Origin of the sequence: Tsukamurella strandjordii (assembly GCF_039525985.1) — a bacterium.
Taxonomy (GTDB): Bacteria; Actinomycetota; Actinomycetes; order Mycobacteriales; family Mycobacteriaceae; genus Tsukamurella; species Tsukamurella strandjordii.
In genome coordinates, this window is the sequence record NZ_BAAAII010000006.1 from 342424 (window position 1) to 400094 (window position 57671).

Genomic DNA, 57671 nt, shown 5'->3' on the forward strand with positions numbered 1-57671 from the left:
TGACCCGATGGAGCTCGTGATCGGGCGGGTCGCCAAGTCGCACGGCATCCGCGGCGAGATCGTCGTGGACGTGCGCACCGATTCGCCCGAGCTCCGCTTCGCGGACGGCGCCGTCCTCACCGGACGGCGCCCCCGCGAGAAGAACACCCAGACGTACACCGTGGCAGCCTCCCGGGAGCATTCCGGGAGGCTGCTGGTGCGTCTGGAGGGCGTGAACGACCGCACCGCCGCCGACGAACTTCGCGGCACGCTCTTCCTTATCGACTCCGCCGACGTGATCCCCAGCGACGACCCGGACGAGTTCTACGACCACGAGCTCGAGGGCCTGGCCGTGCGCACCGTCGACGGCGAGGAGGTGGGCGTCATCGCCGAGGTGCTGCACCCGCCCGGCGGCGAGCTGTTGTCGGTGAAGGCGCCCGACGGCCGCGAGATCCTGATCCCGTTCGTCACCGCCATCGTCCCGACGATCGACGTGGCCGGCGGCTTCGTCGAGGTGGACGCACCCGAGGGCCTGCTGGACCCCGAGTAATGCGCATCGACGTCGTCACCATCTTCCCCGAATACCTTGCGCCACTGCAGCAGGCGCTGCTCGGCAAGGCAGTCGACAAGGGGCTGCTCGAGTTCGGCGTGCACGACCTGCGCGACTGGACCCACGACGTGCACAAGGCCGTCGACGATTCGCCCTACGGCGGCGGACCGGGCATGGTCATGAAGCCCACCGTCTGGGGCCCCGCGCTCGACGACGTCTGCCCCGACGACGCCCTGCTCGTGGTGCCTACCCCCGCGGGCGTCCCGTTCACGCAGGCGATGGCGCGCGACTGGGCCACCGAGCAGCACATCGTCTTCGCCTGTGGCCGCTACGAGGGCATCGATCAGCGCGTCTTCGACGACGCCGCCCGCCGCGTTCGCGTGGTCGAGGTGTCCATCGGCGACTACGTGCTGATCGGCGGAGAGGTGGCCACCCTGGTCATGGTCGAGGCCTTCGCCCGGCTGATCCCCGGGGTGCTCGGCAACAAGCTCTCGCACCACGACGACTCCTTCTCCGAGGGCGCCGAGGGACTGCTCGAGGGCCCCTCCTACACCCGCCCCGAGACCTGGCGCGATCTGACGGTGCCGCCGGTCCTGCTGTCCGGGGATCACGCCAAGGTCGCCGCGTGGCGACGCGAACAGTCCCGGGAGCGGACCGCCGAGCGTCGCCCCGATCTTCTCGCCGACTGAGATCCATCGCGCCCCGCGCACGCCGCGGGGTGGAGGAAATCGCCGAAATCCGCCGCGTCGGGCACGCGGCAGGGGAAGATGGTGCCGCAGCGGGCGTGGGGGCGCCCGCGGACTTGGGGGAGTCATGTCCGACATCAGGGGTGCCGAGGCGCTGCTGGCCGAGGTGGAACGCCGGGAGGCGGCACTCGCCGCGCTCGACGAGGAGTTCCGGAGCGCCCGGGTCACCGCACGCTCGAACGACCGGCTGGTCGCGGTCACCGTCGACGTCCGGGGGCACGTGGTCGGCGTCGACCTGGCACCGGGTACGCCGCGCGCCCACCCGCCCGAGCGGCTGGGTGCGCTGATCGCCGAACTCGCCGGGCGCGCAGCGGATTCGTTGGAGGAGCACTACCGGTCCCGGGCCGAGCTGGCGGCGGTGCCGCGATGAGCTTCGAGCTCGATCCCGGCGCCTGGGAGCGCGCGGCCCGCGCGGTCGACGAGCTCGCCGCGGGTCTCCCGGAGCCGCCGGACCTGCCGCTTCCCGACGACCGCTACGCCCGTGCCCTCGGCGACCTCCCGCAGCGATCCGATGCCGCCGCCCGAGCCGCACACCGGGCCGCGGTCGCCGAGCTGCACGATCTCGCCGCCCGGATCCGCGCCGGAGCGCGGGACGTGATCGCCACCGACACCTCCGGCGCCGAGCAGATCGCGACGGCGCGATGACCGTCGCCGAGTTCTGGCCGCGTGAACCCGGCATCGCTACCGACGATCCCGAGGGATACCTCCGGGCCGACGATGCGGCCCGCAGGATCGCCGCCGAACTGGGGGTGCGCGCGCCCTCGCACGGCCTGCGCGGTGCGGCCGAACTCGCCGCCGCCCGCATCGATTTCGTGTCCGATTACGCGGCCCTGGTGGAGCAGACGCAGACGGTTCTCACCGGCGTGGCGGCGCGCACCGCGCTCGCCCGGCTGGAGGCGAAGGGGCAAGCGCCACCTGGCGACCCCGCCGCCGACCAGGCCGCCGGGCTGGCCGATCTCCGTGGCCGCGCGGAGGCCGAGGACGCCGCCCAGGCCGCCGAGCGGAGCTCGGCCGACCTTGCGGCCGGGCACGGCGCTGCGGCCGGCGGGTTCGCACCCATGGGCGCGATGATGCGGGCCGGAGCATCCGCGGGCGGAGTGCATCGCGCCACCCGCTACGACCTACCGGGTGCGGCCCCGCAGGATCTCGACCTGCGCCTGCGCGAGTTGTGCAGCGGTATCGAGGGGCCGGCCCGGGGCTGGACCCGGCTCGCCGTGGCCGCCGTCACCGACGAGGCGGGACGGCCCTGGCGCCTGATCGGCACCACCGAGCTCGACGGCTACCTCCGCCCCGGCATCGCGCTCCTCGACGGCGAGATGGCCGCGGGCAACGAGATCTGGCCGGAACTGTCGATCGCCACCTTCTGCGCCGCGCACGGGTTCGAACCCGGGGCGGTGGTGGGTGCGGTCGAACCACCTCCCGATGTGTGCGATCACCTGCGGGCGTTGGGATTCCACCCCTCCTGGGCGACCGATGCCTGGGATTCCTCGACCTGGGAGAACGACGATGCATCGCTCAGCTAGCCTCCCGGATCTCGCGGAGGCGATCGCGGCGGTACCTGCGGACCGTCGCCACACCGTGGCCCTGTCGGTGGCGGCGGACGCGCTCGACCGCACCGCCGACGCTCGCCTCGACGGCACCGGCACGGTGCTGCTGGACGAGATGCGGGCGCCCGGCTGTCGGCGGGGGGAGGCGCAGCGGCTCGCGGTTGCGGTCGACGCACTGGACCGCGACGCGCACGCCTGCCGCGCCGACGGCGACCACACCGGGTACGTCCTGGGATTCCAGGCGGCCCGGGCCCTGTCCGCGCTGCATTTCCTGGTGCGCGACGGCGGCGCCGGGCTCGCCGACGTCGCCTACGAGGCGGTGATGGTGTGCGGCGCGACGGAGCCGGTGCTCGCGGTTCTCGTCGGTGGGCGTCGGTAGGGTGGCCGGGTGAATTCGAAGCTGCCGAACACGCCCGAGATCTCCGTTTCCGCTCGCATCGCCGCCGAACTGTCGGTCGAGGAGGGGCAGGTGGCCGCCACGGTGCGGCTGTTGGACGAGGGCTCGACGGTGCCGTTCATCGCCCGGTACCGCAAGGAGGTCACCGGCAGCCTCGACGATGCGCAGCTGCGCCTGCTGGAGGAGCGCCTCGGCTACCTGCGCGAGCTCGACGATCGCCGCGCCGCAGTGCTCGCGTCGATCGAGGAGCAGGGCAAGCTGACCCCCGAGATCCGCGCCGCACTGCTCGCGGCCGAGACCAAGGCGCGCGTCGAGGACATCTACCTGCCGTACAAGACCAAGCGCCGCACCAAGGCGCAGATCGCGCGGGAGAACGGCCTGCAGCCGCTGGCCGAGCAGCTGCTCGCCGATCCGACCCTGGTGCCGGAGGAGCTGGCCGCGGGCTTCGTCACGGGTGAGGTCGCCGACGCCGCCGCGGCGCTGGAGGGCGCCCGCCACATCCTGGTGGAACGGGCCGCCGAGGACGCCGAGTTGGTGGGCACGGTGCGCGAGAAGTTCTGGGCCGATTCCACCCTGCGCACCGCGGTCCGCGAGGGCGCCGATCCGCAGAAGGCGCAGAAGTTCCGCGACTACTTCGAGTTCTCGGAGCCGCTCGACCAGATGCCCAGCCACCGTGTGCTCGCCGTGCTGCGCGGCGAGAAGGAGGAGGTGCTCTCGCTGACCTTCGACGGCGGTGAGGACGCGGGCTACGAGGCGATGGTCGCGCGCACGCTCGGCGTCGCGAACCAGGGACGCGCCGCCGACAAGTGGCTCGGCACCGTGGTCCGCTGGGCCTGGCGCACGAAGCTGATGGTCTCGGCCACCGTCGACGCCCGCACCCGGCTGCGCCAGCGCGCCGAGGACGACGCCGTCACCGTCTTCGCCACCAACCTCAAGGATCTGCTGCTGGCCGCACCCGCCGGCACCCGTCCCACCCTCGGTCTCGACCCCGGCTTCCGCAACGGCGTCAAGACCGCCGTGGTGGACGGCACCGGCAAGGTGCTCGACACCCTGATCATCTACCCGCATCAGCCGCAGAACCAGTGGGACAAGTCCAAGGCGCTGCTCGGTGCGTTGATCGCCCGCCACGATGTGGATCTGGTCGCCATCGGCAACGGCACGGCCTCCCGCGAGACCGACGCCCTCACCACCGAGCTGCTCGGCGAGATCAAGAAGACCGGTGCCCGCGTCCCGGCGAAGGCCGTGGTCAGCGAGGCCGGCGCGTCGATCTACTCGGCGTCCGAGTACGCGAGCGCCGAACTGCCCGATATGGACGTCTCCCTCCGCGGGGCGGTCTCCATCGCCCGGCGCCTGCAGGATCCACTGGCCGAGCTGGTGAAGATCGACCCCAAGTCGATCGGCGTGGGTCAGTACCAGCACGACGTCTCGCAGGCGAGCCTCGCGAAGAGCCTCGACGCCGTGGTGGAGGACGCGGTGAACGCCGTCGGCGTCGACCTCAACACCGCCTCTGTGCCGCTGCTGGCCCGCGTCTCGGGCGTGTCCGAGGGGCTCGCCGCCGCGATCGTGGCGTACCGCGACAAGTCGGGCGCGTTCCGGAGCCGCAAGGGCCTGCTGGAGGTGCCGCGCCTGGGGCCCAAGGCCTTCGAGCAGTGCGCCGGGTTCCTCCGGATCCGGGGCGGCGACGATCCGCTCGACGCCTCCGGGGTACACCCCGAGGCGTACCCGGTGGTGCGGAAGATCCTCGACCGCTCCGGGCTGCAGCTTGCCGAACTGATCGGCAACAGCGCCGCGCTGGCGAAGCTGCGGCCCGCCGACATCGCGGCCGAGTTGGCCGACGAGCGGTTCGGCGTCCCGACGGTGACCGACATCCTCGCCGAGCTGGACAAGCCCGGCCGCGACCCGCGTCCCGCGTTCGCCACCGCGACCTTCGCCGCCGGTGTGGAGAAGGTCTCCGACCTCAAGCCAGGCATGGTGCTCGAGGGCGTGGTCACCAATGTCGCCGCGTTCGGCGCCTTCGTCGATGTGGGCGTGCACCAGGACGGCCTCGTGCACGTCTCCGCGATGTCGGATCGGTACGTCTCCGATCCGCACGAGGTGGTCAAGTCCGGTCAGGTGGTCAAGGTCAAGGTGGTCGACGTGGACGTCGAGCGCCAGCGCATCGGCCTGTCTCTCCGTCTGAACGACGACGCCGCCCCCAAGGAGCGCGGTCAGCGGGGCGGCGGGTCCCGCGACGGGCAGCGCGGACCGTCCCGGGGCGGTCAGCCCGGTGGGGGACGGCAGGGCGGTCAGCCCGGTGGCGGACGGCAGGGCGGCCAGTCCCGCGGGGGACAGGGCGGCCAGAACCGGGGCCAGCAGAACCGCGGCCAGCGGAGCGGGCAGTCCGCACCGTCGGGCTCCATGGCCGATGCGCTGCGGAAGGCCGGCTTCGGCAAGTAGGCCCACGATCGACGGCGCCGGGGCACCTCGCGACCGCGTCGTGCGCGAGGCCCCGGGTGCCGTGTCGACCTTCGATCGCCGCTGTGACCTGGTATGCCCGAATCCGGCGCTAGGTTGGAGACATGTCCACTTGGTTCACCCGCGACATCGTGGAGGCGGGACGGCTGCCGCTGTTCGCCTTCTTCGTCGGGCTGATCGTGGGCTTCCTGTGCATCCGTGCCAGCGTCCGACTGATCCGGGCGCAGGTGCGCTGGTGGTTCGGCAACGTCCGGCCCGGCGGGTTGCACGTGCACCACGTGGTCTTCGGCGTGATCCTGTGCCTGGGATCTGCGGTGGGGTTGATCGCGAACTTCGGCACCGCCACGCAGACGACAGCGGCGGTGCTCGCCGGGATCTTCGGCCTCGGTGCCGCCCTGATCCTCGATGAGTTCGCGCTGATCCTCTATCTGCGCGACGTCTACTGGCAGGACGAGGGGCGCACGTCCGTGGACGCGGTCTTCGTGGCGATCGCGATGACGGGCCTGCTGCTGCTCGGGCTGCGTCCGCTCGATCTGGTGGACGTCGCCGGTTTCCGGGATTCCTCCGGGCGGACGGCGCAGATCGGCTTCGCGCTGGTCAGCCTCGGTACTGCGGCGATCGTACTGCTCAAGGGGAAGATCTGGACCGGGCTGCTCGGGTTGTTCTTCTTCCCGCTGCTGTTGATCGGCGCCGTGCGGCTGTCCCGCCCGGGCGCGCCGTGGGCGCGCTGGCGCTACGACCGGGATTCGCGCCGGATGTTGCGGGCGCTGCGCCGCGAGCGGCGGCTGCGGCGACCGCTGATCCGCGCGAAGATCGCCGTTCAGGACCTGATGGCCGGCCGTCCCGACCTCCTGCCGCACCTGCGCGAGGACACCGAGAAGGAGCTCGACCGCACCGTCGTGCCCGCGCCCTTGCCGCCCCGGCGGCCCCGCTCCATGGCCAGTCGCCTCACGATTTCCGGAAAGCGGCGCCGATCTGGCACAATCAACAGGTTGCCTGGGCTGCGTGCTGCCCGGGCCTATCCGACTGCCCGGCAGTCGACAAGCCAGGAGTACGAACCGGTCGAGCCCCCACGACAGCCGTCGTGACGGGACGCCAGGGTCCTCTGCTCGCGAAGAAGATGTAAGAAACGGTGATCAAGCGATGAACACGCTCGACTTCATTGACCAGCAGTCCCTGCGCAGCGATGTGCCCGACTTCCGCCCCGGCGACACCCTCGACGTTCACGTCAAGGTGATCGAGGGCTCGAAGGAGCGCGTCCAGGTGTTCAAGGGCGTCGTGATCCGCCGCCAGGGTGGCGGCATCCGCGAGACCTTCACGGTGCGCAAGGTGTCCTTCGGCGTCGGTGTGGAGCGCACCTTCCCCGTGCACTCCCCGAACATCGCCAAGATCGACGTCCTCACCCGCGGTGACGTGCGTCGCGCGAAGCTGTACTACCTGCGCGACCTGCGCGGCAAGGCCGCCAAGATCAAGGAGAAGCGCTGACCTCAGCGCGGGTCGCGGTCCGGGTGGATCGCGCCGCCTCGCCCGCTCGGTAGGGTGTATCCCGTGCCCGAGCAGACGAACTCCCAGGAGACCCCCGAGCCCGACGATTCGACGTCGGCCGGGGGTTCCTCCGTATCCGGGGCCGAGGAGCCGGCCCGCCACGCGGCGCCCGCGGCCGTGGCCGGTGATGCGGACGAGAAGAAGCAGAAGAAGACGAACTGGCCGCTGGAAGTGGCCGTCGTGCTCGTCGTCGCGCTGGTCCTGAGTTTCTGCCTGCAGACCTTCGTCGGCCGCCAGTGGTACGTGCCCTCGGAGTCGATGGAGCCCACGCTCATCGGCTGTGAGGGCTGCACGGGCGACCGGATCGTGACGCAGAAAATCAGCTACTTCACCGGTGATCCGCAGCCCGGCGACGTGATCGTCTTCAAGGGGCCCACCACGTCCTGGGGTATGGAGCCGGTGCAGAAGGTCCGGTCCGACAACACCCTCATCCGCGGTGTGCAGGAGGCGCTCTCGTACGTGGGGCTGCAGCCGCCGAACGAGAACGATCTCGTCAAGCGCGTGATCGCGGTGGGCGGCCAGACCATCGAGTGCAAGCCGGGGACGGGTCTCACCGTGAACGGCAAGAAGCTCAACGAGCCCTACCTGGAGGAGAACGCCAAGCGCTACGCCGCGGCGAACCAGTGCTGGCCGATGCAGCGTTATGACGGTGATACCGGCGCCTTCGGCCCGATCACCGTCCCGCAGGGCAATGTGTTCATGATGGGCGACAACCGCCTGTTCTCGCGGGACTCGCGCTATCACATCGAGGACGAGCTGCAGGGCACCGTGCCCAAGGCGGACATCCGCGGCAAGGTCGCCGCGATCATCTACCCGTTCAGCCGCTGGCAGACCGTCAAGGCGATCAACCCGCAGCAGGGCTGATCCGCGTGCGCGACCGTTGGCCGCCGCGCCCGGTGGTGCGGTCATCGTCCGGACTGTCGACGATGGAGACGGTGCTCGGCCGCGCCGGGCTCGGCCCCGTGGCCGGGATCGACGAGGCCGGACGCGGCGCCTGCGCCGGGCCGATGACGGTGGCCGCGTGCATCCTTCCCGCGAAGATCCCGCCTTCGCTGGCGCGGCTCGACGACTCGAAGAAACTCAGTGAGATCGCCCGCGAGAAGCTGTATCCCGAGATCCTCAAGCACGCGGTCGGCTGGTCGGTGGTCACCATCCCCGCGCCCGAGGTCGACCGGCTCGGTGTGCACGTGGCCAACATCTCCGGCATGCGCCGCGCCATCGCGACCCTGCCCGTGACCCCGGGGTACGTGCTCATCGACGGGTTCACCGTTCCGGGACTGGGCATTCCGTCGTTGCCGGTGATCGGGGGCGACGCCTCGGCATCGTGCATCGCCGCGGCCAGCGTGCTGGCCAAGGTGACGCGGGACCGGGTGATGGCCGAGCTCGACGCCGACTACGACGGATACGGCTTCGCGGTGCACAAGGGCTACTCGACGGCGGCGCACATGGCGGCGCTGGGCGAACTGGGCCCGAGCGATCAACACCGGATGCGCTATCAGAACGTGCGCGCCGCCCTCAAGGCCACGTCGAATGAGCGATCGGCCGCGGCGCGATAGTCTGAGCGGGTTCGTCCGTTCGGTGACAGGTGAGGAGGCCCCGGTGAGCGCAGAGGATCTCGAGAAGTACGAGACCGCGATGGAGCTGTCCATGTACCGCGAGTACAAGGACGTGCTGAGCCAGTTCACCTACGTGGTGGAGACCGAGCGCAGGTTCTACCTGGCCAACGGGGTGGATCTGATTCCGCGGAACGCGGACGGCGAGGTGTACTTCGAGGTGCACATGACGGACGCCTGGGTGTGGGACATGTACCGTCCCGCCCGTTTCCTCAAGCAGGCTCGCGTGGTCACGTTCAAGGACGTCAACATCGAGGAGCTCGACAAGCCGGATCTGCGCCTGCCGGACTGATTCCGTTCGTTCCTCGCGACCCAGGCACCGCCCGAACCGGGCGGTGCCTGGGTCTTTCTCGTCGTCCCGGGTCCATCGAAAGATAACGGTGCATAGTGTCCCGAATCTGCTACGATCCTGAATCGAGTCACATTGTCTCGATATTGAAGGATAAGCATGATTGAACTGACAACGCGGCACGTCCGGACGGCGCCGGCCGTGGCCACCACCGCATTCGCCTTCCTCGTCGTCATGATGGGGACCACTCTGCCGACGCCGCTCTACTCGATCTACGCCGCGCAGCTGGGATTCAGCTCGCTCATCGTCACCGTGCTCTTCGCGGTGTACGCGCTCGGCGTGGTCGGTGCGCTCACCGTCTTCGGGCGGCTCTCGGACGAGATCGGCCGCCGGCCAGTGCTGCTGCTCGCCGTCACCATGGCCGTCGTGAGCGCGGCGCTGTTCCTGCTGCCGCCCTCGCTGCCGCTGCTCATCGTGGCCCGCGTCATCTCCGGTCTGGGGGCCGGACTGATGAGCGGGGCCGGCACGGCCGCCGTGATCGACCTGTTCGCGCCCGAGCGGAAGGCCTCAGCGGGCGCCCTCGCGGTCGGCGTGAACACCGGCGGACTCGCCCTCGGTACCCTCCTGGCGGGTGTCCTCGCCGACCTCACCACGGCCCCACTGACGGTGCCCTTCGTGGTGCACCTCGCGCTGTCGCTGCTGGCCTTAGCCGGCCTGTGGCTGTACGCGCCCAAGGCCGCCGCGGCCGGAACGTGGCGCGTGCGTCCCCGTCGCCTGCGCGTGCCCGCCGAGATCCACGGTGCCTTCGTGCGTGCCGTGCTCGCCGCGGGATCCGCCTTCGCCGTGACCGGCGTCCTCACCGCGGTCTCGGCGTTGTTCCTCGCGAAGTACCTGCACCTGCCGAGCCATTCGCTCGCCGGGTTCGAGGTCTTCCTGGCCTTCGCGGGCATGGCGATCGGTCAGCTCGCCGCCCGCCGGATGAAGCCCCGCACCGCACTTCCCGCCGGTTGTGCAGGCCTCGTGGAGGCCGCCGTCCTGCTCGCTGTCGCCCTCCTGGTGAACTCTCTTGCGGCGCTCATCGCCGCCGCCGTGGTGCTCGGCCTCTCGGGTGGCCTCTGCCTGAACGCCGGCATCGCGACCACCGTCGAGCAGGTGCCGCCCGCCCATCGCGCCGAGGTCTCCTCGTCGTTCTTCGCCGGGTTGTACCTGATGCTCGCGGTGCCCGCGATCGGCGTCGGCGCGCTGTCGGCGGTGAGCGGCCTGCGCGATGCCGGATTGGTGTTCGCGGTCGCCGTCGCCGTGCTGGCCGGCCTCACGGGCGTGATGGAACTGCGGTCGTCGCGCACGGCCGTCGCCGCCGGGAACTGACGGAGGATCGATGGACATCGCTGTCGATTCGATCGACGCCGCCGTCGCGCAGCTCCGCCGCGGTGCGGTGATCCTCGTGGCCGACGACACCCGCCGGGAGAACGAGGTCGACGCGATCATCGCCGCGACGACCGCCACCCCGGCCACCGTCGGCTGGATGATCCGGCACACCTCGGGCTTCCTCTGCGCCCCGATGACCGCCGAGCGAGCGGACAGGCTCGGGCTGGCACCGATGACCGACCGCAACGAGGATCCGCATCGGACGGCGTACACGGTCACCGTGGACGCCCGCGATGTGGTGAGCACGGGGATCTCCGCCACCGATCGAGCGCTCACGCTCGCGGCGCTGGCCCACCCGGCCACCACACCGTCGGACCTGTTGCGGCCGGGGCACATCGTGCCCCTGCGCGCCCGGCCCGGAGGCACCGCCGAGCGCGGCGGCCACACCGAGGCCACCGTCGATCTGCTCGCGCTCGCCGGCCTACCGCCGGTCGGTGCTCTGGGCGAACTGGTGCACGACGACGGCGAGATGGTGCGGTTGCACGAGATCCGGGGCGCCGAGCGGTTCGCGGGGCTCCCGCTGATCTCGGTCGACCAGGTGCGCGACGCCCGCTGGGGCACACGTCCGGAACGGTCGGACGTGGCGCTGTTACGGTGACGCCATGACGCGGACGGAGAGGCCGGTCGGCCGCCCGCGCAGCGAGGAGGCCCGGGTGGCCGTGCTGCGCGCGGTAGACGACATGCTCGTCGAGCAGGGTTACGCCGCGATGACGATGAAGGGCATCGCCGAGCGTGCCGGGGTGGGCCGGCAGACCGTGTACCGGTGGTGGTCGACGAAGGCGGAGATCCTGCTGGAGGCCAGCGCCGCCGACGCGGTCCGTGAACTGGCGGTGGATCCGCAGCCCACGCCCCTCGCGGACATCGAGTGCTTCCTCGCTGCGGTGGTGCGTTTCCTTACCGAGTCCGATGCGGGGCTGGCGTATCGCGCGCTGATCGGCGAGGCGCAGCACGACGCCGCGGTGGCCGCCTTGATCGCCGGGGCCGATCCCTTGGGAGACGCCGCCGAGGCGGTGATCGCCCGGGTGCAGGATGCCGGTGCACTGCCCGCGGCGATGGATCGCCGACGCGCGGCGGCCGAGCTGGTGGGCCCGGTGGTGTACCGCGTCCTGGCACAGGGGTGGCGCGGTGACGCGGCCGAGATCCGTTTGCTCGCGGGGCGATTCCTCCGAGGCTGAAGCGCTCTCGGCCCGTGGCGGCGTGCCGGAATCCGTTGCGACGGGTGCTAGTCGGACCGGACCGCCGGTGCACTGGCTCGTAGGTCGAGTTCCGGCGTCAGTTCGCGCCGCACCGTCGGCGCCTCGGCGCCCTTGATGAGGGAGACCACGAGACGATACGCCTCTTCGCCGATCGCTTCGAAGGGCTGACGGACCGATGTCAGTGGCGGGTCGGTGTGCCGCGCCGGCGCGTGGCCGTTGAAGCTCACGATCGCCACGTCGTCGGGAATCGCGTAGCCACGGCGGCGCAGCGATCGAACGAGGCCGGGGCCATGTTCGTCTGCTTCGCAGAAGATGCCGTCGATGAGAGGCGAGGTGTCGAGGAGGGCCTCAACCTGAGGCTGTGTATCCAGGGCCGCACCGTGATTCAGCGACCGTAGGGAACGGTAGGCGACGTCATGCGGGCTGGCGGCGATTGCTCTCTGGAATCCGTCGAACCGTTCCTCACTGAACCGGAAGGTCGGCTCGTACCCGATGTAGAGGAGGTTTCTTCGGCCACTGTCGATGAGGTGTCCGGTGCCCATTTCCGCGCCACCGACGTTGTCGACGGAGATCGTCGGGATATGTGTGATGAAAGAAGTGTCGTCGATCGCGACGATGGGGCGAGACAGTTCTCGCGCGGCCGCCGCTACATCCTCATCGTCTGCACCGCCGAAGATCACGATGCCTTCTGAGGGGACGTGTCGCAGGCGGCGGATCGCGTCGCCAGGGGTGATGTTCGTCGGCAATGCGTGTGCGAGGACGGAGTATCCGTCTTTCTCGGCCTCCTCGGTGGCCGCTTGCACCGCGTTCTCCCACCACGCCCAGAGAACCGGGGGGAGAAGGACGCTGACCGCACGGAAGGAATCGGTTTTCAGCGCGCGTGCCATCGCGGAGGGGCGGTACCCGATATCCGCTGCGGCCTTCAGGATCCGGGCTCGCGTGGCCGGACGGACTTCGTGCTCGTTCCAATTCGGTGACAGCGCCCGGGATGCGGTGGCGAGGCCGACGCCCGCGGCGGCGGCGACGTCTCGAAGAGTTGGACGCGCCCGCATGTGTTCAAGCATAGACCGCCCCCAGCCGCGTTCGGCTTCGCGGGCGCAGGCCGTCGCCAGACAGTTCGCGGCGGTGGATCCCGCCGCCGGGCGAGGGACGTGACCGGACCGATCTCGTGGCGGTCACGTCCCTGCCGGCGATTGCCGGATCTCGTCCGTCAGCGATCGTTCGGGCCGACTGCGAGCTCCGTGCGCGCTGACGGATCCCATGCCGCGGGGAGTGGGGGCATGCGCTGAGCGCGCGAGGAGATCGTGACGGGTGCTCCCGTTGTCGCTGCCTCGTCGATACCGACGAGTATGTCGAGGACGTGGGCGGCGATCGCACCGGAGGCGCGTTCCGGTTCACCGGCCGAGATCGCGCGTGCGAGTTCTACGACGCCGGTGCCTCGTCCCCAGGTGGAACCTTCGCACGGGATGACGGAAGCGCCTTCCTGCCCGAAGCGCCACAGTGTGGAGTCGCCGTCGAAGACGTTGGGGTCGGGGAGGATGAGGGTGCCTTCGGTGCCGTTGATCTCGACGACCCCCTCTCTCGCGAATGCGTGCTCGAAGGACAGCGTCGACTGAGCTGATCCGCCGCCCTCGAACTCGATCAACGCGGCGTGATGGGTGGGCACCTCCACGTCGAACCGCGTTCCCGCTCGGGGGCCGGAGCCGATCGTGCGAACCTTGGTCGCCTGCGATGCGACGGCATGGACCTTGGACGCGGAGCCGAAAACGTTGACGAGGGTGGTGATGTAGTACGGGCCGATGTCGAACAGTGGGCCGGCGCCCTGTGCGTACAGGAATTCAGGGTCTGGATGCCATTTGTCGGGGCCGGGGACGTGGAACATCGTGCTCGCGGTGAGAGGTTCGCCGATATCGCCTCTCGCGATGGCCCGCAGTGCGGTCTGAATCCCTCCGCCCAGTACGGTGTCGGGCGCGCACGCGACGCGGAGCCCTGCCGCGTCCGCCGCGCGCAGCAGATCCGCGGCGCTTTCCTGATCGGTCGCGATCGGCTTTTCGCTCCAGATGTGCTTGCCCGCGGCGATGATCTGCTGACTGACCTCGGCGTGGACGGCGGGAATCGTGAGGTTGACGACGATCTGGATGTCGTCGCGCGCGAGCAATTGGTCGACGGTTCCGTAATGCGGAACGTTGTACTGCGATGCCCGCGCGGCCGCCCTGTCCAACTGGAGGTCGGCGATGAAGAGCACGTCGACGTCTTCGAACTGTGTCAGGTTGTCGAGGTACTGCGTGGCGATGTTCCCCGCGCCGATGATTCCGACGCCGTACCGGGTCATCGTGCAGCCTCGTCGACGTCGTGTGCGTTCAGCCATGCCAACGACTGCGCGATGCCGTCGAAGACGTCGCCGGCGTAGTCGTCGAATTCCACGACGCGTAGCGCTTGCGGCGCCGCCTGCAGGATGCTCTGAACGTCGACATCGCCCTGGCCTGCGGGAGTCTGCTCGGCGAACGCGCGCCGGAGCTGATCGGGCACGACCAGCGCGCTTTCCGACGACGGTAGCGCAGTGCGGATGTCGCCCTCGACCTTCCCGTCTTTGACGTGAATCGCAACGATGCGTTGGTCGAGCCCGCGAAGGAGGGAGGGGACGTCCATACCTGCGACAGTGGCCCAGAAGGTGTCGATCTCCAGGATCGTCTTGGCTTGCAGCTGGTCGACGAACAACTGGAATGCCGGGACCCCGTCGATGCGAGTGGTGAATTCCCACTGGTGGTTGTGGTAGCCGAATCGGAGACCGAGCTCGTGTGCGACATCCGTGAGCTCGTTGACACGCTCGGCCAGTCGCGCCACATCGTCGGTCGTCTGCCATCGCTCGGTCGGAATGAACGGATCGATGACCGTGCTGATTCCGATGTCGAGTGCCGCCTCGAAGGCACGGACCGGGTCGGAGGCGTCGATGACTGAGACGTGGCCGGTCGGCGCGACGAGATCCGCATTGCGGAGCGCGGTGGACAGGCGCGCCGGATCGTCGTTGAAGGCGTAGGGCTCGACCTGGGTGAACCCGATCTGGCGGACCCGATCCAACGTTCCTTCGAGATCCGAGGAGATGGCGTCCCGCAGCGAGTAGAGCTGGACGGAGGGGATGGTCATGCTTTTCCTTAGGTCGAGGCTCATGGGGGTGCGTACACGTCCGCCTGGGGGCGGTGACCAGTCCGCCGGGCCTCGGCGCGCGACGATCAGTGGACCCGTGAGGTGGGGCGGTGAACTGGCACTGGAAACGTTTCCAGTTCCGTTAAGTTAAACGGCTCTCGGGCCCCTGTCAAGAGTGCGGTGCGGTGCGAATTCCTCCCCAGTTTGGATATGAAACTTCCTCTCATCCACAGGCGGTCATCGATCCGGCGGATGCCGTGCGTGATGGGCGCACGATCAGAGCATGGGCAACAACGAGGTGGGCCGCGCCGGCGAGGACCTGGTGTGCGAGTACCTGTCCGGGCACGGGTGGCGGGTGCTGGACCGGAACTGGCGGTACTCCGGCGGGGGACTGCGGGGCGAGCTGGACGTGATCGCGCAGTCCGCGGACGGGGTGCTCGTGGTGGTCGAGGTGAAGACGAGGTCGGGCACGGCATACGGCAGCGGATTCGACGCGGTGACCCCACGGAAGGTCGCGCAGTTGCGGGCGCTCACGGCCCGATGGCTGGCCGACCGGGAGGGTGCGTTCCAGCGCATCCGGATCGACGTGGCCTCGGTGTTCACCCCGCCCGGCGGACCGGTGACCCTCGAATACCGGGCAGGGGTGGCCTGATGGTGGCGCTGAGCAAGGTGCACTCGGTGGCGATCACCGGGATCGACGGTGCCGTGGTCGAGATCGAGGGCTGCATCGGCGGCGGACTCCCGGCCGTGCACCTGGTGGGCCTGCCCGACACGGTGCTGCAGGAGTCGCGCGACCGGGTGCGGGCGGCCATCGTCAACATCGGCCTGAAGTTCCCCGATACCCGGATCACGCTCGCCCTATCGCCGGCCACGCTGCCCAAAGTGGGATCGGTGTACGACCTGCCGCTCGCCGTGGCCATCCTGCGCGCGGCCGAACGCGTTCCCGAATCCCGGCTCGCCGGGTGCGTTCTGCTCGGCGAACTCGCGCTCGACGGCCGGGTTCGGCCCGTGCGGGGCGTTCTTCCCGCCGTGTTGGCCGCGAAGGAATCCGGATTCACTCGCGCCCTCGTGCCGCTCGGGAATCTCGATGAGGCGGGCCTCGTCGACGGCATCGAGGTGCTCGGCGTCCCGCATCTGGCCGATGTGGTGGCCTGGCTCGCGGGGGAGGGGGCGCTCGTCGAGCCGACGGGTTCGGTGACGGGCCCCGACGAACCGTGCGCCGCAGACCTGGCGGACGTGGTAGGGCAGCCCGAGGCGAAGTTCGCGCTCGAAGTGGCGGCCGCGGGAGCGCACCACGTGATGCTCACCGGACCGCCGGGGATCGGGAAGACGATGCTCGCGTCGCGGCTGCCGGGGATTCTGCCACCGCTGGGGAGGCGGGAGGCGTTGGAAGTGAGTGCTATTCACTCGATCGTCGGGAACCTGCGGGCGGATCGGCCGTTGATCACGGTGCCGCCGTTCGTGGCTCCGCACCAGACCTCATCGGTGAGCGCGCTGGTGGGTGGCGGCAGCGGACTCGCCAAGCCCGGCGCGGTCTCGCTCGCACACCGCGGCGTGCTCTTCCTCGACGAATGCGCCGAGATGGGCCCGAAATCCCTGGAGGCCCTGCGGACCCCGCTGGAGGAGGGGCAGATCCGGCTGGCGCGGCGCGACGGCGTGGTGAAGTACCCGTCGCGGTTCCAACTGGTTCTGGCGGCGAACCCCTGCCCGTGCGCCCCGGCGCGGGACAGCGACTGCACCTGCACCGCCACGGTGCGCCGCCGCTATCTCGGCAGACTGTCGGGACCGCTGCTCGACCGGGTCGACCTGTGGGTGCGCATGGAACCGCCGGGCACCGGCGCATTGCACGAGGACGACGAGGTGGGTGAGTCGAGCGCCGCGATCAGGGCACGGGTGCGGGCGGCGCGCGAGGCGGCGGCGGAGCGATGGGCGGCGGAGGGGTGGCTCACCAATTCCGAGGTACCGGGGGTGGTGCTGCGGCGCAGGTTCCGGTTGGCGCGGACCGCCTTACAGCCCTTGGAGGCGTACTTACGCGAGGGCAGGATCACCGCGCGAGGGGCCGACCGGTGCCTGCGGGTGGCGTGGTCGCTCGCCGACCTGTCCGGTCTGGACCGGCCGGGCGAACCGGAAGTGGTGCAGGCTCTGGGATTCCGGGACGGACGATGACGGGCGACGGGGCGCGGCGCGCGTGGGCGTATCTGAGTCGGGTCGCGGAACCGCCGTGTGCGCCACTGATCGCGCTGGTCGACACGGTGGGGCCGGAGGCCGCGGCACAGGCTGTGCGGCGCAGGGAATTCCCGTCGGGCTTCGAGGACGTCGCCGAGGCGACGTCCGCCCGTGCCGACCGGGACCGCGCCGAGGCGGATCTCGCCCACGTCGGGCACCTCGGTGGGCGCCTGGTGACGCCGGACGACGAGGAATGGCCGGAGTACCGCCTTTCCGTGCTGCACGCGCGAGAGCGAACTCCTGCCATGGATCACGAGGACCAGTGGCGTGAGCTGCGACCGCTGGCGCTGTGGGTATTAGGGCAGGGCCGTTTGGACGAGCTCCTGGACCGGTCGGTGGCGATGGTGGGGACGCGCGCACCGTCGGGTTACGGGGAGCGGGTGGCCGACCAGTTCGCGGGCGATCTGTCGGCGGAGGGCTTCACGATCGTCTCGGGTGGGGCCTACGGCATCGACGGAGTGGCGCACCGCGCCGCCCTCGCCGCCGGCGGTCCGACCGTGGCCTTCGTGGCGGGCGGGGTGGACCGCCCGTATCCCGCGGGACACGCTGGGCTGTTCCGGCGGATCGGGGAGGACGGTGCGGTGGTCTCGGAGTATCCGCCCGGTACGGTGCCGGCCAAGCATCGATTCCTGCAACGGAATCGGATGGTGGGCACCGTTCCCGGGGGAGTGGTGGTGGTCGAGGCCGGATTGCGGTCGGGCACCCGGAACACGGCTACCTGGGCGAAGCGTCGTGACGTCCCGGTGTGCGCGGTGCCCGGTCCGATCACCGTGGCGACCTCCGTCACCTGCCATCGGCTGATCCGCGACGGTGCCCGACTGGTGACCCGATCGGCGGAGGTGGTCGAGGAGGTGGGTCGGATCGGCGAACTGGCAGCCGAACGCGCGGTTCCCGCGCGCCCGACGGACGGTCTGGGCCCGGCCGAGCTCCGCGTCTACGACGCGCTGCCGGCGCGCTCGGGCCTGCCGGCCTCGGAGGTGGCGGCCGTCGCGGGCCTCCCCGCCCGCGCCGTGCTCGGGCACCTCGCGATGCTCGACGCCAAGGGGTTGATCACCAAAGACGGTGCGTTGTGGCGCCTCCGGTCATCCGCCGATGCGGGGGACCGGTGAACGATCAGTCCGTCAGCGCGAACGCGCGCAGGTTCCGCAGGAGCTCGGTGGCGAGTTCCGCCGATTCGGCGCCGCCGGACAGGTCCACGTTGAGCCGGCCGTCGAATGAGGAGACGATGGCGAAGGTCATCTTCGCCGCCAGAGCGCTCCAGTCCGCACCGCCGGGCGCCGCGGGCACGTCGAGGTGGAACGCGGGGAGGAACTCGGTGAGGGAGAGACCGTCCGGCGTGGGCAGGTGCGGCACGGGTCCCCAGTTGGTGATCACGGCGACCGCGCAGTCCTCGGGGATCTCGGCACCGAAGGCCATCGACATCGGCCGCTGGACCGTGCCCGCGTCCAGATCTCGCGCGAGTCCGGCGCCCACCCGCGCCGCGAGCTCGTCGAGGCTCGCCTCGTCGGAATCCGCCTGGAAGAAGGCCATACCGAGCGCATTGGTGATGTCGGTGAAGCCGGCGGCGGGCTCGCCGAGGCGGCGGCGCAGGTCGACCGGGTAGCCGTAGAGGATGCGGGACGCGCCGAGCCCGCGGACCGTGGCGGAGGCGGCGATGAACGCCGCCGAGACGAGCTGGTTCACGGTGCGGCCGGCGCGGTGGCCGTACGCGATGAGCGCTGCGGTCTCGGTGGCGGAGAGCTGGGCGCGGTGCAGCGCGGGCATTCCGGAATCGGGCGCCGCGTCGGTACCGGTCGCGGCGGTGGCGCTCGGAGCGTCGGCAGGATCGACCGTCGAGGCCGCAGCGGCCTCGATCGGGAGCTCGGCCGGGAAGCCGCGCTCGGCGAGGAAGTCCTCGAGGGCGATGGGGAACTGCGACCGCTCGTCGAGCACGCCGTCGCCGCCCGTGACGATCGCGGTGTAGGAGGTCCACAGCGCCTGGAGTAGCGCGAGTGCGTGGTGGCCGTCCGCGAGCGCGTGGTGCACCAGGAGGTACACCGCCTGCTCGGTGCCAGAGCCGGTGACCACGTGGATCTCGGCGATCGCGCGATTCTGCGCGATCGACAGTTCCTGCAGGGGCGCCAACCCGGTGGGCTCACCGATCGAGCTCGACACCGCGATCGGCGCAGCGCCGTCGTTCGCGACGAACGCGCCAGTCATCGGATCTTCCACGGTGATCCGCGCCCGCAGCCCGGGGTAGGCGGCGCTGAGTCGCGCGGCGGCCGCACGGAGGGCTTCGAGGTCCACCGGCCCGTCGGCGACGACGCCGTAGCCGACGTACATTCCGCCGCCGAGCGTGAAGAAGGACTCCGTTGTCGCCAGAGGGCGGATGAATCCCGGGGAGACGTTAGTTGCGGATCGCATGTAGTTCACGCTAGGTGGACGCCGGATTACGCGCCACAATCTGTGAGCGACGGCATACCGGACGGTGTACCGATATTCGGCACCGGTCCGGCGGGCGGTCCTTTCGTCTCCGCAGGGTCGTGAGCTGGGCACTCGGCCAGGTACGATTCCCCGGATCCGATGCTGGATCGACCATTCCCGAGCCCGAGGATGCCGCGATGACGACCGAGACGACCCCCGCGATCGCGGCGCGTCGGCGGCGGCAGATCCTCACCGGCTCGGTGGGTCACCTGGTCGAGTACTTCGACTGGAGCGCCTACTCCTTCCTCGCGATCTACTTCGCCCGGCAGTTCTTCCCCGGCGACGCGGAGTCCGTCGTCCCGCTGCTCGCGACCTTCGCGGTCTTCGCCGTCGGCTTCCTGACCAGGCCCATCGGTGGCGTGCTGATGGGATGGATGGCCGATCGCTACGGCCGACGGTTGGCCCTGACCGTGGGCGTGGGAATGATGGGCGTCGGAAGCCTGATGATCGGCGTCGCACCCACGTACGAGCAGGTCGGAGTGCTGGCGCCGGTCATTCTGGTGATCGCGCGCCTGATCCAGGGACTGTCTACCGGCGGCGAACTCGCCGCGGCCAGCGCCTTCCTCATGGAGTCTGCTCCCGACGAGCGGCGGGGCGTGTACACGAGCATCACGAACGTGAGCTCCAGCCTCGGCAAGGTCGCGTGCCTCGGACTGATCACGATCCTGGTGAACGCCGTCGGCACCGATGCGATGGCCGACTGGGCGTGGCGCGTGCCCTTCCTCATCGGTGCGCTCGCCGCCGTGGTGGCGTGGTGGATCCGTCGTCGCGCCGAGGAGACCTATCGGCAGGGCGACGAGCCCGCCGCCACGCCGCCCTTCCGCGAGGTCTTCGTCGACCACCGGCCCGCGTTCTGGCGTGCCTTCGTCCTGGCGTCCGTGACGGCCGCCGTCTTCTACACCTGGAGCACCTACGTGCCCACGTGGGCGATCATCACGTCCGGCCTCGACAAGAAGCAGGCGATCACCATCTCGACCGTCGCCTTCATCTTCTACGGCGCGATTCAGCTCCCGCTGGGCCGGCTCTCGGACCGCATCGGGCGCAAGCCGATGATGTTCACCTTCTACGGCGCCAACATCGTGCTCACCGTGCCGCTGTTCGTGGGCATCTCGGCGAACCCCGTCACGGTGCTGCTCATCCAGTGCGTGGGCATGGGCATCTGCGCGATCCTCATGTGCGTCGCCGCCGCCATGATCGGCGAGATGTTCCCCGCGCGTATCCGCGTCCTCGCCACCGGCGCGGCCTTCTCGATCGCCACCGCCCTGTTCGGCGGCACCATTCCGGCGATCGGCACCGAGATCCACCAGCTGGGAATCGACATCGCCTTCCCGCTGTACCTGGTGGCCCTCAACGTGATCGCGCTCGCGTTGACCTACCGCATCCCGGAGACGGCGCGGATCCCGCTCCCGCGCTGACGCCTACTCGGCGGCCAGCAGCTGGCCGCTCTTCGACAGCTCGGGATCGGTGCACGACGAGAGGTCGAAACAGCACGGGCGACGCTTGCCGGAGCGCATCTTGGAGATGCTGACGTCGACGCGCTTCGCCCGGGTCGCCGGGTTCTTCGTGGCGCCGACCCAGCGCACCCACTCCCAGCGGGCCATCGGCGTGATGTCCGTCCACACGTCCGCCACATCGGGGGCATCGGAGAGCGCGGCACCGAGATCCTCGGGCACCGCGGGTTCCGGCCACTCCGCGCTGGGCGTCAGGTCGACCGTGACGTCCGACCCGGGACGAACCCCCGTCGTCCCCTCCAGATCGAGCCAATGCCCCTTCCGGCCGTCCGGCTCGACGACGCCGCTGAAATCCCGACCGCCGACGGAGCCGGTGACCGCGACCTGACCGCGGGAGGGGAGCGCGGCGCTGGCATCCGCCGGGAGCCGGAGGATGGTCCGGCCGGCGAGCCGCTCGGGGGTGGCGGTGAACGAAACAGGGGTCGGGCTCTTCGGTGCCATGGCTACTCCTCGCGATCCGGCTGCGGTCTCGGATCCAGGTTACGAGCGCGGATCGGTCACGGCTTCTCGATTCGTGATCGATCGGGTGCAGACCGCTCGGACGCGGGTTCGGACTGTTTCATGCACGCATGAGTCAAACCCCGCACGCATCGTCGAACCTGGTCAGCGCCGGGGTCGCCGTGCCGGGACGCCGCGTTGCACCGCGGATGTACCAGCGAGTAGGTATCGTTGCGCAACCGGGAGAACCCCGTATCCGTCGACGTTGGAGAAACAAAGCCGTGAAGATGAAGCGTTTCGCGCTCGCCCTGGTCGTGCCCCTCGCCCTCGCCACTACCGCGTGTGGCTCCGGCTCGAGCGACGGCGACACCATCAAGATCGGCGTCACCGACGGTGCCCAGCAGTTCTGGCAGGTCTACAAGGACCTCGCCAAGGAGCAGGGCATCAAGGTGGAGACCACGAACTTCAGCGATTACCAGCAGCCGAACGCCGCGCTGAACGATGGCGATCTGCAGATCAACGAGTACCAGCACCTGCAGTTCCTCGCGGAGTACAACGTGAAGAACAAGACCGAGCTGGTGCCGATCGGCGCGACCGCGATCTACCCGCTGCCGCTGTACTCGAAGAAGCACAAGTCGGTGGCCGAGATCCCGCAGGGCGGTTCCGTCGTGGTGCCCGACGATCCGACCAACCAGTCGCGCGCGCTCGGTGTGCTCTCGTCGGCCGGCCTGATCAAGCTCAAGGGCGATGTCGCGAGCCGCCAGGTGACCCCGGCGGACATCGACACCGCCGCCTCGAAGGTCTCGGTCAAGGCGGTCGACGCCAACCAGACCGCGCTGAGCCTCGACAGCGTCGACGGTGCCGTGGTGAACAACGACCCCGCCGAGAACGCGAAGCTGGGCAAGGACCTGATCATCGCCAAGGACGATCCGGCCAGCCCGCAGTCGCAGCCCTTCATCAACGCCTTCGTCGTCCGCAAGGCCGATAAGGACAACGCCACCTACCTGAAGCTGGCCCAGCTGTACAAGGACCAGAAGGTCCTCGAGCAGCTCAAGAAGGACAAGGGCGATTCGTTCATCCTGGTCGACAAGCCCGCCGCCGAGCTGCAGAGCCTCACCGAGAGCCTTCAGCAGCAGGTCCAGGCCCGCGGCACCAAGTGAGCGAGCACACCGACGCCCGAGTGGCCATCGAGTTCCGCGATGCCACTCGGGATTTCGGCACGACCAAGGCTCTGGACGGCGTCAGCTTCTCGATCGATGAGGGCACCATCACCGGAGTGATCGGGCAATCCGGCGCGGGCAAGTCCACGCTGATCCGCACGATCAACGGTCTGGAGAACACCACCTCGGGTGAGGTGCGCGTGCTCGACACCGTGGTCGGCGATCTCGGCGAGCGCGACCTGCGCGAGCTCCGCGCAGGCATCGGCATGATCTTCCAGCGGTTCAATCTCATGAACTCGCGCACCGTGGCGGGGAACGTGGAGTACCCGCTGACCTTGACGGACATGTCCAAGGCCGACCGCAAGAAGCGGGTCGCGGAGCTGCTCGACTTCGTGGGCATCGGCGACAAGGCCGAGCAGTACCCGAGCCAGCTCTCCGGCGGGCAGAGCCAACGCGTGGGCATCGCCCGCGCCCTGGCACGCAACCCGAAGATCCTGCTCGCCGACGAGGCCACCAGCGCGCTCGACCCGGGCACCACCAGTGAGGTCCTCGACCTGCTGCTGCGGGTGAACAAGGAGTTCGGCACCACCATCGTGGTGATCACGCACGAGATGGACGTGATTCGCCGGATCTGCGACCACGTCGCCGTGCTCGACCGGGGCAAGCTGGTGGATTACGGCCCCGTCTACGACGTCTTCGCGACCTCGGAATCCGAGGCCACCGCGAGTCTCGTGCACGCGGCCGTGGGTGACGATGTCGCCCCGGAGACCCTGCAACGGCTGCTGGATGCGCGGCCGGGCACCGTGGTCACCGTCGACGTCCGCGACGATATCGACGCACCCGATGCGGCCGAGGTGTTCGCGGCGCACGGCGCCACCGCCCGCGTGCTGTACGGCGGCGTCGCCGAGGTGGGCGGTCGTCCGTTCGGCTCGTTGACCTACTCGGTGACCGGTGACGACGCGGCGATCGCGAAGGCGATCGAGCAACTCGGCGTGCTCGCGCACATCAAGGATCCGCAGACCGGACAGGAGGTCGCGCGATGAGCGGCAACTACATGACCTTCCTCGACGACGTCTTCCCTCCCGGCACCAAGGAGGTGTTCGTCGAGGCGATCGGTGAAACGGTCCGCCTGGTCGGCATCACCATGGTCGTGGGCGGACTGCTGGGCCTGATCTACGGCACCCTGTTGTACGCGACGCGGCCCGGCAACCTGCTGGAGAACAAGTTCGTCTTCGGCGTGCTCAACGTGCTGGTCAACATCATCCGGCCGATCCCGTTCATCATCTTCATCACGGCGATCGCGCCGATCACCAAGGCGGTGATCGGTACCCGGATCGGTGTCGAGGCCGCGGCCTTCGCCATGACGGTGATGGCCACCTTCGTGATCGGCCGCGTGGTGGAGCAGAACCTGGTGACCGTGGACCCGGGTGTGGTGGAGGCCGCGCGGTCGATGGGTGCCAGCAAGTTGCGCACCCTGGCCACCGTCGTGATCCCCGAGGGGCTCGCGCCGTTGACGCTGGGTTACACCTTCATGTTCGTCGCGGTGGTCGACATGTCGGCCATGGCCGGCTACGTGGGCGGCGGCGGCCTGGGCGACTTCGCCCGCCAGTACGGCTACCAGCAGGCCAACTGGCAGCTCACCCTCGTGGTGATCGTCGTGCTCATCGTGGTGGTGCAGATCGTCCAGTTCTTCGGCAACTGGCTCAGCCGCCGCCTCCAGCACCGCGGCTGATCCGCGTCCCCCGCTCGCAATTGAACACCGTTACCGCGAGCGCCGCCCCAGGTGGCGTCCGCGGTAACGGTGTTCAATCGGCGGGTCGGGCGGGAGTTGGCCTTATCGTGGGGATATGAGCGAGGCGCTGGCGGAGTACGAGACGTACCTGCGGCTCGAACGTGGCCGCAGCGAGCACACCGTGCGCGCCTACCTCGCCGACCTGACCTCACTCCTCGACTTCGCCGCCGAGCGTGGCGTGGCCGGTTCCGACCTCGATCTGGCGACCCTGCGCGCCTGGCTGGGGGAGCGGGCGGCCTCCGGCGCCGCGCGGACCACGCTCGCGCGGCAGGCGTCGTCGGCGCGGACCTTCACGGCCTGGGCCACCCGGCGCGGCCACCTGGCCTTCGATCCCGGGACGCGCTTGAAGGCGCCGCGGCCGCGCCGCACGCTGCCCGGTGTGTTGTCGGCCGACGATGCCTCGGCCGCTCTTGCGAACGCGGCCTCGGGTGCGGCAGAGGGTGACCCGATCGCCGTGCGGGACCAGGCGATCACCGAGCTGCTCTACGCCACCGGCATCCGCGTCAGCGAGCTCTGCGGACTCGACGTGGGCTCCGTGGACCAGGCGCGCCGGGTGATCCGGGTGATCGGCAAGGGCAACAAGGAACGGACGGTGCCCTACGGAGCGCCCGCCGCCGATGTGCTGCGGCGATGGCTCGACGAGGCCCGGCCGCGACTCGTGGGCGAGAAATCCGGCGCCGCCTTGTTCCTCGGCGCGCGCGGGGGACGGCTCGATCCGCGACAGGCGCGCACCGTCGTCCACCAGGTCACGGCGTCAGTGCCCGGCGGCCGCGAGGTGGCTCCGCACGGATTGCGGCACACCGCTGCGACGCACCTGCTCGACGGTGGCGCCGATCTTCGTGTGGTGCAAGAACTCCTGGGCCACAGCTCGCTCGCGACGACTCAGCTGTACACGCACGTCAGCGTCGCCCGTCTTCGTGCCGCGCACGAACAGGCGCACCCACGCGCATGAGGTTACGCTCCGGCGAGACGATTCTCTTCGCGAGTAAGTAAATCTTGGACGAACGTCCCGTAATCTTCGACGGTCGAAGCTGTGGGGTGCTTCGGACAACTGACCATATCCGCTGGTGCAGCGATTCCAGCTCCGTTGCGGGACAGTGGAAATCGGTTAGTGTGAGATCGTGAATACGGTGAAGTTGTTCCTGTTTCCGCACGCTGGTGGCGCCCCGTCGTACTACGTGCCGCTCGCGCGCGAATTCACCTCCGGGGTGCGGCGGATCGCCGTGCCCTACCCCGGACGCGACGGGGCTCACGATGTCGCCACGTTGAGCAGTATCGAGGAACTCGTCGACGGCCTGTGGCGCAAGCTTTCTCCCGAGCGGGTAGACGATGGTTCGCCGATTGCCTTCTTCGGTCACAGTATGGGATCGCTGGTCGCGTTCGAGATGGCCCGGCGGTTCGCCGAGGCGGGGCGTCCGGTGGACGCCCTGTTCGTCTCCGCGTGTGCAGCGCCCGGGCACGCCGGGTTCGACGATGTCGCGGACTCCGACGACGGCCTTCTCGGTGCGGCCGCCTCGATGACGGGGATCGACGCTGCGCTGCTCGAACACGATGCGTTCGCTTCCCGGATCCTTCCCACGCTGCGTGGATTCCGGGCGATCACCCGCTATCGGGCGCCGGATGAGGCCGTGCTGAATTGTCCGATTCGGGCGTATGTCGGCGAGACTGATGAGATTGCGACAGTAAACAATATGTCGAAATGGGCGAGTCGTACCGTGTCCGATTTCGGCATGCGAATCTTTACTGGTCACCATTTCTACCTCTCAGATCACCTGGCAACACTGGCTGCCGACATCGAAACTAGCCTGGATGCAGCGGTAGTGCCGGCCGACGAGGATCGTCGCCGAATCCATGGATCTTCATAATTTCGCAAGATAATTCGGATAGACACACGTCAGACCGGGTGGTAACTCGCCGGCGAGCCGCCTGATCGCTCCGCGCTTAGGCAACGTACCCAGCCATCGTTGGGCATATGTGGTAGCAAAGTGAAGCGAAACTAGGTTCAGTTAATTGGTTATGCTTTGGACCGGGGCGCCGATCTCCTGCCCCGCGTCGCCTACGCGGAAGGTGTGTGCTGGAAGTGTCTGCATTGCGTGTCTCGGACGAACTGATCCCCGTCGCCTTGGAGCGTCTGGCCCAGTCTCGTGGTGATGAGCCCGCCTTCACCTTCGTGGACTACGAGGTGGATCAGGACGGGTTCTTCGAGAGTTTGACCTGGTCGGAGCTCCGCCGTCGGGTACAGGTGGTCGCCGGCGAACTGAGCAAGCACGGCGCGGTGGGGGATCGCGTGGCGATTCTCGCGCCTCAGTCGATGGAGTACATCGTCGGCTTCCTCGGAGCGCTCGAAGCCGGCCTGGTGGCTGTGCCGCTGTCCGTTCCGATGGGTGGTGCGCACGACGAGCGGGCGGCGCGCGTGCTGGAGAACTGCGAACCGGTCGTGGTTCTCACGACCACCACCTCGGTGGATGCGGTTCTCCCGTCCATGAATGCGCCGTCCGCGCAAGGTATCGCGGTGATCGAACTGGACGTCCTCGACTACGACGCCCCGGCGGCTCCCTACTCGACCGACCGGGACGGGGAGCGGCTGGCACTGCTGCAGTACACGTCCGGATCCACGGGCACCCCCTCGGGAGTCAGCGTCACCCACCGCAACATCGTGGTCAACATCGATCAGATCGTCACCGACATGTTCAGCGGTCTGGGAGGCGAACCGCCGGAGGAGACCACGCTGGTCTCGTGGCTGCCGTTCTATCACGACCTCGGTCTGATGCTGGGCATCATGTCGCCCATCGGAATCGGTCGCCATGCAGTGGTGACCAGCCCGATGTCCTTCCTGCAGAAGCCGTCACGGTGGATCAAGCTCCTGGCCGGCTATCCGTGCGTGCACTCGGCGGCACCGAACTTCGCCTTCGACCTCGCCGCGCGCCGCACCCGCGATGAGGACCTCGAAGGACTGAGCCTCGCCGGTGTGCGCGGAATCCTCAACGCCGCCGAGCGGGTTCAGGCGGGAACGATCCGCCGATTCAGCGAGCGATTCACCCCGTTCGGACTGAGCCCGGGGGCGCAGACGCCCGCCTACGGTCTGGCCGAGGCCACCTTGTACGTGTCGTCGGCGGTGGTCGGAAGTGACACGCCGGTGGTCTCATTCGACTTCGAGCGGCTCGCGGACGGGTACGCAGTCCGGGTCGATGACGCCGGGGCGGGGTCCGAGCAGATCGGGCTCGGCCATCCGCGCAGCACGACGTTCCGGATCGTCGATCCGGAGAGTCGCACCGAGTGCCCGGAAGGGAAAGTCGGCGAGATCTGGGTGTACGGGGACAACGTCGCGGCCGGGTACTGGCGAAACCCCGAGCGGAGCGAGAGCGTCTTCGGCGGGCGACTCGAGGCGCCCTCGGAGGGCACTGCGCCCGGACCGTGGATGCGAACGGGTGACCTCGGAGTGATGTCCGGCGACGACCTCTTCGTGGTCGGCCGGATCAAGGACCTCATCATCATCGACGGGCGCAATCACTACCCCGACGACGTCGAATCCACCGTTTCCGCGCACACGGGGGCGCGGACCGCCGCGATCGCGGTGCCGGGGGACGGTACCGAGCAACTGGTCGTCGTGGCCGAACTGCGTCGCCTGCCGAGCGATCCCGCGGAGGTATCGACCGCCGTACGCGACGCGCGCGCGAAGGCGGCTGCGGCGATCGCGCAGCGGCACAGCCTGCGGGCATCGGACATCGTTCTCGTGCCGCAGGGCGCGATCCCCATCACCACCAGTGGAAAGACGCGGAGACAGGAAAGCGCTCGGCTCTATCGAGAGGGTGCCTTCCAGCGCCTCGGAGAGGAAGCATGAGTGCGGCTCCGGACGAGGCGGCCATCCGCGGATGGTTGCTCGACTACCTGGTGGAGGTCGTCGGGTGCGTCCAGGGCGAGGCCGACCCCGATGCCCCGCTGCGCGATGTGGGCCTCGGTTCCACCGATGTCGTGGTACTAGCAGGGGAACTCTCGGAGTTATTGGGGCGCACGGTGACCGCAGCCGAACTCTTCGAGCACCCCACCGTCAACTCGCTCGCTGCCGCGCTCGCCGGAGCGAATGCGACGGAATCGGCGAACGGGGCCGGACCGACGGGGAGTACCGACGAGCCGATCGCGGTGATCGGCATCGGTTGCCGGTTCCCGTCCGACATCAACGACCCGGACGCGTTCTGGGCCTTCCTCGAATCGGGTGAGTGCGCAGTCGGTGAAGTCCCGGACGGGCGGTGGAACGATTTCATCGACGGTGGGCCACCGGTGGCGGACGCGGTGCGGGGCACCACCCGGTTCGGGGCCTTCCTCTCCGACATAGCGGGGTTCGACGCCGACTACTTCGGGATCTCTCCCAACGAGGCCGCGAAGATGGATCCCCAGCAGCGGTTGTTCCTCGAGGTCGCCCACCAGGCGATCGAGCACGCGGGCATCCCTGTCGACTCGCTCGCGCACTCGCAGACGGGTGTCTTCGCCGGAGCGTGCGCCGCCGAATACGGCTACTTGGTGAGCCGCGACCTGGCCGCCGTCGACGGCTGGTCCGGCACCGGCAGCGCGCTCAGCGTGGTGTCGAATCGAGTCTCGTACGCGCTCGATCTCCGGGGGCCGTCCGTCACGATCGACAGCGCCTGTTCCTCGTCCCTGGTGACGATCCACCTGGCTTGCCGCAGCCTGCGCTCGGGGGAGACCGATCTGGCCCTGGCGGGCGGGGTGAACGTGATGCTCTCGCCGGCGATCACCCGGAGCTTCGATCAGCTCGACGCCATGTCACCGACAGGGCGTTGCCACTCCTTCGACGCGGCCGCCGACGGCTACGTCCGTGGCGAGGGCTGTGGTGTGGTGGTACTCAAACGGCTCTCCGACGCCCGACGCGACGGAGACCGGATCCTGGCGGTGGTGCGAGGTTCCGCGGTCAATCAGGACGGCCGGTCCAACGGCCTGACCGCACCCAACCCCGCGGCGCAGGCGGCGGTCCTGCGGGCCGCGTACGCCGATGCCGGAATCGCCCCTCGGGACGTCGAGTTCGTGGAGACCCACGGCACGGGGACCCTCCTCGGCGATCCGATCGAGGCCCGCGCCTTGGGCACCGTGCTCGGCCGCGGCAGGACTCCCGACGCGCCCCTTCTCCTGGGCGCGGTGAAGTCGAACCTCGGCCATCTCGAGGCCGCCGCGGGTGTGGCGGGGTTCATCAAGTCCGTCCTGGCACTGCGGAAGGCCCGTATTCCCGCCAACCTGGGGTACACGGCTCCGAACCCCCACATTCCGTTCGATGCCCACAGGCTCCGGGTCGTCGGCGGGCCCACCGACTGGCCGACCGCCGGACACCCGCGGCGAGCGGGCGTGTCCTCCTTCGGGTTCGGTGGAACCAATGCGCACGTCGTACTGGAGCAGGCACCCGACGAGCCGAGCGATGCCCCTTCTGCGTTTCAGTCCGACGCCGGAACAGACCTGACTCGGCTGACCGTCCCGGCCGGCTCAGTCCCACGGGTGCAGCGATTCGCGGACGTGCTCGCGAACTGGCTCGAGACCTCGGGCTCGGACTCCCCGCTGTCCAGCGTCGCGGCGGCCCTCGCGGGTCGCGGGTCGCGGGGCGGGTGCTTCGGTGCGGTGGTCGCCGCGGATCGCGATGCCGCGGTTGCGGGGTTGCGCGCTCTGGCGGCCGGTGCGTCTGCTGCCGGCGTCGTACCGGCGCGGGAGCCGGCGCGCGATTCCGGCGTGGTCTTCGTGTTCTCCGGCCAGGGGGCGCAATGGACGGGGATGGGTCAGCGGCTCCTGACCACCGAGCCGGCATTCGCCGACGCGGTGGCGGATCTCGACCAGGTCTTCGTCGAGCAGGTGGGCTTCTCGCTCGCGCAGGTACTCCGGTCGGGACGCCCGGTGGAGGGGATCGACAGGATCCAGCCGGTCCTCATCGGCGTGCAGCTGGCCCTGGTGGAGCTGTGGCGTTCGCACGGCATCGTCCCGGACGCGGTGATCGGTCACTCGATGGGCGAAGTGAGCGCGGCGATCGTATCGGGCGGATTGTCCGTGGCCGACGGTCTGCGGGTCATCGCGACGCGCTCGCGCCTCATGCGTCGTGAACTCTCGGGCCGCGGTGCGATGGCATTGATCGAGATGGACGAGGCGTCCGCCGCGATCCTGGCGTCGGAATTCCACGGGGTATCCGTGGCCGTCGTCGCCTCGCCGCGGCAGACCGTGGTCGCGGGTGATCCGGACCGGATCGCCGCGCTGATGGACGCGGTCGCGGCGCGGGGGCTGATGGCGCGGCGAGTGGACGTCGACGTGGCATCGCACCACCGCACCGTCGACCCGATCCTCGACGAGCTGCGCGCGGAACTGGCATGCCTGGCACCGCGCAAACCCACGATTCCGGTGCTCTCGACCGTGCTCGCGGGGGACACGGCGCCCCCGTTCGATGCCGACTACTGGGCGTCGAACCTGCGCTCCCCGGTGCGATTCGCCGCCGCAGTGGCGGACGCCGCCGACCGCTGGGGCACCTTCGTCGAGGTGTCGCCGCACCCGGTACTGACCCACGCCGTCACCGAGTGCCTTCCCGGATCCCGACACCACGTGACGGGGACGGTGGCGCGGGACGGTGACGAGCGGCTCGACTTCCACACCGCACTCGCCTCGCTCGGTCGGCATCTCGATGTCCAGCCACGGAGGCCGCTGATCGAGCTACCGGCGACGCCCTGGCTGCACTCCGCGCACTGGATGCCGCCGATGCGGGCATCGTCCGCCGCCGATACCGTCCCCCGGATCGGCACCGTGCTCGGTGGCCGCACCCGGCTGGTGGGCACGCAGACCACGGACCTGTGGCGGGCACGTATCGCGCCCACCGACCGGCCGTACCCGGGGTTCCATCGGGTCCATCAGGTCGAGCTGGTGCCGATCTCGGTGCTGCTGGCCACGTTCGCGGCCGCGGCATCGGACATCGGTGCGCACGGAGTGGACCGTCTCGGCTTCGAGACACCGCTCGTCCTGAACCAGCACCGGATCATCCACGTGATCCTCGAAGGCGATCTCCTGACACTGTCGAGCGCGCCGGGCGATGACGGGCCGTGGACCGTGCACGCGACGGCCCGGCTCGCAGCGGGAGCGGCCCCCGATGTCCTGGACCCCATCGGTCCGGACGCGGTGGACGACCAGGCACGCGGGATCACGGAGCCGCCCGCCGAGTGGGGCGTCGAGGGAACTCCGTTTCCCTGGTCCGTGTCTGCGGTACGCCGCAGCGACCCCGCCCTCGTGGTCGACGTCGCCACCGCGCAGACACCGATCGCGGCCCTGCTCGACGCCGCGGTCGGGGTGAGCAGAATGGTGGCCCCGGAGGATTCCCGCCTGCTCGTACCCGCCGCAGTCGACTCGCTGCACGTCGTCAACCCCGCACCCTCCGACGGTGGACGGGTGACGGTCCGCGCTCAGGATGGACGGACGCTGTCGGGCTCCGACGCGGTCATCGGCGGAGTCGACGTGGACGTGACCGATGCCCACGGCACCCTGCTGGCAGAGCTGCGGGGACTGCGATTCGCACCCGTCGGCGACGATGCGCTGCTGTCCGACGCCGCACCATCGGAGATCGTCCACACGCTCGAATGGCGAACCTGGACACCGGAGGACGCCGATCGACCACGAACCGTGACGGTGATCGGTGACGAGCAGCTCGCCGCGGAGCTGGCAGGTACCGGGCTCGATATCAGCCAGAACGAGGTCATCGATCGCAGCGACCGCGTCCTCTACGTCCCGCAGGTACGCGCGGAGGAATCCGACCTCGCCGCCGCCACACGTCTCACCTGCGAGGTACTGGACCTGGTCCGCGCCGTGAACCGGGCCGGCACCGGCCGGGTCTGGTTGCTGACGCACGGCGTCGCCGATGGCACATCACCGAGCGCTGCACCGCAATCGGTGCTCTGGGGCCTGGCAGGGGTGATCGCGGCGGAGCACCCCGAATCGTGGGGTGGATTGCTCGATCTGCCCGCAGCGGGAACGGTAGGCGAGGGCGCCCCGGTGGCCGAGGCGCTCCGAGGACGATCCCGAGAGCCCCTGCGGTTGCGCGACGGTGCGATCACCGTCGGCGTGCCCGCCGCAGTCCCCGCGACGGACGCGGGGACACCGATGCGCTGCCGGCCCGATGCCGCGTATCTCGTGACCGGCGGACTCGGAAGCCTCGGCCTGGCGATCGCGGTATGGCTCGCCGACAAGGGGGCTCGACGGATCATCCTGGCCGGCCGCACACCGCTGCCGGCCCGCGCGCAGTGGAACACCGTCGTCGAACCGGTGCTACGCGAGCGTATCGACGCCGTCGCCGCCCTGGAGCAACGCGGCGTCGCGGTCGAGACGATCGCACTGGACATCGCGGCCGCCGGTGCGCTCACGGAGTACCTCGCCGATCGCGATCGACGGGGGGCGCCTGCCATCCGTGGCATCGTGCACGCGGCAGGGGTGCAATCGGCGATGTTGATCGACGATGTCGACGCGGAATCCGTCGACGCGGTGTTGGCGCCGAAGGTGGCCGGCGCCCGGGCTCTGGCCGATGCCTTCCCCCCGGGGACGATCGACTTCCTGCACCTGGTCGGCTCGGCCGGAGCCGTTTACGGCGTACCGGGGCAGAGCGCGTACGCCGCGGCGAACGCGTACCTCGATGGACTGGCACGACGCCGGCACCACGAGGGCGCGACCGACGTGCTCGCCTTGGACTGGGTGGCCTGGCAGGACATGGGCTTCGGGGCCGGCGCGGAGGTGGTCCGGCGCGAGCTCGAACGGATGGGTTCGCGCCCGGTCCGTCCGGCGGAGGCGTTCGCAGCGTGGGAGTACGCGGCCGCGCACGGTGCACATCAGGCGATCATGGTGCCGCGACCGGGCGGCGCGCGGCCGGATGCCGCCGGGCGCGACCGGGCCGGGGAAACGCCGGTGTGGTCGCAGATGTCACCGAGCGATGCATTGGCGTCGATCGAGAGCGGACTGCGCGACATCGTGGCCCGGGAGCTGCGGATGAGTCCGGCGGAACTCACCGCGGACCGGCCCTTCGCCGAGATCGGACTGAACTCCGTGATGGCCATGTCCATCCGGCGTGATGCCGAGACCCTGGTCGGCACCGAACTGTCGGTGACGATGCTGTGGAACCACCCGACGCTCGGCGCGCTCGCCCGGCATCTGGCGGAGCGCGTCGGCGCGAGTCCGCCGGGAGCGGAATCGCGCGGCGAGCCCGCCGCGGAGCAAGCCGGAGACGGGCTGCTGGACAACCTTTTCGACAGCGTGGAGGGAAGCGTTCAATGACCGGGCACCGTGACGCCGTGACGATCCGCAGCTGGATCGTGGACTATCTCGTCGAGAACTTCGACGTCGACCGTCGGAGTGTCGATACCGCCGCGCCGATGACCGACCTCGGGGTCGGATCGAAGGACCTCGTCGTGCTGGCGGGTGAGCTGGGGGAGTACGTGGGCGCGGTCGTCTCTCCCGTCGACTTCTGGGAGCACCCCACGATCGACCAGCTGGTCGCGCACTTGACCGCGGACGATCCGCAGGACGATGCCGACCCGGTGACCGCTTCCACGATCCACCGGCCGGATGAGCCGATCGCGGTGGTCGGTTTGGCGTGCCGCGTGCCCGGCGCCGACGATTCCGACGAGCTCTGGGACATGCTGTCCGCGGGGCGCACGGGGGTGCGTGAAGTCGCGCCCAGCCGCTGGGAGCCGTGGGACGACGGCACCGAGGAGACCGGTGCGGTGCTCGCACGCACGACGCGATGGGGCGCGTTCCTCGATGACATCGCCGGGTTCGATGCCGAGTTCTTCGACATCTCCGCGCGCGAAGCCGCTTCGATGGACCCGCAGCAGCGGATGTTGCTCGAGGTGGCGTGGGAGGCCCTCGAACGTGCCGGGATCGTGCCGGAGTCGCTGCGGCGCAGCCGCACGGGCGTCTTCATCGGTGCCTGCGTGAGCGAGTACGGCTTCCTCGCATCGGCGAACCTGTCCGCTGTCAACGCGTGGAGCAACACCGGTGGAGCGCTGAGCATCATCGCGAACCGGCTTTCGTACCTCCTGGATCTGCGGGGCCCCTCACTGACGGTGGATACCGCGTGTTCGTCCTCGTTGGTGGCGCTGCACCTCGCCGGCTCCTCGCTGCGGCTCAAGGAGAGTGACGTGGCGCTGGTGGGCGGGGTGAACCTGCTACTGTCACCGGCGATCTTCCACGGATTCGACGAATCGGGTGCCCTGTCGCCGACCGGCCGCTGCCAGGCCTTCGACGCCGCCGCGGACGGATTCGTCCGTGGTGAGGGCTGCGGCGTGGTGGTGCTCAAGCGCCTGTCCGATGCACGACGTGACGGCGATGACGTGCTGGCGGTGGTCCGCGGCAGCGCGGTCAACCAGGACGGGTTGTCCAACGGGCTGTTCGCGCCGAATCCGTCGGCGCAGATGGCCGTGCTGCGCTCCGCGTACGCCGCGGCGGGGGTGCCCCTGCGCGAGGTCGACTACGTGGAGGCGCACGGAACCGGCACGCCGCTCGGCGATCCCATCGAGGCCCGGGCGCTGGGGGCCGTCCTCGGGCGCGGACGCCCGCAGGACGCGCCGCTGCTGATCGGCTCCGTGAAGGGCAACCTCGGCCATCTCGAGGGAGCGGCGGGGATCGCGGGCCTGATCAAGACCGTGCTCGCGCTTCGACACGGCACGATCCCCGCCACATCGCACTACACGCAGCCCAATCCGCACATTCCGTTCGATCGCATGCGTCTGGCGGTCGTCGACGAGAACCGTCCGTGGCCGGACCTCGGACGGCCGCGCCGAGCGGGCGTCTCCTCCTTCGGGTTCGGTGGAACCAACGCGCACGTCGTGCTCGAACAGGCACCCGATGCGCCCCGCGCTCCGGAGTCCTCCCGCGCCCAGCCGGTGACCGCGCTCACCGTCTCCGCGAAAACCCCCGAGCGGCTCGCGTCCTGGGCACGGCGGCTGGGTGACTGGTTCGACGGGGCCGGCGCCGACCTCCCGTTGCCCGCGGTGGCCGCGGCACTCGCCGAGCACCGGACCCGGTACGCCTGCACGGCGACCGTCCTCGCCCGCGATGCCGACGGAGCCGCCGCGGCACTGCGAGCGGTCGCGGACGGAGGGGAGCACGACGCCGTGGTACCGCAGTCGGGGTGCGAGATCCCCAGCGGTACCGTCTTCGTCTTCTCCGGTCAGGGCGCGCAATGGCCGGGTATGGCTCGGACTCTCCTGGCGGAGGAGCCCGCGTTCGCGGAGGCCGTCGATCTCCTCGAACCGGCCTTCGTCGCCAACACCGGCTTCTCACTGCGATCCGCGCTCGCCGAGGGAGCCCGCATCGAGGGCGATCGCCGGCTCCAACCGATCCTCGTGGGAGTGCAGCTCGCGCTCGTCGCGGCCTTGCGCAGTCATGGCGTCGAACCCGATGCGGTGATCGGACATTCGGTGGGAGAGGTCACCGCGGCAGTCGTCTCCGGAGCGCTCACCGTGGAGCAGGGATTGCGCGTCGTGGCGACCCGCGGCCGGCTGATGTCGGAGCTGGGCGGCACGGGCGCCGTGGCGATGCTCGGCGTGGGTCCGGTGGTGGCCGCCGAACTCATCGAGGGGCGGAACGGGGTGGAGATCTGCGTGTACGCCTCGGACCGGCAGACCGGGATCGCGGGGGATCCCGAGCAGGTGGAAGCGGTGATCGCCGATGCCGCTGCACGCAATGTCTTCGCCCGCCGCGTGGACATGGAGGTCGCCTCGCACACCGCCCAGATGGAGCCGGTGATGCACGCACTCGCGGCAGAACTCGCCGATCTCGTCCCCGCGGTGCCGCGCCTGCCCTTCTACTCGACCGTTCAGGACACCGCCGAGCCGAAAGTCGACGCGGCCTACTGGGCGGACAACGTCCGCCGTCCGGTGCGACTGGCCCGCGCGATCAGCAGCGCGGCCGCCGACCACGGGACTTTCATCGAGGTCAGCACCCATCCGCTGCTGCAGCACGCGATCACCGACACGGTGCCCGAGGGACGGTTCGTGACGGGGTCGTTGACCCGCGACGGTGACGACACGGTGGCGTTCCGGCGCGCCGTCGCCTCGGTTGCGGCGCCCCGCCCGCCGCAGGACGAGGCCGCGAAGAGCGTTGCGCCACTGCTGCCGACGATGCCGTGGCACCGCACCGAACACTGGCTCGCCGAGGCTGCGCCGATACATGCACGGGCGACAGCGCCGTCCGGTGCGGACGGACCGGTGCCCGCCGAGTGGAACCACCGGCTGCACTGGCCCGAACGTGAAGCGCCCGCGGGACTACCGCCCGCGACGGGCCGATGGGTCGTGATCGGGGACGGTGCCTGGGCGGCCGAGCTCGCCGCCGCCCTCGGACCGGAAGCGGCGACCGTGTCCGCGGCGGAGTTCGCGACCCAGCAGACCGTGCCGAGCCCCGAGGCGGTCGCCGCGCTCGGGGCGGCGGATCATGTGGTGTACGCGCCCGATCCAGCCCTCGATCCCCTCGATCCCAGTGCCGGGTACCGACTCTTCGCGACCGGCCGTGCGCTCCTGACCGCGACCCTCGCCGTCGGATGCGGTCCGCTGCACCTGCTGACCCGCAATGCGCAACCGTTCGGAGCGGGCGATCGCGCCGACCCCGCGCACGCGGTGCTGTGGGGCCTCGGACGGACCCTCGCGCTCGAACACCCCCGCGCGTTCGGCGGGCTCGTGGATGTGGACGCCGCGGTCCCCGCCGCGATCGCGGCCGGCTATCTGCGCACCGAGGCGTCGGACGAGACCGAGGACCAGGTGGTCTACCGCGCGGGCGTCCGGCACGCCCCGCGACTGCGTCCGTCCAGCGCACACGAGATGCGCGAGGTCGATGGGATCGACGACGGTGCGATCGACCTCGCGGGAGCACACCTCGTGGTCGGTGCGACCGGAAACCTGGGGCCGACGCTGATCCGGGAACTGGTCCGATTGGGTGCGCGCACCGTTGTGGCGGTCTCGCGGAACCCGGGAAATCGGCTCGACGGGTTGGCGGCCGAGATCGCGGAGGTGGGCGCGCGGCTGGTCACGGTCGCGGCGGATGTCACCGACGAAGCCGCCATGGCGGCGCTCTTCCGCCGATTCGGTGCCGATCTGCCGGAGCTGTCCGGAATCTATCTCGCCGCATTCGGTGGCGGACCGGTCACGCTCGCGCAGATGGACGACGAGGACGTCGCAGCGATGTTCGCGCCCAAACTCGATGCCGTCGCCGTCCTGGACCGGCTTTCCCGGAGCGCAGCACCGGCCCATTTCGTGGTCTTCACCTCGATCTCGGGCCTGACCGGATCGCGGTGGCTCGGACACTACGCCGCGAGCACCACCTACCTCGATGCCTTCGCCTACGCGCGCCGCGCCGCGGGTCTGCCGGCCACAGTGGTGAATTGGGGCCTGTGGCAGTCGCTGCACGCGGCACAGGACGAGGTGGTCAGGGAGACGACCGAGGGCTCGGGGCTGGCGCCCATGGCCGATGCGACCGCGATCCGCGCTCTGCGACTGGCACTGGTGCCGGGCGGTCCCCTCCGTTCGGTGGTCGTGGCCGCCGACTGGCAGCGCCTGGCCGATGCGTACCGACTGCACGCGGCGCTCCGCCTGGTCGACGATCTCCTGCCGCGCGAGGGTGACGCCGCGGAATCGGACGCCACCGCCCTGAGGACGGCATTGCGGGCCGCACCTGCGGACCAGCGGCGGGCGATCCTGGCCGATGCGGTCGCCGATATCGTCGCCGCTGCATTGGGACTCGAGTCCACCGATCTGCTCGACCGCGGTGACGGCTTCTTCCAGGCGGGCATGGACTCCCTCACCGTGGTGACCGTCGCCAGGACGCTGTCACTGGCGATCGGGACGGCCCTACCGACCTCGGTGGTCTTCGACTACCCGAGCGCCGACGGCCTCACCGCCCACCTCAGCACGATCCTCCCGGAGCTCATCGAGGCGACGCCGGCGATGACGCCGCCGTCGGACGACTACGACGAGATCACCGAGGACCAGCTACTGGCACGACTCGCGGAAAGACTGGGCTGACTTCATGACATCACCATCCACCACCGATCGCCGGGCCCTGGTCACCGAGGCCCTGCGCCGGATCGACGAACTCACCGAGCGACTCGCGATAGCCCAGCAGGGCGACCGCGAACCGATCGCGGTGGTCGGAATCGGGTGCCGTCTGCCCGGCGGAGTCTCCGACCCCGAGGAGTACTGGGACCTGCTCGACAACGGCATCGACGGGGTGGTGCGGGTACCCGGCGACCGATGGGACGCGGACGAACTCTACTCACCGGATCACACTGTGCCGGGCACGATCTGCAATCGCGAGGGCGGGTTCCTCACCGATTGGGACCCCGCCGCTTTCGACGCCGAGTTCTTCGGGATCTCACCGCGTGAGGCTGCAGGCATGGACCCGCAGCACCGCCTCCTGCTCGAGGTCGCCTGGCAGGCGCTCGAGCATGCGGGGATCGTGCCCACCTCCCTGCGGGGCAGTCGAACCGGGGTCTACGTCGGCCTGACCACGACCGACTACTCGACCACCCTGGCGGGGGCACTCGAACCCGACGAGATCGACCCCTACGTCCCGTTCGGCAGCGCGCACAACTTCGCGGCCGGGCGGCTGTCCTACTTCCTCGGCCTCAACGGACCGGCGGTCGTCCTCGACACGGCCTGCTCATCGTCGCTGAGCGCCCTCCACCTGGCCTGCCAGGGGCTGCGCAGCCGGGAGAGCGATGCGGCCCTCGTCGCGGGCGTGAACCTCGTCCTCAGTCCGGAGAACAGCATCGCGTGTTCGCGATGGGGCATGCTGGCGCCCGACGGCCGGTGCAAACCCTTCGACGCATCGGCCGACGGATACGTGCGCAGCGAGGGCTGCGGGGTCGTGGTGCTCAAGCGCCTATCGGACGCGGTGGCCGCAGGCGACCGCGTGCTCGCCGTGGTACGCGGGACGGCCGTCAACCAGGACGGTGCGAGCAGCGGCCAGACGGTGCCCAACGGACCGGCGCAGCAGGCGCTCCTGCGGCGCGCGCTCGAGATCTCCGATCTCGCACCGGACACCATCGATTTCATCGAATCGCACGGCACGGGGACGGCACTCGGGGACCCGATCGAACTGGACACCCTCGCGCGGGTCTTCGGGGAACGCGCCGGCGCCGCACCGCTCGTCATCGGTGCAGTGAAATCGAATCTGGGGCACCTCGAATCCGCAGCGGGTATGGCGGGTTTCATCAAGACCGTGCTCGCGCTGGGACGCGGGCGCATCCCGGGCAACCTGCACTTCGATGCGCTGACGCCGCACGCCGGCGAGGGAGCGGAGAAGTTCGTCTTCCCGACGGGAACGATCGATTGGCCGGCGCTGGACCGGCCACGGCGCGCGGGAGTCTCCTCCTTCGGAGTCAGTGGAACGAACGCGCACGTGATCGTCGAACAGGCACCGCCGATCGATACCGCACAGGATGCGGATCACCTGTCGCCGGACACCGCCGCCGCGGTCGCACGACTCACCCTCTCGGGCAAGTCGATCGAGCGGATCAAGGCGTCGGCCGCTGCCCTCGCGCACTGGCTCGACGGTGCCGGGGCGTCGGTCCCGCTCGCCGATGTCGCCCACGAGCTGCAGTTCCGCAGGCCACGGTTTCCGCGGATCGCGACGGTGATCGCAGCGGATCACGAGGGGGCGGTCCGCGGACTGCACGCGCTGGCGGAGGGTCGGCCCGCGCCCGGCGTGGTGGCGCCCCAGCGAGGAGGGCGCCGCCCGGGGACGGTGTTCGTCTTCTCCGGTCAGGGTGCGCAGTGGGCCGGCATGGGCCGGCGCCTGATGGCGGACGACCCCGCGTTCGCCGCTGCGGTGCGGGAGCTGGACGCGGACTTCCGTGACGTGGTCGGATTCTCGCTCGAACAGGCACTGTCCGACGCATCCCCGCTCTCGGGGATCGATCGCATCCAGCCGGTTCTGGTGGGGGTGCAACTGGCGCTGGTCGAACTCTGGAAGTCGCGGGGTGTGGAGCCCGATGCCGTGATCGGCCACTCGATGGGCGAGGTCGCGGCGGCCGTCACCGCGGGAGCGCTGTCGGTCAGGGACGGTCTCACGGTGATCGCGACCCGATCCGCGCTGATGAAGCGCGACCTCGCGGGCCGGGGAGCGATGGCACTCCTGGAGCTCGATGCGGATGCCGCCGCCGAGGTCGCGGCCCGGCACGAGGGGGTATCGGTAGCCGTGGTGGCATCACCCCGGCAGACCGTGGTCGCGGGCGACCCCGACCGGATCGACGCCGCGATCGCCGAAGTCTCCGCCCGTGATCTCTTGGCGCGGCGCATCGATGTGGACGTGGCCTCCCATCACGCCACCGTCGATCCGATCCTGGACGAACTGCGCGCCTCGCTCGCCGACATCACGCCCGCCGTGCCACAGATCCCGTTCCACTCGACCGTCCAGGCCGGCCAGGAAGGTCCGCGGGTCGACGCCGATTACTGGGCCGACAATCTCCGGCGGCCTGTTCTCTTCGCGGATGCGGTGTCGGCAGCGGCGAAGGTGTGCGGAACGTTCATCGAGATCAGCCCGCATCCCCTGTTGACCTCGGCGATCGAGGATGTCGTCGATGAATCCACCTGCGTGGTGGGGACTCTGCTCCGCGATGCGGCGGAGGCGGTGCAGTTCGAGGCGAATCTGACCGCGGTGCGCGGCCCCGGATATCCGGTGGAACCGCAACGGCCGCGACCGCCGGTGGACCTGCCCGCGACCCAGTGGATGCGACAACGGCACTGGATCGTGCCACGCGCGAGCGTCATCGATGCGCCCGCCCCGGTCGCCGACGGCGGGCCGCACGGCTGGTTCCTCGAACTGGCATTCCCCGAACGCGCCCTGGCCGCAGCCGAACCGGAGCCACGCCGGTGGCTCGTGGTCACCGATGAGGACGGTGATGAGCTCGGCGCGCTGCTCGGTGACGGAGCCCTCGTTGTGCGCGCGGCCGCCCTCGTGGACGACACCGGGGCCGTTCGTTCCGCGCTGCACGGCGTCGATCGTGTGGTCTATGCGCCGGCGATGCCCCGGGACGGCGTCGATCCCTCGTCGGCACGCCGGGGGGTTCGCGATGTCGCGACCCTGATCCGGCTGCTTCGCGAGCACGGGAACGGCGCACGCCTGACGGTCCTGACCCGCAATGCGGAGGCGGTGAGCGAGGGTGAGGTGGCGAACCCCGCGCACGCGGCCCTGTGGGGAGCGGGCCGAACCCTCGCTCTGGAACATCCCGAGCTCTGGGGAGGGCTGATCGACGTCGACGCGGCACTGCCGCCGCAGCTCGTGGCGGCTGCTCTGACGGCGGAGGCCGGCGCCGCCGATGACGAGGACCAGGTGCTCTACCGCACGGGCGTGCGACGCGTTCCGCGGCTCCGCCGAACCACCGCGCCGATCGCGCGCAACGACGTCGGCGGGGACGAGACCCACCTGGTGATCGGTGCCACCGGAAACATCGGCGGCGATGTGATCCGCCAGCTCGCCCGAATGGGAGCGCGGACCGTGGTCGCGCTCTCCCGGCGCGGAGGACTCCCGGACGGACTCGAGGACGAGCTCGCCGAGAACGGAACCCGGATCGTCCCCGTGGCGATCGATGCGGCTGACCGGTCGGCGATGACGGAACTGTTCGCACGGTTCGGCGACGACCTGCCGCCGCTCGGCGGCGTGTACGTCAGCTCGCTCGCGGGCGGCGCGGGCCTGTTGTCCGAGCTCAGCGCCGACGACATCGACGCGATGTTCCGCGCCAAGGTCGACGTCCTCGCGATCGTGCACGAGCTGAGTCTGCACACGCCCCTGCGCGACCTCGTCGTCTTCTCCTCGATCACCGGGCTCACTGGGTCGCGGTGGCTCGGGCACTACACCGCCGCCAACGCGTACGCCGACGCCGTGGCCGCCGTGCGCCGCCACCTGGGCCTGCCGGTGCGAGTGGTGGACTGGGGCCTCTTCGAGTCCTGGGCGCAGGCGCAGCCGGACACCGCGTCCGCAGGGCTCACCCCCATGCCGAACGACGCCGCCGTCCGCTGCCTGCCCTACGTGCTCGGCCCGGAGGCCCCCACTCGGAGCGTGATCGCCGGTGCGGATTGGCCCTTGCTCGCGGAGAGCTTCCGGACCCGCGCCCCGATGAAGATCCTCGACGGCCTGCTCGGTGCGCGGTACGAGGCAGCCGTGGATCTGCCTGCACCGCAGCACGGCAGCGTGCAGGGGCGGGACGACGCCGACGGCGGCTGGCTCGCGGGTCTGTCGGCCGGGCGCCGGCCGTACCCCACCCCGCACCGGGTCCGGGGAGTGGAGGTGGTTCCGGTATCCGTAATCGCAGCCACCCTCGCATCGGTGGCGGCAGGGGCGGAGCTGCGCGACCTCCGGTTCGAGTACCCGATCGTCCTGGACCGACCTCGCGCCGTGCACGTCCGGAGGAGCGACGACGGCATCGTCATCACCTCGAGCGCCGATCCGAACGCCGCCGCCGAACGATGGATCCGGCACGCGAGCGCCGGATTCGGAACAGCCCGTGCCGGCACCGAAGACGACCGCGACGATGCGGGCACCCGCGCAGCGGCGTTCGAGACACCCGAGTACGACGCGGCGGCGGTGGCCGATCGGGTTCGCGACTGGGGGGTTGAGGGCCGCCCGTTCCCCTGGGAGGTGACCGGGTACGTGTCCGGTCCGGGGTCGATCACCGCCGAGGTCACCCTCGATGCGGACGCGAGCGTCGCCTCGGCGACCGACGCGGCTGTGCACCTCGCCCGGCTCATCGGCAGGATGGACGCAGGACTGCTGCTCCCGGTCTCGATCGATGCGGCGACGACCGGCGCTGCGCCCGTCGGAGATCGCGTCGTGGTGCAGGTGACCCGGCGCCCCGGGGGCGACGAGGACCTCCTGGTCGACGCCCGAATCGACGATGCCGACGGTCGGACGTGGTGCGAGCTGCGAGGTCTGCGCTTCGCCCCGCTCGAGGCGGGAAGCATGAGCGGTGCCGACCCTGCCGACCTCGACGGCGAGGATCCGGTCGGCTCATTGCCCGATCTGTCCACGCTGACGCCGCAACAGGCGCAGACGGCGGTGCGGGACCTCCTGCGCGCCGTGCTCGCCCGCGAACTGGGCACCGATCCCGAGGTCGTGGACGTGGACAGTCCGTTCCCTGAGCTCGGACTCGATTCCATGATGGCGATGGCCGTGCTCCGGGACGCCAAAGCGAAAGTCGGAGTGGATCTCTCGGCAACGATGCTGTGGGACCACCCCACCGTTGCGCAACTGGCCGCACACATCGTGCAGTTGGTTGCACCGGCGCTCGACGCGACGGACATCGGCGATACCGATGCCCCGGCGGAGACGAGCCTGCTGGACGAATTGTTCGAGAGTGCGGAGACCTTCTCCGACGCTGAGAGGAGTATCTGATGACGAGTTCCGACCAGTCGTCGGCCGCGTCCGGTGCGGCACGCGGATCGACCTACGCACGAGTGCAAGCGATGTCGGACGACCAGCGTGATGCCCTGACGGAGCAGTTCACCAAGGCGTCGAGGATCTCGACCGCGGAACCGATCGCGGTCGTGGGAATCGGCTGCCGGTTCCCCGGCGGCGTCAACGATCCGGACCAGTACTGGGACCTGTTGATGCGATCGGGAGACGCCGTCGTGGAGGTGCCCGAGGACCGTTGGGACGCCGAGGCGTACTACGACGCCGACCCCTCGGTACCCGGTCGGATGCCATCGAAGTGGGGAGGTTTCGTCGACGGCATCGACGGCTTCGACGCGGAGCACTTCGGCATCGCGCCCCGCGAGGCGGAGGCGATGGATCCGCAACAGCGGATGTTGTTGGAGGTGGCATGGGAGGCGCTCGAGCACGCCGGGATCGCACCGGGGCAGATCGACGGGCTCCGCGCCGCCGTGATGATGGGCGTCTACTACAACGAGTATCAGGCGGCATCGGTCGCGGATTCCGACACCATCGACGCCTATTCGGCGACCGGGAACGCACACAGCGTGACCGTGGGCCGCATCGCTTACCTCCTCGGGTTGCGCGGCCCGGCGGTCGCCGTCGACACCGCCTGCTCATCGTCTTTGGTGTCCGTGCATCTGGCGTGCCAGAGTCTGCGGTCCCGGGAGACCGACCTGGCTCTCGCCGGCGGAGTGAGCCTCATCCTGCGGCCCGAGACCCAACTGGCACTGGGGAAGTGGGGAATGCTCTCGCCGCGCGGACGCTGCAACGCCTTCGATGCCGCCGCCGACGGATTCGTGCGAGGCGAGGGCTGCGGCGTCGTCGTGCTCAAACGCCTCACCGATGCCGTCCGGGACGGGGACCGCGTGCTCGCGGTCGTGCGGGGTTCCGCCACCAACCAGGACGGCCGTAGCAACGGCCTCACCGCGCCCAACGCCCCCGCCCAGAGCGAGGTGCTCACGCGTGCGCTCGGCGATGTGCCCGCGGCGTCGATCAACTTCGTCGAGACTCACGGCACCGGCACCGGTATCGGCGATCCGATCGAGTTCGATGCATTGGCCCGGGTGTACGGGGCGGGGGAGAGCCGATGCGCGCTCGGCGCCGTGAAGACCAACATGGGGCACCTCGAGGCGGCCGCGGGCATCGCGGGCTTCATAAAATCCGTTCTGGTGGTCAATCGTGGAAAAGTGCCGCCCAATCTGCACTTCTCGCAGTGGAATCCCGCGATCGATGCCTCCCGCACCCGCCTGTTCGTCCCCACCGAGCCGGATCCGTGGCCGTCCGCGAGCGGTCCGCGCCGCGCGGGTGTCTCCTCCTTCGGACTCGGCGGCACGAATGCGCACGTGGTCATCGAGCAGGGCCCCGATCCGATGCCGCTGGGAGACGACGGCGATGCGCGGTCCGTCTGCGTGCTCTCGGTCGGCGGCACCGACGACGCGGCGGTGCGCGATCGTGCCCGGGCGCTCGCCCAGTGGCTGGAGGGACGCGGCGCGCGATCGGTCCTGCGGGACGTCGCCCACACCGTCGCCCGACAGAGTGCGGGGGCCCCGCTCACCGCAACGGTGTCGGCGCGAGACCACCGAGAGGCCGTCGCGGGGCTGCGCGCGCTCGCCACGGGGGAGTCGCGCGCCGCAGTCCTCCCCGCGGGTGCCGGCCCCGGGCCGGGAGTGGTGTTCGCCTACTCCGGGCAGGGTGCGCAATGGCCGGGGATGGGCCGACGGCTCCTGGTGGACGAGCCCGAGTTCGCCGCCGCCGTGGACCGCTACGACGCTGATTTCGTCGAGCAGGTCGGCTTCTCACTCCGCTCCGCCTTGGAGTCCGACGAGCCCATCGAGGGCATCGATCGGATCCAGCCGGTCCTCGTCGGTGTGCAACTGGCCCTCACGGATCTCTGGCGCGCCCATGGCGTGACACCGGACGCGGTGATCGGCCACTCGATGGGAGAGGTGACGGCGGCCATCGTCGCGGGCGGACTATCCGTGGCGGACGGCTTGCGCGTGATCGCCACCCGCTCACGCCTGATGCGCAGGGACCTGTCCGGACAGGGCGCAATGGCGCTACTCGAGATGGATGCACAGGCGGTCGAATCCCTACTCACCGACCACGACGGTGTCTCGATCGCCGTGATCGCCTCGCCGCGGCAGACCGTTGTCGCCGGCCCGCCCGACCGGGTGGACGAGGTGGTGGAAGCCGTGTCCCGCCGGAACCTGTTGGCGCGGCGGGTCGAGGTGGACGTGGCGTCCCACCATGCCACCGTCGATCCCATCCTCCCGGAACTGCGGGAGGCCCTGGCGGGAATCGCGCCGGTCCCACCGAGGATTCCGGTGCTGTCGACGGTGCGCCCGGGCGACGAATCCCCGGTCTTCGACGCCGAGTACTGGGTGTCGAACCTGCGGCAACCCGTTCGCTTCGCCGAGGCGGCCACGGCGGCCACGTCACGGTACGGCGCGATCGTGGAGGTCAGCCCGCACCCCCTTCTCGCGCACGCGATCACCGAGAGCGGACCCGAAGACCGCGAGGTCCTGGTCCTTCCCACGCTGTTGCGCGGCGAGGACGAGGCCCTCGTCTTCCACGCGCATCGCGCGCGACTCGGGGGAGACCTCCCTCCGGGGCACATCACCGATATCGCGCCACACACCTGGCGCCATCGGAAGTACTGGACACCGGCTCCCGCCCATCGCCGAGCCCAGCCCGATCGGGTCCACCCACTCCTGGGCAGCCCCGTCGAGATCCCGTCCGGCGGAGGATTCCTGTGGCACGCGGACGTCGGCCTCGACGAGATCGGTTGGCTCGCCGACCACCGAGTCCAAGGCCAGGCGATCATGCCCGCCGCGGGATTCGCCGAGATCGCGCTGGCGGCCGGCCGCACCGCGTACGGAACCGAGGGCGCGCCTGCCGGCGTCGACCAGCTCGAAGTGGAGCAGATGCTCCCGCTGACCGGATCGGTCCCACTCACGACCCGGCTGACCTACGACTCCGACGGCTCCGGCCGGGTCGAGATCTTCAGCAGGGGGAGCGGCGGCGAGTGGATCCGCCACGCCACGGCTCGGGTGGGAGCGGGACTCGCGCAACGGGACCCGAGCCCTGTCGCCCCGGTCACGTCGGGAGTGCCGGTCTCGCCGCGGGAGGTCTACGCGGCACTGCGGCGAGCCGGCGCGCACCACGATCGCGCATTCGCCGCGCTGCAGCGGGTCTCCCGTGATCCGGTGGGCGCAGCGGAAGCGGACGTGACCCTTCCGGCGGAGGCCACCGGGCATCCCGGACTGGTGCTGCACCCCGTCGCACTGGACGCCGCACTGCAGACGCTCGCTGCAGCGCTGCCCGAGTCCGGTCTCGAGGCGGACGCCGCCTACCTTCCGGTGTCGGTGGAATCGATCCGCCTGTACGCACCGGTCGGTCGAGACAGTTCGTGCCGCGCTCGGTTCGTCTCCCTCAGCGACGAGGGTGCCACCGGAGACGTGACGATCACCGACCGGTCGGGCGCGTTGCTCGCCGAGATCCGGGGTGTCTTCCTGCGCCGAATCCGCCGACACGCAGTGCCTCTGCCCCTGGAGCGCAAGCTGTTCGGCCACCGGTGGGAGGAGAGCGCCGCACCGGACGGCATCGACGGAAGCGGCGACGGGGCCTGGCTGCTGCTCAGCGACGACCGGCCCGGTGTGGAGGCGATCGCGAGTGACCTCCATGGGGCCGGCCGTCGAATCGTGACCGCGGACTTCGGCGAGCAGGCCGTGGCGGACGCGATCGCGGAGGTGGCATCGGATCCGGACTATCCGCCGACCGGCATCGTGCTCCTGCTGGACGCGGAGACTGACGACGCCACCGCGGCCGACCGCGCCGCCGCGGCGGAACGCTTGACCTGGCAGGTCGCGACGGCAGTCAGTGCGGTGACCTCGGGTTGGCATGGCCGGCCACCCCGGTTGTGGCTGGTCACTCGCAGGGGCTTGGAGGTCGCTGAAGGGGATGTCGGGACACCGGCCGTCGGGGCCTTGACCGGTCTGATCCGGGTTCTCGCGTACGAGCACCCCGACCTGCGCGCCACCCTCGTCGACCTCTCGTCGGTCGACGACGTGGCGGCGACGCTCCTGCGCGAGGCCAGCGCGCCCGTGGGCGATGACCTGCTGGCGTGGCGGGACGGTCGGCGATACGTGCAGCGTTTGGTGCGGGCCGATCCCGAACCACGAGAGGGTTCCGGCAATCCGACGGTGCGCAGCGACGGCGCCTACGTGGTGACCGGCGGAATGGGCGGCATCGGACTGGCGGTCGCTCGGCATCTGGTGGCTGCCGGTGCCGGGCGGATCGTGCTGTGCGGGCGCAGTGAGCTGTCCGAGGACGGTGCGCGCGTGCTCGCCGAGCTCGCCGCAGACACAGAGGTCGTGTACGTCAGCGGCGATGTCGCCGCGGACGGTGTCGCCGAGTCTCTGGTCACGGCCGCCGAGGAGACCGGGCTGCCGCTGCGTGGCGTGATCCATTCGGCCGCGGTGCTCGATGACGAGCTCGTGACCGCCATGTCCCGCGATGCTCTTGCCCGCGTGTGGCGCCCGAAGGTGATGGGCGCGGTGCGTCTGGACGAGGCCACCGCCGATTCGGCGCTGGACTGGTTGGTCCTGTTCTCCTCGGTCGCCTCCCTGCTGGGATCGCCGGGCCAGGGCGCGTACGCCGCCGCGAACGCCTATCTCGATGCACTCGCCGAGCGCCGCCGCGCGGAGGGGGCCCGTGTCACGTCGATCTGCTGGGGACAGTGGTCCGAAGTGGGACTGGCGCGATCGCTCGAGATGAGCGTTCTCGACCCGATCGCACCCGACGAGGGCATGGAGGCCCTGGACGCGCTCCTCGGCGGTGGTCGTGCCCGGGTGGGAGTCGCCCGGCTTCGGCTCGACCGCGCGGCCGCGGCTTTCCCGGAACTGGTGGGTTTGGGCTACTTCACCCACCTCGCCGCCGAACTCGACCCGGACGAGGACACCGAGGCGATCGATCTCGACCGGCTCCGGACGATGCCCTTCGCCGAGGCGCACCGGCTCGTACTGGAGCGGCTGCAGAAGCGGATCGGCGCGGTTCTCGGATACTCCGGCACCGCGGTGGTCCCCGCCGAGCGCGCGCTCACCGAGCTGGGGCTGGACTCGCTGATGGCGGTCCGTATCCGCAACACCGTGCGCAGCGAGTTCGGGGTCGAACCGCCGGTGGCGCTCCTGCTGCAGGGGGCCGGGCTGGATGATCTGGCGACCGACCTCGTCCGCAGGCTCGGGGTGACCGAGGCGCCCGTGCACACCTCCGATGCGACCCCTGCCGACGGCCTCCGTGGACGCGCCCAACAACGTGTCGCGGCGCGGCGACGCGCCTCCGTCCGACGAAAGGTGGACCACCCGTGATGACGAACCAGTCGCACGAGCAAGATCCGGAAGACACGGCGGGCTCGATCGCGGTGATCGGCATGGCGGGCCGGTTCTCCGGTGCCCGAACCCTGGGGGAGTACTGGCGCAACCTGCGCGACGGTGTCGAATCCATCGTCGCGCTCACCGAACAGGAGCTGCAGCGGACGGGCATCGCCGCCGACGCGATCGCGGATCGGCGCTACATCCGATCCGGCGCCCCCATGGACGGGATCGAGGAGTTCGACGCCGAGCTCTTCGGTTTCACCGCAGCCGTCGCGGACGGTCTCGATCCGCAGCATCGCCTGTTCCTCCAGACCGTGTGGCACGCCATCGAGGACGCGGGCTATCACCCACGGGAATTGGACGGCGCAGTCGGCGTCTACGGAACGAGTTCCGCGAGCGGATATCTGCTCAACAACCTCATGTCGGGGCTCGATGTGGAGCACATCATCGGGCAGGGGGCGAGTTTCGAGATGATCGATCTCTCCCTGCGTAACGACAAGGACCACATCGCGACTCGCGTTGCGCATCAGTTCGATCTTCGCGGACCGGCACTGTCCGTGCAGACCGCGTGCTCGTCCTCCGCCGTCGCCGTGCACCTGGCATGCCAGGCGTTGATCTCCGGCGAGGTGGACGCGGCTATCGCAGGTGGATCATCGATTCGCATTCCCAACCGCGCCGGATACTGGCACGAACCCGGTGCCATGACATCACCGAGCGGACACTGCCGCCCGTTCGATGTGCGAGCCGATGGAACGGTGTTCGGAAGCGGGGTCGGGGCCGTCGTGCTCAAGACACTCGACCGCGCTCGTGCCGACGGCGACCCGATCCACGCGGTGATCCGGGGATCGGCGATCAACAACGACGGTGCGGCCAAGATGACCTATGCGGCGCCCACCGCCGCCGGACAGGCCGCCGTGATCGCCGAGGCGCACGGCGTTGCCGGCGTCGACCCCGCGGACGTCACCTATGTCGAGACGCACGGCACCGGAACGCCGCTCGGTGACCCGATCGAGATCGAGGGCCTGCGCCAGGCCTTCGATCTCGCGGAGCACGAGCGCACCGGTCCCTGCCACCTCGGCTCGGTCAAGGCGAACATCGGCCACCTGGAGGTCGCCTCGGGCATCGCCGGTCTGCTCAAAGTGATCCTCTGCTTGAAGAATCGCTCACTCCCGGGGACGCTGCACTTCACCGCCCCGAACCCCGAACTGCGTCTCGACGAGACCCCGTTCGCGCTGAACCCAGGCGTGATCGACTGGGAGAGCGAGGGGCCCAGGCTCGCCGGTATCAGTTCGTTCGGGGTGGGTGGCACGAACGTGCACCTGGTGCTGGAGGAGGCCCCGGTCCCGGCGGCGGCGGCCCCCGGTGCCGGCCCGTACCCGCTGTTGCTGTCGGCACGGGGGACCGAACGATTGACGGTGGCCCGAACGGCGCTGGCTGATGAGCTCGAGGCGGACGACTCGGTGGAGCTCGCGGATGTGGCGGCCACGCTGGCGGCCCGGCCGATGGACGTCACCCGCGGTGTCACCGTTGTCCGCGACCGCGCCCATGCGATCTCGGCGCTCCGCGCCGGGGAGGGTGTCACATCATCCGTTCCGGCCGGGGCGGAGGACGCGACCGACCGTGTCGTCATGCTCTTCCCAGGCCAGGGTGCGCAGTACGTGGGAATGGCGCGCGGGCTCTACGACGGCGATCCGGTGTTCGCGGAGAACATCGACAGGTGCGCCGCCGGATTCGACGCGGCCCTGGGCATCGATCTCAAGAGCTTGATGTTCGGCGGCCGGAGCCGTGAGTTGGAGCGCACCGACCGATCCCAGCCGGCACTGTTCGCAGTGGAGTACGCGCTCGCCCGCGCACTCGAGCGCCGGGGGGTGAGGCCCTCGCTATTGCTGGGGCACAGCGTGGGTGAGTACGTCGCCGCCACTCTGGCAGGAGTGTTCGACCTCCCGACCGCGATCAGCGTGGTCGCCGAGCGCGGGCGCCTGATGCACGCCGCACCGCCGGGCGTCATGCTGGCGGTGCCGCTCGGTGCACCGGAGCTGACGCCGCACGTGGGTCCGGACCTCGATATCGCCACCATCAACGAGCCCGGTGGGTGCGTCGTCGCGGGCAGCGCGGACGCGATCGCCGATCTCGGCGCGCGGCTCGCCGCGGACGGAGTGAACGCTCGTAGGGTGCGCACATCGCACGCCTTCCACTCCCGGATGATGGAGCAGGCGGCAACCGCGTTCGACGCCGTCCTGCGCCGATCGACGCTGTCGGCCCCACGGATCCCTATGGCGTCCAATGTGACCGGGGCCATGATGAGCGACGCCGAGGCGACCGATCCCGGGACCTGGTCCCGCCAGATCCGGGCCACCGTGCGGTTCGCCGATGAACTGGACATCGCTCTCGCCGATCCGCACCGGGTGCTCGTCGAGGTCGGTCCCGGTGGCGCCCTGACATCGGCGGCCAAGCGGCATCCGCGGTTCCGCGACTCGCATCGCGTGGTGCGACTGCTGCGGCATCCGGCTCAGGACCGCGACGACCACGAGTTCTTCCTGGAAGGGCTGGGGCAACTGTGGGCCGCCGGCATCGAGGTCGAGCAGTTTCTGCCGACCGGTGAGCGGGTGCTCCTTCCCGGCTACCCCTTCCTGCCCGAGTGGCATTGGGTGGACCCCTCGCCGCGGGCGGCCACCGTCGGTATCGATACCGCCCACACTCCGGCTGCAGCGCAGGACCAGGACGAAGCCGGCGAGGGAATCGAAGCCGCCCTCCGTCGTGTCTGGGCCGCCTGCCTGGGTGCGGAGTCCGTCGACGCCGATGCGGACTTCTTCGACGTGGGCGGAGATTCGCTGATCGCCATCGGTGTCTCGATCGCCGCAGGGCACGCGGGGATCGACATCACGCCGCAGGACCTGTACGACCACCCGACGGTGAGATCGCTTGCGGCGGCGATCGCCGAACGCGACGCCGAGGCAGGATTGACCGGCGGAGAAGAGCCCACGGACCACCCGCCGCTCCCGCCGAATCTCGCGCGGCTGCTCGACGGTGGCATCACCGACTACGGCTGCTGGCGCACCCCGATCGTCCTGCGGCTGGCCGCAGGACTCGGCGTCGATGACGTCTCCGAGGTACTCGGGGCGGTGGTCCGCCGCCACGAGGTGCTCCGTCTGCGCCTGCGCCGTCGCGGCGGTATCTGGGAACAGATCATCGGTGATCCCGCCGAGGAGCAGCAGGCCTGGTCGAGCACCTGCGTGGAGACTCTCCCCGCTGGCGCCGACGCCGAAGCCCTTGCGGGGGAGAGGTTGGCGGAGATCATCGCCGACGGCCCCGGGGACGGATCGATGCTCACGGCGCTGCTCCTGCGGGACACCGACGGCGGTGAATCCCGATTGGCGCTCGCGGTACCCGGCATCGTCGGCGACGCCCGTTCCCGCGAGATTCTCATGAGTGACCTGCTCACCGCGTTCAGCCAGCGCGCCGCCGGCATGCCGGTCTCGCTCACTCCTGCATCGACCGGATGGCGGGATTGGTGCCAGCGGCTCTCGGAGCTCGCCGGACACCGTGCGGTTCTCGACGGCTATTCGCGATGGCTCGACACCTTGTCCGAACCCGCCGTGCGCATCGCGACGACGGATACCGCTGCGCCGCCGGCCGCGGCCGACTTCCTCCGGCTGCCCACGACCCTGGGCGCGGTGGAAGCGGCGGAGCTCGACGACGCGCGGCGACGGACGGGGATCCGCCTCGACGAACTGATCACGGCGGCACTGGTGCGCGGAGTCATCGCGATCGCGGGTCCCGGTCGGGTCCTCATCGATGTCGACGGTGACGCGCGGTCGATCCTGAAACCCGAGCTCGATCTGCGGGACACGGTGGGGTGGTTCGGCACCGTCTACCCGGTGTCGATCACAGCTCCGGACGAGGGGGATTCCCTCCTGCTCGACGCCGTCCGTAACGAACTGCGCGGCGTGACACATCAGGGAATCGGCTACGGATTGTTGCGCTACCAGTACGCGCCGACCTCGGCGCGGCTCGCGGGACTGCGCGACGCAGATGTACATCTGTCGATCGCCGGCTCGATCCCCGAGCCGCCGGAGGCGTTGGCGGCGTCGGCCCCCGTCTGGCTCGGAACCGATGCCGCCAGGCCCGTGCGCGATGCCATCCCCGCGCTGGGCCACGCCGTGGAACTGCGCGTGTACCGCGCCGGCGGTCGCATGCACCTGGATTGGTGGTACGACCGGCGCCGGGTCGACGAGGCCCGGATCGCGGCACTGGCGGAGGCCGTGTCCACAGCACTCGGTGCGGTGACGCGGGAAACGACCGAGTCTCCGGCGGATGCCGGCGACGACTGGGAACTCATCGATCTGTCTGGCGAGGATGCGGGATGAACCACACGGAGAGCGCTGTCGTCGTCGAGGGCCTGACCAAGCGGTTCGGCGACTTCGTCGCGCTGAGCGGCATCGACTTGGAAGTGCGTCGGGGCGAGATCCTGGGCCTTCTCGGGCCGAACGGTGCCGGTAAGACCACCACGGTCGACATCCTGGCCACCCTTTCCCGGCCCTCGACGGGCCGCGCGGTGGTCGCCGGATGCGACGTGGCGCTCGACCCTGCGGGCGTGCGCCGCGCGATCATGCTGACGGGGCAGAACGCCGCACTGGACGACATGCTCACCGGCCGGGAGAACCTGATCCTGTTCGCCCGGCTGCAGGGGCTTCGCAAGGCGGCTGCGCAGGCCCGTGCGACGGACCTGCTCGAACGATTCGACCTGGAGTACGCCGCCGACCGTCAGGTGGGCACCTACTCGGGAGGCATGCGCCGGCGCATCGACATCGCATGCGGCCTGGTGGTGCGGCCGGAGGTGGTCTTCCTCGATGAGCCGACGACGGGCCTGGACCCGCGCAGTAGGCAGGGCGTGTGGGATCTGGTGCGGCAGTTGCGGGAAGAGGGCATCGCCACCCTGCTCACCACCCAGTACCTCGAGGAGGCGGATGCGCTCAGCGACCGCATCACCGTGATCGATCGGGGCACCGTCATCGCCGAGGGCACTGCGGATCAGCTCAAGGAACGCACCGGAGCCACCGTCTGCGAGATCGTGCCCCGCGACCGCACCGACGTGCCCCGGGTGATCGAGGCCCTCGGGGCGATGGCCCCGGCCGACAGGGAGGCGACCACGGGCACGGATCGCATCGCGATCCCCGCGCCGGACGGCACTCGAACGCTCGTCGAGGCGGTCTCCCGGATCGACTCCGCGGGTATCGAACTCCTCGACGTCGCGCTGCGGCGCCCGTCGCTGGACGAAGTCTTCTTCGCGCTCACCGGGAGCGGCGCACCAGCGGCGCACGAGGAGGTCGCGACGTGACGGCGCGACCCGATACGTCGGCGGGACAGCAGTGGTGGGTGCTCACCGTGCGCTCCATCGTGCCCAGCCTGCGCAACGGCGAGCTCGTGACCCAGGTGGCGGCCTCCGTCATGTTCACCGTGGGCTTCTACATCCCGCTCAAACAGTTCATGGGCGCGTACGCGTCCGCGATGAGCAGCTACGCCCAGTACCTGACACCGCTGATCGTGCTGCAGGCGATTTCGTTCGCCGCGATCTCGGGGGGATTCCGGGCCGCCACGGACTCCGTGGACGGCATCGACCGCCGATTCCGTTCCATGCCCATCGGTCGGCTGATCCCGATGGCCGCGCGCATGTCCGGAAGCATGTACCGATGCGTTCTGGCGCTGGGGATCTCTCTGGCATGTGCTCACGTGATCGGATTCCGTTTCTACGGCGGCGCGGCGGCCACGGCCGGTTTCCTCGGCCTCGCGTTACTGGTGGGTCTCACACTGTCGCTGTTGGGTGACCTGGTGGGCACCGCCACCCGGAACCCGGAGGCGACGACGCACCTGATGATGCTGCCGCAGCTCATCCTCGGCCTGTTGTCGGTCGGTGTGCAGCCGGTCGAGCGGTTCCCCGAGTGGATTCAGGGCTTCGCACGGGACCAGCCGGTGTCCCAGTTCGTTTTCGCACTGCGCGCCCTCGCCGGAGATTCAGTGCCCGGAGCCGCCGGATCGGCGACGTGGGACGTGATCGGACCCGCCGTGTACTGGGCGATAGGCCTGGTGCTGGCCGTACTGCCGCTCCATGCGGTCGTCGTGGCGAGGAGGAACCGATGACCGGCACGCACGCGGTGGCCGCGCCACCCGATGAACGCACCGACCCGCGCACCGGTGAGCGGTCACCGGGTGCCCTGGTGCGGCAGACGGGGTTGCTGGCGGAGCGGATCGTGCGCCGATGGGTGCGTGACCCCGCGACACTCGCGGAGACCGTCCTCGTGCCCGTCGCCTTCCTAGTGACGCTCGACATCGTGCTGGGGGAGGGGATCTCCCAGCTCACGGGACACAGTGCCCTGACCGGTAGCGTGCCGCTCGTGGCGCTGGTCGCCGCCACGCAGGGAGCCACCGTCGGTGGGTTGGGCGTGATGGCCGAGCGCGAGAACGGATTCCTCTCCCGGTTGTGGGGCAGCCCGATCCATCGGGCGGCCGGGGTGACTTCGCGATTGGTGGCCGAGGCGCTGCGGATCCTGTTCGCCACAACGGTGCTCACGGTGACCGGGGTTCTCCTCGGTCTGCGCTTCGAGAACGGCCTGCTCGGCGCCGTGGGCTGGCTCTTCGTGCCGGTGCTCTTCGGCGTGGCGTTCTCGACCGCCGTACTGACGGTGGCGGTGTACGCGGCCAAGACGATCGTCGTCGAGGCCACGGCGCTCGTCTCCGGGCTGTTCATGTTCTTCTGCACCGGATTCGTTCCGTTGGAGCAGTATCCGCAGTGGCTACAGCCCATCGTTGCGCACCAACCGTTCAGCAACACTGTCGACGTCATGCGTGCCCTGGCTGTCGGAGGGCCGGTGCGGTCGCCGTTGCTGGAGCTGATCGCGTGGTCGGGGGCAATCGTCCTGCTGTGCGCCGTGCCGCTCGCCATCGGCTATCGCCGGGCGAGCATGCGGGATTGACGATCGATGAGAGGCAGTCATGTTCGAATCCTCGGTACTGCGGGCACTCGCGGACAGCGAGAAGATGTTCGCCGACACCCACAACTTCGTCGGATTGGGGGCGCACGTCCACGGTCCGGTCGACGTCGACGCGCTCGGTGAGGCCTTCGAGATCCTGCTCGAGGTACATCCGGTCCTGGCGGCGCGGATCGAAGACGACGGTGACGGCGGTTTCAGGATCGTCGCCGACGATCTCCTCCACCCGGGAATCACCCTCGTCACGGCTGATGCGCCCGCGCCGCAGTTCGATCAGGAGCAGGCGCTGGTGCACCTGACGGTGCAACAGGAAGGCCCGCAGACCGCCGCCACGCTGTACGTGCACCACGCGCTGGCGGACGGACACCATCAGTTCGCTCTGATCGAGGAACTCTTCGGGATCTACACCGACCTCGTGACGACGGGTGGCGCCCGCCCCGGCCCGCCTCAGCCGGCCCCCGAGGGGCTGGAGAAGATCCTGGCTGAACGGAACGTGACGAAGCAACGCCGGTCCGGCCTGGAGCGGTTCATGCCCGCGATGTTCGCCTACGACCTGCCGCCGTCACGCCGCGCCGTGACGACGGCGCGGCCCCCACACCCCGTGCGGGTGCCGATGGTGCAGCACACCTTCAGCGAGGAGCGGACTCGTCGCCTGGTGGACCTCTCCCGTGATCGGCGCGTGAGCGTGAACGGGATCGTGTCTGCGGCAGTACTCGTCGCGGAGTGGCGCTTGCGGGGTGGCACGGCGATTCCCGTTCCGTACATCTACCCCGTCGATCTTCGGTACGTCCTCTCGCCGGCCGTCACCGCAACGGGCTGTACCAATCCTGTCGGCGTCGCTACCTTCCTCGCCGAAATCGATTCGGACACCGACGTGGTGAGCCTCGGCAGGGAGATCGCGGACAGCTTCCGCGATGATCTCGCGGCAGGGGTGATTCAGCAGTCGCTGCTGCATTTCACTCCCGAGTACGTCGGCAATCCGCCTGGCCTTCCGGACGTGGTGATGGTCACCGACAACGGTGTGGTGCCACCCGTGCGCACGCCGGACGGGGTGGAGCTGACCGCCGTACACGGTGAACTGTTCTTCCAGGTGAGCTCGGGTATCGAGATGTACACCAGCAAGATCTTCAACGGGCGTCTCCAGCTCGAATACCACACCTATGGAACGGATTCGAAGCAAGCGATGGACGCCGTCGCCGCGATCCTGGACGAGATCGCGGACGGCCGCTGATGTCCGGGTCAGGCGATCGGGCCGAAGCCGTAGCGGTGGTACTGCACCGCGTTCCGGACGGGCGGCAGTACGCGGCCGAGTCGACCGAGCGCCGAGAGCAGACGCGAGTCACGCGGAAAGGTGCTCGCATCGAAGAAGGATCGATCGTCCACCGATCGGAGTTCCGGAAC

Annotated in this window: 41 protein-coding genes (2 of these 41 only partly in view); 35 read left to right on the top strand and 6 right to left on the bottom strand. The window is 69.9% G+C overall.

What is annotated here, in order from left to right:
* From ABD108_RS12895 to ABD108_RS12970, 16 genes are all read left to right on the top strand, one after another.
* Window positions 1–3, top strand: partial view of an RNA-binding protein gene (locus tag ABD108_RS12895; protein ID WP_013126270.1) — the final stretch only. It extends 246 nt beyond the left edge of the window; the window shows 3 of its 249 coding nt (coding positions 247–249); its start codon lies beyond the left edge, outside the window; the stop codon is at window positions 1–3.
* A gap of 4 nt (window positions 4–7) precedes the next feature.
* A complete protein-coding gene (rimM, locus tag ABD108_RS12900) occupies window positions 8–529 on the top strand; it encodes a ribosome maturation factor RimM (protein ID WP_220659324.1) in 522 nt (173 codons plus the stop codon).
* Complete coding sequence (trmD, locus tag ABD108_RS12905) at window positions 529–1218, top strand: tRNA (guanosine(37)-N1)-methyltransferase TrmD (protein WP_220659323.1); 690 nt, start codon at window positions 529–531, stop codon at window positions 1216–1218. The genes rimM and trmD overlap by 1 nt, the downstream gene beginning before the upstream one ends.
* A 124-nt stretch (window positions 1219–1342) precedes the next feature.
* A complete protein-coding gene (locus ABD108_RS12910) occupies window positions 1343–1645 on the top strand; it encodes a YbaB/EbfC family nucleoid-associated protein (RefSeq protein WP_220659322.1) in 303 nt (100 codons plus the stop codon).
* Window positions 1642–1920, top strand: coding sequence for a hypothetical protein (locus ABD108_RS12915; RefSeq protein WP_220659321.1), 279 nt, complete (start codon window positions 1642–1644; stop codon window positions 1918–1920). The genes ABD108_RS12910 and ABD108_RS12915 overlap by 4 nt, the downstream gene beginning before the upstream one ends.
* Window positions 1917–2798 carry a hypothetical protein gene (locus ABD108_RS12920; RefSeq protein WP_220659320.1) on the top strand — a complete coding sequence of 294 codons (882 nt, stop codon included), beginning with the start codon at window positions 1917–1919 and terminating at the stop codon, window positions 2796–2798. The genes ABD108_RS12915 and ABD108_RS12920 overlap by 4 nt, the downstream gene beginning before the upstream one ends.
* Window positions 2782–3201, top strand: a complete 420-nt coding sequence (locus ABD108_RS12925) for a hypothetical protein (protein WP_220659319.1) — start codon at window positions 2782–2784, stop codon at window positions 3199–3201. Before ABD108_RS12920 ends, ABD108_RS12925 begins: the two co-directional genes overlap by 17 nt.
* A gap of 9 nt (window positions 3202–3210) precedes the next feature.
* Window positions 3211–5655, top strand: coding sequence for a Tex family protein (locus tag ABD108_RS12930; RefSeq protein WP_255585843.1), 2445 nt, complete (start codon window positions 3211–3213; stop codon window positions 5653–5655).
* Window positions 5656–5777: 122 nt separating this feature from the next.
* A complete protein-coding gene (locus ABD108_RS12935; protein WP_220659318.1) occupies window positions 5778–6761 on the top strand; it encodes a hypothetical protein in 984 nt (327 codons plus the stop codon).
* Between the two features lie 55 nt (window positions 6762–6816).
* The gene (gene rplS, locus ABD108_RS12940; RefSeq protein WP_013126282.1) at window positions 6817–7158 is read left to right on the top strand and encodes a 50S ribosomal protein L19; all 342 of its coding nucleotides are present in this window, start codon (window positions 6817–6819) and stop codon (window positions 7156–7158) included.
* Window positions 7159–7221: 63 nt separating this feature from the next.
* Window positions 7222–8082 carry a signal peptidase I gene (lepB, locus tag ABD108_RS12945; protein ID WP_220659317.1) on the top strand — a complete coding sequence of 287 codons (861 nt, stop codon included), beginning with the start codon at window positions 7222–7224 and terminating at the stop codon, window positions 8080–8082.
* 5 nt (window positions 8083–8087) lie between these two features.
* A complete protein-coding gene (locus ABD108_RS12950) occupies window positions 8088–8774 on the top strand; it encodes a ribonuclease HII (protein WP_343930493.1) in 687 nt (228 codons plus the stop codon).
* Between the two features lie 43 nt (window positions 8775–8817).
* A complete protein-coding gene (locus tag ABD108_RS12955) occupies window positions 8818–9123 on the top strand; it encodes a DUF2469 domain-containing protein (RefSeq protein ID WP_220659315.1) in 306 nt (101 codons plus the stop codon).
* 156 nt (window positions 9124–9279) lie between these two features.
* Window positions 9280–10488: an MFS transporter gene (locus ABD108_RS12960; RefSeq protein WP_343930494.1), complete on the top strand. Its 1209-nt coding sequence runs from the start codon at window positions 9280–9282 to the stop codon at window positions 10486–10488.
* A gap of 10 nt (window positions 10489–10498) precedes the next feature.
* Window positions 10499–11146: a 3,4-dihydroxy-2-butanone-4-phosphate synthase gene (gene ribB, locus ABD108_RS12965; protein ID WP_343930495.1), complete on the top strand. Its 648-nt coding sequence runs from the start codon at window positions 10499–10501 to the stop codon at window positions 11144–11146.
* Window positions 11147–11150: 4 nt separating this feature from the next.
* The gene (locus ABD108_RS12970) at window positions 11151–11723 is read left to right on the top strand and encodes a TetR/AcrR family transcriptional regulator (protein WP_343930496.1); all 573 of its coding nucleotides are present in this window, start codon (window positions 11151–11153) and stop codon (window positions 11721–11723) included.
* Between the two features lie 47 nt (window positions 11724–11770).
* Here the strand turns inward: ABD108_RS12970 and ABD108_RS12975 are convergent, their stop codons facing one another.
* The 3 genes from ABD108_RS12975 to ABD108_RS12985 form a co-directional block, all read right to left on the bottom strand.
* A complete protein-coding gene (locus tag ABD108_RS12975; protein ID WP_343930497.1) occupies window positions 11771–12808 on the bottom strand; it encodes a LacI family DNA-binding transcriptional regulator in 1038 nt (345 codons plus the stop codon).
* A 146-nt stretch (window positions 12809–12954) separates the two neighbouring features.
* Window positions 12955–14076, bottom strand: coding sequence for a Gfo/Idh/MocA family protein (locus ABD108_RS12980; RefSeq protein ID WP_343930498.1), 1122 nt, complete (start codon window positions 14074–14076; stop codon window positions 12955–12957).
* A complete protein-coding gene (locus ABD108_RS12985; protein WP_343930500.1) occupies window positions 14073–14888 on the bottom strand; it encodes a sugar phosphate isomerase/epimerase family protein in 816 nt (271 codons plus the stop codon). The genes ABD108_RS12980 and ABD108_RS12985 overlap by 4 nt, the downstream gene beginning before the upstream one ends.
* Before the next feature lie 283 nt (window positions 14889–15171).
* On the opposite strand from ABD108_RS12985, the gene ABD108_RS12990 reads away from it, so the two are divergent.
* From ABD108_RS12990 to dprA, 3 genes are read left to right on the top strand one after another with little or no spacing between them, the layout of a single operon-like run.
* Window positions 15172–15540, top strand: a complete 369-nt coding sequence (locus ABD108_RS12990) for a YraN family protein (RefSeq protein ID WP_305111636.1) — start codon at window positions 15172–15174, stop codon at window positions 15538–15540.
* A gap of 2 nt (window positions 15541–15542) precedes the next feature.
* Entirely contained in the window at window positions 15543–17054 is a 1512-nt protein-coding gene (locus ABD108_RS12995) for a YifB family Mg chelatase-like AAA ATPase (RefSeq protein ID WP_343930647.1), read from the top strand.
* Complete coding sequence (gene dprA / locus ABD108_RS13000; RefSeq protein ID WP_343930501.1) at window positions 17051–18223, top strand: DNA-processing protein DprA; 1173 nt, start codon at window positions 17051–17053, stop codon at window positions 18221–18223. Before ABD108_RS12995 ends, dprA begins: the two co-directional genes overlap by 4 nt.
* A gap of 4 nt (window positions 18224–18227) precedes the next feature.
* Here dprA and ABD108_RS13005 read toward each other — a convergent pair whose 3' ends face one another.
* Window positions 18228–19517, bottom strand: coding sequence for a phthiocerol/phthiodiolone dimycocerosyl transferase family protein (locus ABD108_RS13005; RefSeq protein WP_305111639.1), 1290 nt, complete (start codon window positions 19515–19517; stop codon window positions 18228–18230).
* A gap of 197 nt (window positions 19518–19714) precedes the next feature.
* Here ABD108_RS13005 and ABD108_RS13010 point away from each other — a divergent pair, with 197 nt between their 5' ends.
* Window positions 19715–20992: an MFS transporter gene (locus ABD108_RS13010; RefSeq protein WP_220659310.1), complete on the top strand. Its 1278-nt coding sequence runs from the start codon at window positions 19715–19717 to the stop codon at window positions 20990–20992.
* A 3-nt stretch (window positions 20993–20995) separates the two neighbouring features.
* Here the strand turns inward: ABD108_RS13010 and ABD108_RS13015 are convergent, their stop codons facing one another.
* Window positions 20996–21529 (bottom strand): YdeI/OmpD-associated family protein, encoded by a 534-nt coding sequence (locus ABD108_RS13015; protein WP_305111640.1) that lies wholly within the window; start codon window positions 21527–21529, stop codon window positions 20996–20998.
* A gap of 284 nt (window positions 21530–21813) precedes the next feature.
* Here ABD108_RS13015 and ABD108_RS13020 point away from each other — a divergent pair, with 284 nt between their 5' ends.
* The 15 genes from ABD108_RS13020 to ABD108_RS13090 all read left to right on the top strand — a co-directional run bounded on the left by ABD108_RS13020 (window position 21814) and on the right by ABD108_RS13090 (window position 57501).
* Window positions 21814–22686 carry a MetQ/NlpA family ABC transporter substrate-binding protein gene (locus ABD108_RS13020; RefSeq protein WP_220659642.1) on the top strand — a complete coding sequence of 291 codons (873 nt, stop codon included), beginning with the start codon at window positions 21814–21816 and terminating at the stop codon, window positions 22684–22686.
* Entirely contained in the window at window positions 22683–23729 is a 1047-nt protein-coding gene (locus tag ABD108_RS13025) for a methionine ABC transporter ATP-binding protein (RefSeq protein WP_220659308.1), read from the top strand. Before ABD108_RS13020 ends, ABD108_RS13025 begins: the two co-directional genes overlap by 4 nt.
* Window positions 23730–23740: 11 nt before the next feature.
* Window positions 23741–24418 carry a methionine ABC transporter permease gene (locus tag ABD108_RS13030; protein WP_220659641.1) on the top strand — a complete coding sequence of 226 codons (678 nt, stop codon included), beginning with the start codon at window positions 23741–23743 and terminating at the stop codon, window positions 24416–24418.
* A 115-nt stretch (window positions 24419–24533) separates the two neighbouring features.
* Window positions 24534–25430: a tyrosine recombinase XerC gene (locus ABD108_RS13035; RefSeq protein WP_220659307.1), complete on the top strand. Its 897-nt coding sequence runs from the start codon at window positions 24534–24536 to the stop codon at window positions 25428–25430.
* 169 nt (window positions 25431–25599) lie between these two features.
* The gene (locus ABD108_RS13040; protein ID WP_343930502.1) at window positions 25600–26343 is read left to right on the top strand and encodes a thioesterase II family protein; all 744 of its coding nucleotides are present in this window, start codon (window positions 25600–25602) and stop codon (window positions 26341–26343) included.
* 224 nt (window positions 26344–26567) lie between these two features.
* Window positions 26568–28319 carry an AMP-binding protein gene (locus ABD108_RS13045; protein ID WP_425579786.1) on the top strand — a complete coding sequence of 584 codons (1752 nt, stop codon included), beginning with the start codon at window positions 26568–26570 and terminating at the stop codon, window positions 28317–28319.
* Complete coding sequence (locus ABD108_RS13050; protein ID WP_343930504.1) at window positions 28316–33763, top strand: acyltransferase domain-containing protein; 5448 nt, start codon at window positions 28316–28318, stop codon at window positions 33761–33763. The genes ABD108_RS13045 and ABD108_RS13050 overlap by 4 nt, the downstream gene beginning before the upstream one ends.
* The gene (locus ABD108_RS13055; RefSeq protein ID WP_343930505.1) at window positions 33760–38505 is read left to right on the top strand and encodes an SDR family NAD(P)-dependent oxidoreductase; all 4746 of its coding nucleotides are present in this window, start codon (window positions 33760–33762) and stop codon (window positions 38503–38505) included. Before ABD108_RS13050 ends, ABD108_RS13055 begins: the two co-directional genes overlap by 4 nt.
* A 4-nt stretch (window positions 38506–38509) precedes the next feature.
* Window positions 38510–43873: an SDR family NAD(P)-dependent oxidoreductase gene (locus tag ABD108_RS13060; RefSeq protein WP_343930506.1), complete on the top strand. Its 5364-nt coding sequence runs from the start codon at window positions 38510–38512 to the stop codon at window positions 43871–43873.
* Window positions 43873–49278, top strand: a complete 5406-nt coding sequence (locus ABD108_RS13065; RefSeq protein ID WP_343930507.1) for a type I polyketide synthase — start codon at window positions 43873–43875, stop codon at window positions 49276–49278. The genes ABD108_RS13060 and ABD108_RS13065 overlap by 1 nt, the downstream gene beginning before the upstream one ends.
* Entirely contained in the window at window positions 49278–53651 is a 4374-nt protein-coding gene (locus tag ABD108_RS13070; protein WP_343930508.1) for a type I polyketide synthase, read from the top strand. Before ABD108_RS13065 ends, ABD108_RS13070 begins: the two co-directional genes overlap by 1 nt.
* Window positions 53648–54622 carry an ATP-binding cassette domain-containing protein gene (locus tag ABD108_RS13075; protein WP_220659300.1) on the top strand — a complete coding sequence of 325 codons (975 nt, stop codon included), beginning with the start codon at window positions 53648–53650 and terminating at the stop codon, window positions 54620–54622. The genes ABD108_RS13070 and ABD108_RS13075 overlap by 4 nt, the downstream gene beginning before the upstream one ends.
* Window positions 54619–55422 (top strand): ABC transporter permease, encoded by an 804-nt coding sequence (locus ABD108_RS13080; protein WP_220659299.1) that lies wholly within the window; start codon window positions 54619–54621, stop codon window positions 55420–55422. Before ABD108_RS13075 ends, ABD108_RS13080 begins: the two co-directional genes overlap by 4 nt.
* Window positions 55419–56255 (top strand): ABC transporter permease, encoded by an 837-nt coding sequence (locus ABD108_RS13085; RefSeq protein WP_220659298.1) that lies wholly within the window; start codon window positions 55419–55421, stop codon window positions 56253–56255. The genes ABD108_RS13080 and ABD108_RS13085 overlap by 4 nt, the downstream gene beginning before the upstream one ends.
* A 19-nt stretch (window positions 56256–56274) precedes the next feature.
* On the top strand, window positions 56275–57501 hold the full coding sequence (locus ABD108_RS13090) for a phthiocerol/phthiodiolone dimycocerosyl transferase family protein (protein WP_220659297.1): 1227 nt from the start codon (window positions 56275–56277) through the stop codon (window positions 57499–57501).
* 8 nt (window positions 57502–57509) lie between these two features.
* On the opposite strand, the gene ABD108_RS13095 is transcribed toward ABD108_RS13090, so the two are convergent.
* A protein-coding gene (locus ABD108_RS13095; RefSeq protein ID WP_220659296.1) for a class I SAM-dependent methyltransferase crosses the window boundary here: on the bottom strand, window positions 57510–57671 show its final stretch. 669 nt of this gene lie beyond the right edge of the window; the window shows 162 of its 831 coding nt (coding positions 670–831); its start codon lies off the right edge, out of view — the gene reads right to left on this strand; its stop codon occupies window positions 57510–57512.

What these genes read in the sequence shown, in the direction of transcription:
- rimM (WP_220659324.1), top strand. Translation starts at nt 8, where the DNA reads ATGGAGCTCGTGATCGGGCGGGTCGCCAAGTCGCACGGCATCCGCGGC.
- trmD (WP_220659323.1), top strand. Translation starts at nt 529, where the DNA reads ATGCGCATCGACGTCGTCACCATCTTCCCCGAATACCTTGCGCCACTG.
- ABD108_RS12910 (WP_220659322.1), top strand. Translation starts at nt 1,343, where the DNA reads ATGTCCGACATCAGGGGTGCCGAGGCGCTGCTGGCCGAGGTGGAACGC.
- ABD108_RS12915 (WP_220659321.1), top strand. Translation starts at nt 1,642, where the DNA reads ATGAGCTTCGAGCTCGATCCCGGCGCCTGGGAGCGCGCGGCCCGCGCG.
- ABD108_RS12920 (WP_220659320.1), top strand. Translation starts at nt 1,917, where the DNA reads ATGACCGTCGCCGAGTTCTGGCCGCGTGAACCCGGCATCGCTACCGAC.
- ABD108_RS12925 (WP_220659319.1), top strand. Translation starts at nt 2,782, where the DNA reads ATGCATCGCTCAGCTAGCCTCCCGGATCTCGCGGAGGCGATCGCGGCG.
- ABD108_RS12935 (WP_220659318.1), top strand. Translation starts at nt 5,778, where the DNA reads ATGTCCACTTGGTTCACCCGCGACATCGTGGAGGCGGGACGGCTGCCG.
- rplS (WP_013126282.1), top strand. Translation starts at nt 6,817, where the DNA reads ATGAACACGCTCGACTTCATTGACCAGCAGTCCCTGCGCAGCGATGTG.
- ABD108_RS12960 (WP_343930494.1), top strand. Translation starts at nt 9,280, where the DNA reads ATGATTGAACTGACAACGCGGCACGTCCGGACGGCGCCGGCCGTGGCC.
- ribB (WP_343930495.1), top strand. Translation starts at nt 10,499, where the DNA reads ATGGACATCGCTGTCGATTCGATCGACGCCGCCGTCGCGCAGCTCCGC.
- ABD108_RS12970 (WP_343930496.1), top strand. Translation starts at nt 11,151, where the DNA reads ATGACGCGGACGGAGAGGCCGGTCGGCCGCCCGCGCAGCGAGGAGGCC.
- ABD108_RS12975 (WP_343930497.1), bottom strand. Translation starts at nt 12,808, where the DNA reads ATGCTTGAACACATGCGGGCGCGTCCAACTCTTCGAGACGTCGCCGCC.
- ABD108_RS12980 (WP_343930498.1), bottom strand. Translation starts at nt 14,076, where the DNA reads ATGACCCGGTACGGCGTCGGAATCATCGGCGCGGGGAACATCGCCACG.
- ABD108_RS12985 (WP_343930500.1), bottom strand. Translation starts at nt 14,888, where the DNA reads ATGACCATCCCCTCCGTCCAGCTCTACTCGCTGCGGGACGCCATCTCC.
- ABD108_RS12990 (WP_305111636.1), top strand. Translation starts at nt 15,172, where the DNA reads ATGGGCAACAACGAGGTGGGCCGCGCCGGCGAGGACCTGGTGTGCGAG.
- dprA (WP_343930501.1), top strand. Translation starts at nt 17,051, where the DNA reads ATGACGGGCGACGGGGCGCGGCGCGCGTGGGCGTATCTGAGTCGGGTC.
- ABD108_RS13005 (WP_305111639.1), bottom strand. Translation starts at nt 19,517, where the DNA reads ATGCGATCCGCAACTAACGTCTCCCCGGGATTCATCCGCCCTCTGGCG.
- ABD108_RS13010 (WP_220659310.1), top strand. Translation starts at nt 19,715, where the DNA reads ATGACGACCGAGACGACCCCCGCGATCGCGGCGCGTCGGCGGCGGCAG.
- ABD108_RS13015 (WP_305111640.1), bottom strand. Translation starts at nt 21,529, where the DNA reads ATGGCACCGAAGAGCCCGACCCCTGTTTCGTTCACCGCCACCCCCGAG.
- ABD108_RS13020 (WP_220659642.1), top strand. Translation starts at nt 21,814, where the DNA reads ATGAAGCGTTTCGCGCTCGCCCTGGTCGTGCCCCTCGCCCTCGCCACT.
- ABD108_RS13030 (WP_220659641.1), top strand. Translation starts at nt 23,741, where the DNA reads ATGACCTTCCTCGACGACGTCTTCCCTCCCGGCACCAAGGAGGTGTTC.
- ABD108_RS13035 (WP_220659307.1), top strand. Translation starts at nt 24,534, where the DNA reads ATGAGCGAGGCGCTGGCGGAGTACGAGACGTACCTGCGGCTCGAACGT.
- ABD108_RS13050 (WP_343930504.1), top strand. Translation starts at nt 28,316, where the DNA reads ATGAGTGCGGCTCCGGACGAGGCGGCCATCCGCGGATGGTTGCTCGAC.
- ABD108_RS13055 (WP_343930505.1), top strand. Translation starts at nt 33,760, where the DNA reads ATGACCGGGCACCGTGACGCCGTGACGATCCGCAGCTGGATCGTGGAC.
- ABD108_RS13060 (WP_343930506.1), top strand. Translation starts at nt 38,510, where the DNA reads ATGACATCACCATCCACCACCGATCGCCGGGCCCTGGTCACCGAGGCC.
- ABD108_RS13065 (WP_343930507.1), top strand. Translation starts at nt 43,873, where the DNA reads ATGACGAGTTCCGACCAGTCGTCGGCCGCGTCCGGTGCGGCACGCGGA.
- ABD108_RS13070 (WP_343930508.1), top strand. Translation starts at nt 49,278, where the DNA reads ATGACGAACCAGTCGCACGAGCAAGATCCGGAAGACACGGCGGGCTCG.
- ABD108_RS13075 (WP_220659300.1), top strand. Translation starts at nt 53,648, where the DNA reads ATGAACCACACGGAGAGCGCTGTCGTCGTCGAGGGCCTGACCAAGCGG.
- ABD108_RS13085 (WP_220659298.1), top strand. Translation starts at nt 55,419, where the DNA reads ATGACCGGCACGCACGCGGTGGCCGCGCCACCCGATGAACGCACCGAC.
- ABD108_RS13090 (WP_220659297.1), top strand. Translation starts at nt 56,275, where the DNA reads ATGTTCGAATCCTCGGTACTGCGGGCACTCGCGGACAGCGAGAAGATG.